This window comes from Cellulosilyticum sp. ST5, assembly GCF_046529625.1.
Classification (GTDB): domain Bacteria; phylum Bacillota; class Clostridia; order Lachnospirales; family Cellulosilyticaceae; genus Cellulosilyticum; species Cellulosilyticum lentocellum.
Window position 1 is genome coordinate 3,343,250 of the sequence record NZ_CP132338.1, and the last position, 57,671, is coordinate 3,400,920.

45 protein-coding genes (1 of these 45 cut by a window edge) are annotated in these 57,671 nt (G+C 35.1%); 2 read left to right on the plus strand and 43 right to left on the minus strand.

What is annotated here, in order from left to right:
* Window positions 1–8 precede the first annotated feature (8 nt).
* From QTL86_RS16265 to QTL86_RS16290, 6 genes are all read right to left on the minus strand, one after another.
* Window positions 9–1,370: an MATE family efflux transporter gene (locus QTL86_RS16265; RefSeq protein ID WP_410495444.1), complete on the minus strand. Its 1,362-nt coding sequence runs from the start codon at window positions 1,368–1,370 to the stop codon at window positions 9–11.
* A gap of 328 nt (window positions 1,371–1,698) precedes the next feature.
* Window positions 1,699–2,367, minus strand: coding sequence for a potassium channel family protein (locus QTL86_RS16270; protein WP_013655334.1), 669 nt, complete (start codon window positions 2,365–2,367; stop codon window positions 1,699–1,701).
* A gap of 11 nt (window positions 2,368–2,378) precedes the next feature.
* Complete coding sequence (locus QTL86_RS16275; RefSeq protein ID WP_410495445.1) at window positions 2,379–3,677, minus strand: TrkH family potassium uptake protein; 1,299 nt, start codon at window positions 3,675–3,677, stop codon at window positions 2,379–2,381.
* A 781-nt stretch (window positions 3,678–4,458) separates the two neighbouring features.
* On the minus strand, window positions 4,459–5,727 hold the full coding sequence (locus QTL86_RS16280) for an MFS transporter (RefSeq protein ID WP_410495446.1): 1,269 nt from the start codon (window positions 5,725–5,727) through the stop codon (window positions 4,459–4,461).
* The gene (locus QTL86_RS16285) at window positions 5,717–6,541 is read right to left on the minus strand and encodes a zinc dependent phospholipase C family protein (RefSeq protein WP_410495447.1); all 825 of its coding nucleotides are present in this window, start codon (window positions 6,539–6,541) and stop codon (window positions 5,717–5,719) included. The genes QTL86_RS16280 and QTL86_RS16285 overlap by 11 nt, the downstream gene beginning before the upstream one ends.
* Before the next feature lie 145 nt (window positions 6,542–6,686).
* Window positions 6,687–6,827, minus strand: a complete 141-nt coding sequence (locus tag QTL86_RS16290) for a YvrJ family protein (RefSeq protein ID WP_013655330.1) — start codon at window positions 6,825–6,827, stop codon at window positions 6,687–6,689.
* A gap of 249 nt (window positions 6,828–7,076) precedes the next feature.
* Here QTL86_RS16290 and QTL86_RS16295 point away from each other — a divergent pair, with 249 nt between their 5' ends.
* Window positions 7,077–9,281: an Ig-like domain-containing protein gene (locus tag QTL86_RS16295; protein ID WP_410495448.1), complete on the plus strand. Its 2,205-nt coding sequence runs from the start codon at window positions 7,077–7,079 to the stop codon at window positions 9,279–9,281.
* A 1,245-nt stretch (window positions 9,282–10,526) separates the two neighbouring features.
* Here QTL86_RS16295 and QTL86_RS16300 read toward each other — a convergent pair.
* The 4 genes from QTL86_RS16300 to QTL86_RS16315 all read right to left on the minus strand — a co-directional run bounded on the left by QTL86_RS16300 (window position 10,527) and on the right by QTL86_RS16315 (window position 14,842).
* A complete protein-coding gene (locus QTL86_RS16300; RefSeq protein WP_410495449.1) occupies window positions 10,527–12,539 on the minus strand; it encodes a CotH kinase family protein in 2,013 nt (670 codons plus the stop codon).
* Window positions 12,540–12,627: 88 nt separating this feature from the next.
* Complete coding sequence (locus tag QTL86_RS16305) at window positions 12,628–13,806, minus strand: HNH endonuclease (RefSeq protein ID WP_410495450.1); 1,179 nt, start codon at window positions 13,804–13,806, stop codon at window positions 12,628–12,630.
* 182 nt (window positions 13,807–13,988) lie between these two features.
* On the minus strand, window positions 13,989–14,402 hold the full coding sequence (locus QTL86_RS16310) for a Fur family transcriptional regulator (protein WP_127065375.1): 414 nt from the start codon (window positions 14,400–14,402) through the stop codon (window positions 13,989–13,991).
* Entirely contained in the window at window positions 14,402–14,842 is a 441-nt protein-coding gene (locus QTL86_RS16315) for a Dps family protein (RefSeq protein WP_127065374.1), read from the minus strand. Before QTL86_RS16315 ends, QTL86_RS16310 begins: the two co-directional genes overlap by 1 nt.
* A 307-nt stretch (window positions 14,843–15,149) precedes the next feature.
* On the opposite strand from QTL86_RS16315, the gene QTL86_RS16320 reads away from it, so the two are divergent.
* Complete coding sequence (locus tag QTL86_RS16320; protein WP_410495451.1) at window positions 15,150–15,878, plus strand: hypothetical protein; 729 nt, start codon at window positions 15,150–15,152, stop codon at window positions 15,876–15,878.
* 58 nt (window positions 15,879–15,936) lie between these two features.
* Here QTL86_RS16320 and QTL86_RS16325 read toward each other — a convergent pair whose 3' ends face one another.
* The 33 genes from QTL86_RS16325 to QTL86_RS16485 form a co-directional block, all read right to left on the minus strand.
* Window positions 15,937–17,274, minus strand: a complete 1,338-nt coding sequence (locus QTL86_RS16325; RefSeq protein ID WP_410495452.1) for an alpha/beta hydrolase family protein — start codon at window positions 17,272–17,274, stop codon at window positions 15,937–15,939.
* Between the two features lie 107 nt (window positions 17,275–17,381).
* The gene (locus QTL86_RS16330; protein WP_127065371.1) at window positions 17,382–17,801 is read right to left on the minus strand and encodes a hypothetical protein; all 420 of its coding nucleotides are present in this window, start codon (window positions 17,799–17,801) and stop codon (window positions 17,382–17,384) included.
* A gap of 2 nt (window positions 17,802–17,803) precedes the next feature.
* The gene (locus tag QTL86_RS16335; RefSeq protein WP_013655321.1) at window positions 17,804–18,250 is read right to left on the minus strand and encodes a LytTR family DNA-binding domain-containing protein; all 447 of its coding nucleotides are present in this window, start codon (window positions 18,248–18,250) and stop codon (window positions 17,804–17,806) included.
* Window positions 18,251–18,279: 29 nt separating this feature from the next.
* Window positions 18,280–19,752 (minus strand): type II CAAX prenyl endopeptidase Rce1 family protein, encoded by a 1,473-nt coding sequence (locus tag QTL86_RS16340; protein ID WP_410495453.1) that lies wholly within the window; start codon window positions 19,750–19,752, stop codon window positions 18,280–18,282.
* Window positions 19,753–19,956: 204 nt separating this feature from the next.
* Window positions 19,957–21,348 (minus strand): amidohydrolase, encoded by a 1,392-nt coding sequence (locus QTL86_RS16345; RefSeq protein WP_410495454.1) that lies wholly within the window; start codon window positions 21,346–21,348, stop codon window positions 19,957–19,959.
* A 142-nt stretch (window positions 21,349–21,490) separates the two neighbouring features.
* Window positions 21,491–22,066, minus strand: a complete 576-nt coding sequence (locus QTL86_RS16350) for a cysteine hydrolase family protein (protein ID WP_410495455.1) — start codon at window positions 22,064–22,066, stop codon at window positions 21,491–21,493.
* 28 nt (window positions 22,067–22,094) lie between these two features.
* Window positions 22,095–22,667, minus strand: coding sequence for a cysteine hydrolase family protein (locus QTL86_RS16355; protein WP_410495456.1), 573 nt, complete (start codon window positions 22,665–22,667; stop codon window positions 22,095–22,097).
* 3 nt (window positions 22,668–22,670) lie between these two features.
* A complete protein-coding gene (locus QTL86_RS16360) occupies window positions 22,671–23,240 on the minus strand; it encodes a cysteine hydrolase family protein (protein WP_410495457.1) in 570 nt (189 codons plus the stop codon).
* A gap of 31 nt (window positions 23,241–23,271) precedes the next feature.
* Window positions 23,272–24,627, minus strand: a complete 1,356-nt coding sequence (locus tag QTL86_RS16365) for a hypothetical protein (RefSeq protein ID WP_410495458.1) — start codon at window positions 24,625–24,627, stop codon at window positions 23,272–23,274.
* A gap of 2 nt (window positions 24,628–24,629) precedes the next feature.
* Window positions 24,630–25,670 carry an ABC transporter substrate-binding protein gene (locus QTL86_RS16370; protein ID WP_410495459.1) on the minus strand — a complete coding sequence of 347 codons (1,041 nt, stop codon included), beginning with the start codon at window positions 25,668–25,670 and terminating at the stop codon, window positions 24,630–24,632.
* Between the two features lie 49 nt (window positions 25,671–25,719).
* A complete protein-coding gene (locus QTL86_RS16375) occupies window positions 25,720–27,066 on the minus strand; it encodes an MATE family efflux transporter (RefSeq protein ID WP_410495460.1) in 1,347 nt (448 codons plus the stop codon).
* A gap of 1 nt (window position 27,067) precedes the next feature.
* Window positions 27,068–27,898, minus strand: coding sequence for an ABC transporter ATP-binding protein (locus QTL86_RS16380; protein ID WP_410495461.1), 831 nt, complete (start codon window positions 27,896–27,898; stop codon window positions 27,068–27,070).
* Between the two features lie 15 nt (window positions 27,899–27,913).
* Window positions 27,914–28,702, minus strand: a complete 789-nt coding sequence (locus tag QTL86_RS16385) for an ABC transporter permease (protein ID WP_410495462.1) — start codon at window positions 28,700–28,702, stop codon at window positions 27,914–27,916.
* Between the two features lie 19 nt (window positions 28,703–28,721).
* Entirely contained in the window at window positions 28,722–29,048 is a 327-nt protein-coding gene (locus tag QTL86_RS16390) for a P-II family nitrogen regulator (protein ID WP_410495463.1), read from the minus strand.
* Between the two features lie 19 nt (window positions 29,049–29,067).
* Window positions 29,068–30,654, minus strand: coding sequence for a PucR family transcriptional regulator (locus tag QTL86_RS16395; RefSeq protein ID WP_410495464.1), 1,587 nt, complete (start codon window positions 30,652–30,654; stop codon window positions 29,068–29,070).
* Window positions 30,655–30,711: 57 nt separating this feature from the next.
* Window positions 30,712–32,040: an allophanate hydrolase gene (locus QTL86_RS16400; RefSeq protein WP_410495465.1), complete on the minus strand. Its 1,329-nt coding sequence runs from the start codon at window positions 32,038–32,040 to the stop codon at window positions 30,712–30,714.
* Window positions 32,041–32,107: 67 nt separating this feature from the next.
* Complete coding sequence (locus QTL86_RS16405; protein WP_410495466.1) at window positions 32,108–32,461, minus strand: P-II family nitrogen regulator; 354 nt, start codon at window positions 32,459–32,461, stop codon at window positions 32,108–32,110.
* Window positions 32,462–32,475: 14 nt separating this feature from the next.
* Window positions 32,476–32,799 (minus strand): P-II family nitrogen regulator, encoded by a 324-nt coding sequence (locus QTL86_RS16410; protein ID WP_410495467.1) that lies wholly within the window; start codon window positions 32,797–32,799, stop codon window positions 32,476–32,478.
* Between the two features lie 264 nt (window positions 32,800–33,063).
* On the minus strand, window positions 33,064–33,546 hold the full coding sequence (locus QTL86_RS16415; protein WP_410495468.1) for a low molecular weight protein-tyrosine-phosphatase: 483 nt from the start codon (window positions 33,544–33,546) through the stop codon (window positions 33,064–33,066).
* Window positions 33,547–33,622: 76 nt separating this feature from the next.
* On the minus strand, window positions 33,623–34,534 hold the full coding sequence (gene trxB / locus QTL86_RS16420; protein WP_127065366.1) for a thioredoxin-disulfide reductase: 912 nt from the start codon (window positions 34,532–34,534) through the stop codon (window positions 33,623–33,625).
* Between the two features lie 190 nt (window positions 34,535–34,724).
* Complete coding sequence (gene carB / locus QTL86_RS16425; protein WP_410495469.1) at window positions 34,725–37,931, minus strand: carbamoyl-phosphate synthase large subunit; 3,207 nt, start codon at window positions 37,929–37,931, stop codon at window positions 34,725–34,727.
* 474 nt (window positions 37,932–38,405) lie between these two features.
* Window positions 38,406–38,810, minus strand: coding sequence for a hypothetical protein (locus tag QTL86_RS16430; RefSeq protein WP_410495470.1), 405 nt, complete (start codon window positions 38,808–38,810; stop codon window positions 38,406–38,408).
* A 218-nt stretch (window positions 38,811–39,028) separates the two neighbouring features.
* Complete coding sequence (locus QTL86_RS16435; protein WP_410495471.1) at window positions 39,029–39,775, minus strand: hypothetical protein; 747 nt, start codon at window positions 39,773–39,775, stop codon at window positions 39,029–39,031.
* Window positions 39,776–40,012: 237 nt separating this feature from the next.
* Window positions 40,013–40,135, minus strand: coding sequence for a hypothetical protein (locus QTL86_RS16440; RefSeq protein WP_410495472.1), 123 nt, complete (start codon window positions 40,133–40,135; stop codon window positions 40,013–40,015).
* A gap of 109 nt (window positions 40,136–40,244) precedes the next feature.
* On the minus strand, window positions 40,245–40,757 hold the full coding sequence (locus QTL86_RS16445) for a hypothetical protein (RefSeq protein WP_410495473.1): 513 nt from the start codon (window positions 40,755–40,757) through the stop codon (window positions 40,245–40,247).
* 186 nt (window positions 40,758–40,943) lie between these two features.
* Entirely contained in the window at window positions 40,944–42,314 is a 1,371-nt protein-coding gene (locus QTL86_RS16450; protein WP_410495474.1) for a hypothetical protein, read from the minus strand.
* 11 nt (window positions 42,315–42,325) lie between these two features.
* On the minus strand, window positions 42,326–51,781 hold the full coding sequence (locus QTL86_RS16455) for an RHS repeat-associated core domain-containing protein (RefSeq protein ID WP_410495475.1): 9,456 nt from the start codon (window positions 51,779–51,781) through the stop codon (window positions 42,326–42,328).
* Window positions 51,782–52,020: 239 nt separating this feature from the next.
* Complete coding sequence (locus QTL86_RS16460) at window positions 52,021–53,937, minus strand: glycoside hydrolase family 127 protein (RefSeq protein ID WP_410495476.1); 1,917 nt, start codon at window positions 53,935–53,937, stop codon at window positions 52,021–52,023.
* Window positions 53,938–54,104: 167 nt separating this feature from the next.
* Window positions 54,105–54,986, minus strand: a complete 882-nt coding sequence (locus QTL86_RS16465; protein ID WP_410495477.1) for a helix-turn-helix domain-containing protein — start codon at window positions 54,984–54,986, stop codon at window positions 54,105–54,107.
* Window positions 54,987–55,423: 437 nt separating this feature from the next.
* Complete coding sequence (locus tag QTL86_RS16470; protein ID WP_410495478.1) at window positions 55,424–55,906, minus strand: hypothetical protein; 483 nt, start codon at window positions 55,904–55,906, stop codon at window positions 55,424–55,426.
* A gap of 339 nt (window positions 55,907–56,245) precedes the next feature.
* The gene (locus QTL86_RS16475; RefSeq protein ID WP_410495479.1) at window positions 56,246–56,470 is read right to left on the minus strand and encodes a hypothetical protein; all 225 of its coding nucleotides are present in this window, start codon (window positions 56,468–56,470) and stop codon (window positions 56,246–56,248) included.
* 300 nt (window positions 56,471–56,770) lie between these two features.
* Entirely contained in the window at window positions 56,771–57,502 is a 732-nt protein-coding gene (locus tag QTL86_RS16480) for a hypothetical protein (protein WP_410495480.1), read from the minus strand.
* 4 nt (window positions 57,503–57,506) lie between these two features.
* On the minus strand, window positions 57,507–57,671 hold the 3' end of the coding sequence (locus QTL86_RS16485) for a hypothetical protein (protein WP_410495481.1). The gene runs 1,032 nt beyond the window's last position; 165 of the gene's 1,197 nt are visible here — the last part of the coding sequence; the start codon falls outside the window, past its right edge; its stop codon occupies window positions 57,507–57,509.

Genomic DNA, 57,671 nt, shown 5'->3' on the forward strand with positions numbered 1-57,671 from the left:
TTTTGATTTTATGCCGCATGCAAAGCACGAGGTTCCTTTAAAATATTGAGCTGACCATCCACTTGTTTTTTTCTAATGATAAAGAAAATTACAAAGGTAATCATTTCTGCAACAGGCAGCACTAGCCATACCCCTAATTCTCCCCATAGTTTTGGAAGTATTAAAAGCAATATAAAGATTAGCCCTATGCCCCTTGTAAAAGACATAATTCCTGAATAAATAGGTCTTTCCAAGGACTGAAAATAATACATAAGAATTGTATTTAATCCCATAAAAGAAAAAGACATTAAATAAGTGCAAATAGCAACCTGTCCTTGCTTAATAATATGTATATCAGAATCCACTAACCAGGCTGTTATTTGTCCTGAAAACAGCCCTATAACAATCCAAGTTATAAGACCCGCCACTCCAGCTACCCACATGGCATAACGATGAGCTACTTTAACCGTATCATATTCTTTAAGCCCATAATGCATGCTGACAATAGGCTGACTAGCTTGTGCCATTCCTCCAAACATGCCTTTTGCAATAAAGGCTATATTAGAAACAACACTATAAATAGCTACCGCAGTAGCTCCGCTAATCTTCATAAGCGCTATATTAATCATAAAAATAGTCATGCCTGTAGAAATCTCTAATATACAAGCGCCACCACCATTATTAAACATTCTCTTAAAGAGCTCTTTATCCCAAAAATCTTTAATGAAACTTACGGAATTCTTTTTTAATATGAAATGGAACCATAAAATCACCATACTAATAGAAAATCCAATAGCTGTAGCAAGACCAGCTCCAAAAGTACCCATCTTCATTGGTATAATAAATATATAATCTAAGGCAATATTAATCAAATTCCCAATAATACCAGCTATCATTACCAATTTAGGGTTACCATCGCTTCTTACTAATACTGTCAAAACACCACTAAACATATAAAATAAAACACCCCAAGCAACTGGTTTTAAATACCCTACGGCGGGTTCTAAAATCTCTTTATCAGCCCCTAAGATAGTAGCTACGGGTTTAACAAAAATAATGCTTAGTACCATTAAAATGCTCCCAATAATGCCTATACTTACAACAGCCATGGTTAAAACCTTACTAGCTGTTTTACTATCTCCCTCTCCCTTGCAAATAGTCATTGTAACCGAAGCACCTACTCCGATTAAAATGGCAATACACGAATAAATCGTGAAAATAGGTAGCGAAATATTAAGAGCTGCTAACCCATCACTCCCTACACCTAAAGATACAAATAAGACATCCGCCAAACAATATAAGCTATAAGTTACCATTCCCACGACAGTAGGTAATAAGTAGCTTAAATAGCTTCTCCAAACTTCTTTATTAGTCTTACATACTGCTCCCATATTACATACTCCTACTCTACAAAATACTCCAAAATTTTACTCACCAGACTATTGTAGAACTTCGTTTCATCAAATTCAAGCTTATCTTTTTATAAATTCAACCCCACTACTTTTATGCAAGTAATGAAAATGCATTCTTTTTCAAAATAAAACGGTCGATTTAAGAAGTGGCTTATTGCTTCTTAAGTCGACCGTTTCTTTATTATTTTATAGAGGAGTGTATGAAAAAGTAATATTTCTTACTTGTTATTAGTCTACAGTCCTAAAGTGATGGTTTTATGATAAGTTAGTGTTTATTATTAGATTTTTTATAAAACCCTAGAAATTTTTAGTGATTCTCAAATTCTTCTATGCTTTCTTTCTTACCAATCACAATAATAATATCATCCTTTGAAAACTTATACTGAGGGCTAATTTCTGTAACAATATTATTCCCTTGTTCAATAGCAATAATATTAAGATTATACTGTTTACGAATATCTAATTGTCCAATAGACTTATTAACCCATTTATCTAATATTTTTATTTCGGAAATTTCTATACCACCATTTAAGGAAAGGTAGTCAAGTACATTAGCAGCTACTATTCTCTTAGCTACTCTTAAGGCCATATCTCTTTCCGGATAAACAACTTCCGCTCCAAGCTTCTCTAGTACACAGCCTTGTTCATAGCTAACAGACTTTGCAATAACTTTAGGTACTCCTAAACTCACTACATTTAAGGTGGTTAAGATACTGACATCTATTTTCTCACTAATACACACAACAACTACTTCACAATTCTGAATACCTGCCTCTTGTAAGGTTTCTTTTGTGAAATTATCTACTACAAAAGCATATTCTGTGTAATTTCTAATTTCTTTAATCTTAGCTTCGCTCTCATCAACAGCTAATACTTCCTTACCTAGTTCACAAAGTCTCTGTGCTAGTGCCATTCCAAATCTACCTAAACCAATAATACCTATTGCTCCATTTTTCTTATTTAAATTATTAAACATCGCCTATTCTCCTATCCAATTGTAATAAGTCCTTCTGAATACTTCACACTTGCTTTTTCTTTAGTAAACCATAAAGAAGCAACTGTCAGTGGACCTATTCTTCCTATGTACATAATGATAATTAAAACAATTTTACTTGGCCCAGTTAAACCTGGCGTAATTCCTGTAGATAACCCCACAGTACCAAAGGCCGAAGTCACCTCAAATATATTTTGTACAAACGTGTTTTCTGGTTCAAAAACGCAAAGCGCAAAAGTTCCAGCTACGACTATTCCTAATGAAAGTAGTGTGATCATAAAGGCTTTCATAATCGCCTCACAAGGAATACTTCTTTTAAAAGCCTGACAGTGTTGGTTGGTTGCTGTACTTTTTAAAGATTGAATTAAAACAAACAAAGTAGTCGTTTTAATACCACCTCCTGTAGAGCCTGGTGAAGCTCCTATAAACATGAGTACAATGAGCACTAATAAACCAGCATTAGTAAAGTCTCCAAGAGGGTATGTACTAAACCCTGCTGTTCTAGCAGAAGTACTGTTAAAGAAAGCTGCCAGCCAAGGAATATCTTCTGTCCATTTCAAAAGGAGTGTACCTATTAAAAGTAAACTGCCTGTCATTGTTAAAACCACCTTAGAGTGAAAGGTTAGCTTTTTAAAAGAACGATTCTTAGCCACATCAATAATAACAAGGAACCCAAGTCCTCCAAAAATAATAAGACCACAAGTCGTTAAGTTTAAAAGAACATTGTCCTTATAAGCAGATAAGTTCTGCAAATTGCCAAGAATATCAAAACCTGAATTGTTAAAAGCAGCAATTGAATGAAATACACTAATTCCAATAGCATCCCATGTGTTATAATCTGCTCTAAAAACGATAAAGCTTAGCACGGCACCTGCTAATTCAAATCCAAGTGTCATTAAAAGTACCGCTTTTACTAACCTTACAATCCCCTGAAAAGAATTTAAATTCAAAGCTTCTCTTACCAAAGTTCTCTGTTTAAGCCCTACCCTTTTACCCGCAATTAAAATAATACCTACACCAATAGAAGTGACTCCCAAGCCTCCTATTTGTATAAGTAAAGCTACTATTGTTCGTCCAAAAACATTGAAGGTGTCTGCCGTATCAATAGCAATAAGTCCCGTCACACACACAGCACTAGTTGAAGTAAACAACGCATCTAAAAAAGAAACCTCCACTCCTTCATTTGCAAAAATCGGTAGACTTAATAAAATTGCTCCTATTAAAATCACCATGATAAAACCCAATGCAATTATTTTTGCTGGAGCAATCTTTTTAAGATCATTCCTATTCATAGCCATTCTCCTTTTCATATAAAACGTTTCAATAATATTTACGTAAAAAGACATACCTTACCCCCTACTCAGCGCAAGTTATGCCTTGAATTTTTAAGTGTATTAAGTCCAATAATCTTTTTCTTCATTTAAAACAATATCACTATCCCACCTTTTATTAATACCTGATAAGTTAATCGTTATTTATAATTATAGAGAACATTATATACGCATTATTATATAAAGCAATAATTATTTTTAGAAATTAACAATATCTTTATATTACATTTTATAGTCTATAAAAATAAATTTTTATTTTTAATTTAACACAAATTTTACACGACATTGATAGATACCTTCTCTTAATCTTTGATAAATTAAGGATGAGATTCATGACTTAAATGGCGATTATGTAATTATTCTAGCGAGAAAAGCTGCCGAAATATAATACTAGTTATCACTTAAAGTAAAAGAACAAATTTATTTATATTTAACATTCTTGCCCTTAATTTTTCATCTTGTAGCAAAAATTTACCCATTTTGAGCAAATTTATTTATTCCTTTTGTTTTTTTATATATACTTCTATTTGTAATACCCTTTCGCTAACTTATCTGGTACAAGATAAGTAGCATGTATAATGCAAATAAAGACACTAGTAGTTACCCCTAAACCTCTTCTGCTGGTGTTTTTATTTGTAGCCTCTGCTCTATTCAACTATTTTTTTTATTATTTTACAACAAAAAGAGACAAGTATGTCTTGTTCATACTTGTCTTTTTTCATTCAACTTTACTTTTAAATCTTTAAATATCTCCAGCTACCCCTAGCTCTATTCTTTCTTCTCCCAATCTTGCTGAAAAATTAAAAAGTATTAAGCCTAGTATAAAAATAATAGCAATCACGCTAACTCCTACATTGACACTCCCTGAAAGCTGACTAGCCACACCCACTACAGTCGTTCCTAAAAAAGAAGCACCTTTTCCGCAAATATCAAGGATGCCAAAATACTCTCCTGACTTTTCTGCTGGAATAATCTTAGCGAAGTAAGATCTAGATAAAGCTTGAATACCGCCCTGAAACATTCCTACACAGATAGCCAATATCCAAAAATGTAGCTGCGTCGTCATAAATAATGCAAAAATAGCAATTCCCGTATAAGCTAAAATACATATAGTAATCAATTTGCGAGCAGCATATTTCTTTGCTAATCGCCCAAAGATAAGGGAACATGGAAAAGCTACTAATTGAGTTGTAAGTAGAGCCAGTAAAAGTCCTGTACTATCGAGGCCCAAAGCCTGCCCGTAGGCTGTTGCCATATCAATAATAGTATATACCCCATCAATATAAAAGAAGAAAGCTAAAAGGAAAAATAATAACCTTTTATCTTGCTTGATTGTTTTTAACGTTTTTCCTAGTCTTATAAAACTTTGCTTGATAGCAGCTTTCTCACGTTCTACATAATATTTTTGCTTGTAATTTTTGAGAAGTGGCAAAGTTACACCTACCCACCAAAGAGCTACCATAATCAAACTAATGGTCATAGCAAGCTGCATCGTAATCCCTATTTTTTCTGCCCCCAATACTAAGCCTAAGCTTATAACAAAAGGTATACAGCTTCCAATATAGCCCCAAGCAAACCCCTGAGCTGATACTTGATCCATTCTATCTTCTGTCGTGACATCCGTTAACATAGCATCATAGAAAACAAGGCTAGATGAAAATCCTGTCTTGGCAATGATAAAAACAATTAAAAAAGCTAACCAGGAACTCATTACCCCCAACATACTACAAGCTATAACGCTTACTAAAAGCGCTACTATAAAAATAGGCTTTTTAAAATTTTTGGTATCTGCCAGTGTCCCACAGATAGGCCCTATAAAAGCAACTAATAAAGTGGCAATTGAAGCTGCATAACCCCAATACGCTAAATAATCTACTGCAGATAATCCCTCTAAACCAGCTAAATAGTTAAAGTAAATGGGAATAATCGTAGAAACCATTAAAATAAATGCTGAATTTCCTACATCATACAAAATCCATGCCTTTTCAAGCTTAGTTAATTTAAACGGCATAGTTTGCCTCCTTCTCTCTTTGGCCCCCAAAGGTTATTTGATATTTTTCACTAAGCAATGACTCCCTATCTATACTTTCATAATATTCTATAATTAATTCCACAGCAATAGCTATTGCTTCATCGTATAAACTTTTTAACTTTTGGTTACTATCCATACACTTTGGATTAGGTATCTCACTAACAAGTAACTCTTTCATTTTTTCAAAATGCCCAGATAATTTAAGTATGCTATAAACAAAAAAGCGTTTAAATTTATTAGGCATCATCAAGAAACTACTATATCTCTTCATAGAGGAAAGTGCCCTTTTAATTTCCTTAGGCGTCACACCTATGAAATACGGAGCTATAACCTTGGCATAGTCTTCATTCACACAAATATGCTTAGTTAAATCTTGCTTGAGAGGATCTTTTCCATCCTCTTCTAATAAAAAGCGATCAAACTCTATTTCTATCTCCATATGTCCTATGCCACTCTCAGCTATTTTTTCATCTACATAGCCATGGCACATACTATCTAGGACAAAGTGGCAGATAAAACCATATAAATAAGCTAATCTCACTTGCTTTTGCCCACTTTTTTTGATAATAGCCCTAGCCTTTTCAAAAAATACCGAGCCTGTACGGTCATGAATCCATGCTCCTTCTTGATTAATAACATTTGTTTCTAAAGGCTTATAATAAAATAACAAATCTGGCCCATGAAGCCCTATCTTATAAAGCGGCATATAAGGGTTAATTTCCTTAACTAGCTCCTTAGGAAGTTCTTTAAATACATCTTTTCCAAATTTGTAGTGTGCATAGGTTGATGGCATGATATACTCCTCCTATTTCCCTGTTATTAATTGCATCTTATCTCTCCTCCTTACTTTTTACTAGCACGTCCCTGTAAAAGTTGAGTTAAACTTACATTAAAAAAGTGCTATCGCTAGATTGCAATAACACTAAGTATTTTCCTTTTCACTTTTTCTCTAACACATCAGTAAGCTTTGTAATACTTTTTGTAAGCTCCTCCATCTTGCCTTCTAACCTTACTAATAAGTACATTGAAACGACAATAGGAAATCCTACATTACCGATTTGAACTAATAATTCTTCCATCAAGAATCACCTCCTTTACTTATATATATGTAGCCCAAAAGGTGACTCCCCTAACTTCATTTGTTAATCTTTTATTTTTATGCAAAATATTTTGAATCAATATTTTTTTAATATAAATTCGCCCTTACTCCAGCTTAATTTAGCATTTTACTACGTTTTTTTATGCATATACCACACTTTTATTTATTATCAAATAACTATTTTTTATAATTACAAATATAAAATATATTATTTTAAGGAGTTGTTTATATGAAAAACAAAAGATTTTTAGCTCAACTATTAGGTATTAGCATTATGGCATCCACAATTTTTTCATCTATTAATGTACCTGTTCTACTCGCTTCTACTTCTTTAAGTAATGTTACAGTAGAAAATAATAACCAAGTAGATAATGAGAGTTCTACATTAAGTGAATCTAAACTTGTTATTTCAGCTACCGGTGGAAAGATGGAGACCTCTGGAGATAGTTTTCAATACTCTTACTTACCTGTAACAGGTGATTTCACTGCAACCTTTAAAGTGGCAGAGCTAAAAAACACTTCTTCTAATTCTCGTGTTTATCTCATGGTTAGAAATGGCCTAGATGCCACCTCACCTCACCTTTCTGCAGGTATCAAAGGCAGTAGTTCAGGCAACTATGAACTCAGATTACCAGATCGTAATAGCGGCTCTTTAAGTGGTGCTGGTCTTAATCAATACATACGCATTGAAAAAATAGGGACAACTTATAAACTCTACACTTCAAGTAGTACTGATTTCTCAAGTGCAAAAGCTATAAAGACATATGATACAACAACTAAAAATAATACAAGTGAATTAGGTAACGCTTCAGTTAATGTAGGTATTGCTGTATGTGATGCTACTGCTACCATTGATTATTTTAATGTCGTTGATCAAAGTGGCAATACCATTTACAACTTAAATAACGACCAAGGTGGCGGAGAAATAGAAGCTACTATTACTTCAGTAGCAGCTCCTAATGCTGTAACTGTTTATCAAGGCGATACTGTTTCTCTACCTGCTACTGTAGAAGCTACTTATTCAGATGGATCAAAAGCACAAGTAAATGTTACCTGGGATAGTGTCAATACTTCTACTGTGGGTACCAAAACGGTAAAAGGTACTATCGCTAATTTTGCTACTGGTACTAGTATAAATGTAACTGTTTTGGAAAAAGCACCAGTAGTTACCGGTTCAACTATCTATGTATCTCCAACTGGCAGTGATAATGGTCTAGGTACTACATCAAGTCCTATGTCTATTACCAAAGCAATCTCTTCTATCCAACAAGGTGGCACCATTTATTTAACAGGTGGTACTTATAAGTTAAATAAGCAATTAACTATAGCTGAAACCAATATTGGTACAGCCTCTAAGATGAATAATTTAGTTGCTTTAAATGGTGCTGAAGTTATCTTAGACTTCTCAGCTCAGACTTATGGTGAACCTTCTACTAATGAGCGTGGTATTCAATTAGATGGTAGCTACTGGTATATCAAAGGCATTACTGTACAAGGTGCTGCAGATAATGGTTTCTTTGTTTCAGGTAAAAATAATAAACTCGAGCTCTGCGTTGCTAGAGCAAACCGAGATACAGGCATACAAATCAGCAGACGTAACTCCAGCTTATCTTCTATGAAAGATTGGCCTGCTAATAACTTAATCTTAAATTGTACTTCTTATAATAATAGTGATCCTGCAACTGGTGAAAATGCAGATGGTTTTGCTGCAAAATTAACTTGTGGTGAAGGTAATGTTTTCGATGGTTGTATTGCCTACAATAACGTAGATGATGGTTGGGACTTATATGCTAAAACAGAAACAGGTCCTATCGGCAGTGTAACCATTAAAAACTGTATTGCATTTAGAAATGGTGCCACAACAGATGGACACTTTACTGCTAATAGTGATGGCAACGGCTTTAAATTAGGCGGCTCTGGTATCGCTGTTCCTCATCGTATTGAAAACAGTATTGCTTTTGAAAATAAAAATCACGGTTTCACCGATAACAGTAATCCTGGTACAATTACGCTCAAGAACTGTACCAGTATTAATAATTCCTTAGATAATGGTGGTAAGAGTAATTTCGACTTTGCTCGTGATAAATCTAAGTCTAACAATGTACTCATTAACTGTATTTCCTTTAGTGAGGGTAAGGTAGCCTCTGATAAATATATTGGCAAAGCTGAGAACTGTGTATTTTATGGTGGTGGTAAGTGGTATGAATTCACCACTCTAGCATCAGCTAATAGTACTCTTTCTGACCTTCGCGGTACACAGATTATTGGTCCTACGGCTAGTGACTTTGCTACTTTAACTGCTCCAGCTATTGGAACAGACTTCCACACATTGTGGAGAAATTCAGATGGTTCTATTAACATGGGCAATGTCTTTAAAATTGCTTCAAACAGTACCTTTGCAAATCGTAATTTAGGTGCTAATCTTTCTAAATAAAAATTTGTCTGAACGTTTATAAGGAATGCTGCTGGGCGGAAATGAGAGGATAAGGGCTACCTTCTGGAATTCCGCTCCGTATTTTTTGAAGCACTAAAGCTCACTTTTTTGATGAACGTGCGAAAACTCCCGTTGGTCAAACACTCGCACTAAAACCCATCAAAAAAGTTCACCAAGTGCTTCTTAAAAATACTACGAAGTCATTCCTCCAGGCAGCCCTTATTCTCTCATTTCTTATAAGCAGTATTGACCTTATAAACGTTCAAGACGCTAAATAAGAAGTGCGAAAAGAGGTAATAACAATAAGAGCCTACTGAAAATACTGTGAAGTCACCCCGCTAGGACAGCCACCCTCTCTCAGTTCTACTAACAATAACGTGTAAAACCACCTTTATGAAGTGTTTTAAAAAAAAAGAAAAGCTGCCCAATTTTATTTATAATGGTTAAAGATAACAAAAATAGCTCCCCAAGTATTATTACTTGAAGAGCTATTTTTTGTTCCAGACTCTTGAAATCAACTCTCACAACTAGCTAAATAGACCTTAATCAAGGCGCAAAATGGCTCCTCAGCACGTATGCGTTATAGCTTAGTACCTACGAAGACTAGTTATGAAAGTTAAACCAATGAGTGAGGAGCTCCTAAAAGTCTTGGCCGGTGCACCCTATGCTAGGAAGCTAAGACCTTAAGACTCTGGTTTAAAACTTTATTTGGTAATACTAAGTATAAAAACATTTAAAACAACTTATAAGTGGCGCCTTCCTTGCAGCGCACCAGTGAACATCTTCCTTAAGTCCAGAGGTACCTATAACAATAGATTGAGACTTGGCTGACCCGGTCAGTTCCTCAGGTTGAAGCTGTGGTAATTATGCCGTGGGAAGTTATTTATTTGTTTTTACACTTATGTATATGTAGCCAAGAAGCCGACTCCCTAATAAAAAATAACGCATTGCTATTATTTTTTTGCACGCCTCATTTAGGGTCTTGAACATTTATGAGGTCAATAACGCTTGTAAGAAATGAGATGAGAGGGCTACCCAAGAAGGGTGACTTGGGAAAGTTTTTTAGAGGCACTTGGCGAGTGTTTTGGATGGTTTTTAGTGCGAGTGTTTGACCAACGGGAGTTTTCGCACGTTCATCCAAATAAGCAAGCCTAGTGCCTCTAAAAACTTGAACCGGAACACTGGAAGATAGCCCTCTCATCTCATTTCCACCCAGTAGCATTCCTCATAAACGTTCAGCCAAATTTATGACACCGGCTGAACAGTTTCACTTTCTTTATCGTTACGTTTCATATCCCCTTGATGATTGCTTCCCATATCACTTAGATTAATACTACTTGCATCTACTAACTTATCTGAAGCAGTTTTTTGTCCTTCTGTAGTAGAAGGAATCTCACCATTTAATTGTTTTCTAATACTTTCTGTTCTAAGGTTGATAAAGCTTTTCAAAGTGGTTACACCCTTTTGGAACTCATCATAAGTATAAAAACCAGTAGGATCCTTTTGGATATAAGGACTAATCATTTCTGCTACTCGGTCAATTTCCTTTTCTACTACGCCATTTTCTAAGTGATTCTTTAAGAACTCATCGAAAAGCTGGTGATATTGTTCTTTATAAGTAGCATTACTTATGAGTTGACCCCATAAAGGTCTCTCTTCCTCTGTGGTACCAGATAACGGTGTATCAATAGCCATATTCACCATTTGTGTGGCTGAGTTTTGTGTATTTTCGTTAAGTACCTCTTGCTTATCTGTAGGTGCTTGATTTTCTACTGTATTTTTAGCTTCTGATGTTTCTTTATTTGCTGCAGTACTTTGGCTGGCTGTAGCTGCTTGGTCTGCCAAATTACCTTGTGGTTTTGTGATATCTTGATTGGGTGAAGCTCCTTTAGTATTGGTTCCTTCTGATACATCAGCATTACTAGCACCCTCTTGTCCTGGCATACCATTAGGTCTTTCCATATTTCTGCCTCCGCCCATGCCACCACCAGCACCTCCAAAAGCACCAAAGGCTAAGTTGTAATCCCAAGGTAACATAGAAAGCTTGCCATCTTCTTCATAAAGATAATAATTATGCAGCATAGTACCTGTATAGCTATCATAATTATCAACGAAGTTATGCACAACAAAGTAACGTAAGGTAGCATCAATATCCACAACTTCCTCTAGATTCTCCCCAGTTGATAATTGTTTAAGAGAAGCAATTAAGCGTTCTTTATCTGTATCATCTATCTTCGTTTCAGCGTTATCAAAGATATTAGCATAGCTACTTGCTTCATCATCTACATATTTAAGATCTGCGCCTTTAGCTTCCATTCCACCCCCCATGCCTTTTCCTCCATCTGGTCTCATTTGCCCTGGATCAAAACCTTCTGGCATGTTTTCTGGGTTAAAGTTTTCTGGCATGTTTGGCATATTCTCTGGGCTAAAGTTCTCCGGTATGTTTGGCATATCAGTAGGTAATTCACCTGACTGATTATTAACCGCATTAGTAGCTTCTGCGTTAGTCGTAGCCTGGTTCTCACCAGCTACTGGAGCTGCCCCTTCTGGCATATTAGGTGCCACGCCATTATTACCAATCTTATCCTTACCGCCTTGCACCATGTTATCAATATCTGTAGCTGGTTTATAAAGTTCACCATGGTCTTCACCATAGTTTCTATCTAGGAAAGAACTATCAATATCTTCTACATTCAAGTAAAGCCCCCATTCTTCATCATTAATGGTGATGTAGCTATAACTTACATAAGGGGAAGCCACACCAAAATCACCCATGAGTTTATAGGATAGATAATCCTTCATAAAGGTAGCATCTTGAATAATATTATTAAGCGAAAGCTTTTCTAAACCATAATAATCTTGCTCTTTATCAAACTTATCGAACTTAATTTTAAAGCTATAACGATCCGAATCTGAATGAGCTACTTGTGTTAAAGAGGAATTTCCCTTAGTTCGTAAACCAATGTTCTTATAAGTTTCTCCATCAATAGTAATATTACAAGAATAGTACGTTTCATCCAGCGGATTTGTCACTAAGTCTTGCCAATCTTCATCTGCTATTTCAATATTAATAGTATGCACATAAGAAGCATCAAATAATTTATCTGTGTATTCACAGTCGGTAGAAGTTTCTTTGCTGTTTACTTCCCTGGCAATAGTTGTATCTTTATTGACACCATTAGCCTCAGCACTATTACAACCTGTTAGCGTAATGGCAAGTGCTACTAGGCCTATACCAAACTTTCTTAATGCCTTCATCTCTATTCTCCTTTATACTCATTTATTCATGAAAAATAACAATTTGCCTATTATCACTTGAGTATACTGAAGCTTCCTTAAATTAATCTTAAATTTTCCTTCCGAAATGAATCTCTTTATGACAGTTTGGACATAAAGCTATAGTATTATCTACTGTATCTTCTCCACCTTCTGCTATAGACTTTATATGATGAACCTCTAAATAAGGCATACCATCTAAAGCACTTATAAAAGGGGCATCTTGCCCACATTTCTCACACTTACCTTCGGCTAGCGCTAGTCTTGTGGCTATGACAACAGGATTATATTCTAGGCAGGTGGTAGTTGTAATAATTCTTTTAGGCTTCTTAGGTACTCCCTGCAAAAGCTTAGCTCTTTCCTCTTCACTCAACTTTTTAGCCGCCGCTAAGTCTTCTTGCCACTTAGCTTTTAAGGTTTCATCTGAATGATTAATCTCTACTTGGTAAGTAAAAATTTTCTCTAGGTAAGTAGCCACTTCTTCTTCACTTTTCTCAGGATAAGCTTCTTTAATGCCTGCCTTCACTACCCCTTGATATTTTGAAGAAGCAACGCTTACTACTTTCCTCTCTTTACTGGTTATAGTTTTAATTGGAACGCCTAAGTACTCTCCTAATTCTACTTCCTTATCATACCAAGCACTGCTTCTTCCTTTTTGATCTCGTATCTCTTCATACTGCTCTGCTGTTACAAGATACATTCTACCTATTGTCTCACCATACTTATGGGTATCTAGAAACATAACCCCCTTATAGTTCCAACTTGGACTACTGTTTCCTATATATACCTCATAAGGAATAAGGATATTTCGACTTGCCAAAGGTTCCTTTTGATTCACGCAACCATAATACTCTTTATGATTAAATTGACAAATTCCCCCTTTAATATAGTGTAAGAATTTTTCATAAAGCAGATCGGCACCATAGGTCACATACCAGATGTAATTCCCTTTGATGATAACACTATTCTTTTTTATCTGATATCCTAAAAACTCATCTATCTCTGCCCTTTTTATTTCATTTGTTTCATATCGAGCCTCATCACTATTCCAAAAAATATTTTCTTCAATGTCTATATCAGCTTGCTTAATATAATTATTAATTTTTAAATTGAGGATTGCATTAATAACTGCTTCTTTATCCCTATCCATATCTTCTGCAAGCCTTTTAATGGTAATAGGATAAAGCTGTATTCTTAAATACGCGATTATTAAAAGCTCTAGTTCATTTAATGTCAATAATAAGTTCATTTTCATTCCCCCTAAATATGGCTATTTCTATCCCTTTATTAATATACTATCTAAACCTTATGGGAGATTCAATAAATTTTCTAGTTATGCATAATTTTTTGTATTAACCAAGACGCATAAAAGTGCCTCAAATAGATAGTTAATGGTTCCTATCTTTTGAAGCACTTAATATAATATGTATTTTATTCTTTCGTTATTTCTTTTATGGTGCATTTAGAGCACAGACCGGTAAGTGTAAGGTCAAGCTTGAACAACTGGTAACTACTGCCTAAGGGTACTGCAGCACGTATCTTCTCAATATCTGCCTTAGGGACATTCTCAATGTAGCCACAACTCTGACAGAAGAAGTGGACATGATCGCTGCAGCAAGAATCATAGTGATCGATACCTTGGTGCGATGCCACACGTCTTATTTTACCCAAATCTTCCAGTAGCCTTAGATTCCTATACACTGTTCCAAGACTCAGCCCTTGAATTTCACTCCGCAAGGCATCATACACCATTTCCGCTGATGGATGATGTTCCTTAGAAGATAGAAGGTATTCATAAATCCTTTCCCTCTGCTGAGAGTAGCGGAGCTTTTTTCCATCAGCCATTATTTTGACATGGCATTGAGGAACCAAATCGTCTTGCTATATTCCATTAGGTCACCCTCCATTGCACTGACGATAGGATACTCATCATCTAATGCAGCAGCTTTACGGATGTTTTCGGCCTGTGATTTAAGAATCTCCATATCAGAAAGAACAATTGCTAGAGCTTCTGTAGTTTTGATTTTCTTAGAAGCTAGCTCCTGAATGGAAGCTAATTCCAGATATTCTTTCATAGAAGCTGCAGGAGTGCAGTCACTCATCTTTAATAACTCTGCCACGCTGTCCAGTACACCTGCAAAGCCATCATATAAAGTCTCCAGATATTCGTGAACTGCCTTAAAATCCTTTCCTACTACATTCCAGTGCAGATTGTGCAGTTTTACATAAGATACGCCAATGTTGGCCAGATAACGGTTAAGTTCTAAAGCTAATTCTTTTTTCATATTTATATCCCCTTTTCTATGTGTTTTTAAAATTTTATGTTATTTAATATTATTTATTTTTTTCTTAATATTATGTTACCACATCACCTCTTCATTGTCAATAATGATTCTCATTATTATTTTTTTATTTTTTTATACACTTTATTAATTTTTCTTTTGGTTATCTATAGCAAATTTCTATGTACTCTAACATCTAAACAGTTATAATTAATTTATTAATTATTCAATCAACTATCTCTTTATTGCTATAATAGTTTAAAGCCTTTACTGCTTTTTATATTTTCTAGTACCGAAAGGAGTATTCGTAATGGACTCACAAGCCTATGCTATATCAGATGCATTTATTAAGAAAACCAAGCGCACTTATTTATGTATGTATATCTTTATCCCTATTGGTATCTTCCTTATGGCAGCTCTATTATTATTTGCTGATGGTGATACTGATAACCTCTCCTTATTTATCGGGGTTTTCATAGGCATTACTGCCTTTGTTGAAATTGAACTTCTCATTGTTAGCAAAATCATGCTTAAGAAAGTTAAAGAAAATACCCTTACCATAGGACCTGATTTTCTTCAACGATCCGGGAAAAAAGCTGAAGATCCTATAGCGTTTCAGCACATCCAAAAACTCTACATAAAAAAAGAAGCGATAGGTACTATCGCTTACATTAATATTCAAACAAGTACTAAGACCATTCGCTTATGTGGCTTTGAAAACTTAGAGGAGATTGCAGATCTACTAAAAGCTACTGCTGTGCATGCTTCCATCAAAGAAAGCCAGTACAAATTAGACTACAATCATCCTGTTATGTTCGCCCTTATTTTCTTCTTTTCACTTGCAGTATTTTATCTCTTTAATGCCAACTTATCTCTTCCACTCAGTGATCTTGTTTGCTTAGGCATGGGCATATGGTTTCTACTCTTTAAACCTGTGTCTAAAGCACAAGGTAAGCGCTTCAGATTATTTGAAATCATTGTTGGTGCCTTAATCGTATTAGGTATTGGCATACAATATTTATCTATGCTACTAGGATAACCTAGTAGCATTTTCTTGTTTTAGTATCCGTATCTCAATTTAAACTTCCTATAACCTTCTATTTAATAGTAATCACTTCTTCTTTAGGTAAATGAATAGGCTCTCCTTTTAAATAACCATCGAAAAATTCAAGGATAGTTTGATTTACATATTTCATACATGCTTTAGGATTAACGCTACTTGTTCCTAAAGCTTTTGCAAGTATAGGTGCCACCATTGGTAAATCTGTAAAGTTCATATGTCCTGCATTCATGATAGCTATTTGATAAGAATCCTTTTGACTAGCTGACGCAATGGTATTCGGATAGATGTCTTCAATGTTTTTTATTTCTATATAAGACTCACCATTGTAGAAATTCAGGATTGGTACCGGATAAGGCTCAGTAGTGACTTGCTCCTGACCATTCTCAAATCCCGTTTCCTCTCCTAGCATAGTCCCATCTATAACAGCTACTGCTTTAATCTCCAAATCACGACGTCCTAAATCTGCTGCTGTTGCACCACCTAAGGAGTGTCCCATAAGGCCTATTTTCTCTAAGTCAATCATACTAAAGACTTCATCTTTATCACTAGGTAACTCTACTAAACTTTTAATTTGATTTAAACAAAAAGTCATATCTTCTGTGCGAAGCTTAAGCCAACCTTGGGTCATTTCATATTTTTCCTCTCCCATCTGCCCTGCTTCTTCTTTTAGAAGTTGATTTACTTCATTCATAAAGCCTTGATCAAATAAAAGCATTTTACCATCTGTTTGCTTCGTAAAAGCTGCATGATAAGTGTGGTCAATGCTACACACCACATAGCCATGGCTTGCTAACTCTGTATAAGTAGAAGTATTACTAGCCCTTATGCCAAAGGCTCCATGAGAGAAAATAACTAGAGGAAATTTATCTTCTGCTTTTTCTTCACTTTCCTTTTCCTTGGTAGGATACCAAAACTGAACCGTAATACTTCTATGGTCTGCCTCTTTAGTAAAGGTCTCATCTCTGCTCTCATCTGTCCAAGTATAAGTTACTGTTTTTACACCGTAATCCCCGGTAGGAGCTATCTCATTATCTTGCGGAAATACTAGAGCTGGCACTAACATAAAAAGTAATAAAGTACTCTTTAATGCCACCTTTGCTATTGTTTTGCCTTTCGTAATCATAGTTAACTTCTTACTTTTTAATGCTTTAAACACAGCAATTATTGCTTGGATTAAGAGAATAAGACCTAAGCCATACCATCTAAAACTCCACTTAATGATTGGACTAATAACTAAGAGAATAAATATCAAAAGCTCTGCTAGCCTTACATTTGCCTTATTGGTATAAAGCGGCGACTTCTTCTTAACACTTAAGATCCCTAAGGCGATTTCTACACCTATTACTCCCAACAAAATAATCATTGCTATCATCATAATCTCCCCTTACTTTTTGATTTGTTAATAGTATAGGAAATTTTTTTTATCTTGTGTGGGTTTTGTGAGTCAAGTGCATAAAGTGCCTAGTCAAATGCATACAATTAACTTTTTTGCTTTTTGGCTCTCATTTTTTGAATACTTTCATTAAGCTTTGCATCCTTTTCTCTATAGCTTAAATACATCATTAAATAGACAATACCATAAATAACAAGGCTAAATCCTATAACAATAAGTGTTTCTATAAGCTTTAACTGAAACCCACTTTGTAACATATTAGAAAGGAAAACTGGGACTAACACATCTAAAATCTGAACAATCCCTTTTACTATTCCATTACTTACTATAAATTGGTCTGTCAAAAACATTAGAAAAGCTATGACGCTACTTACCAAAAAGATATAAAGAGAATACTTCATAGGAACCTCACTAGCTATGTTTAAGGCTTGAAATATAGCATTGGCTAGCACAACAGCTGTGAATGCATAACAATCTATCATTAGATACTTCTTAAATTGATTCATTTCTACACCCCCTGCTCCTCTATCTTCTGCCTTAAACTCTCTGCATAATGCCTATTCACTATCAGCTTTTCTCCATTTTCTAGCTTTGCTTCCACACGACCATTAAGTAAGGTTCTAATGCTTAAAAGCTTATAAATATTAAGGATGCAGGAGCGGCTAATGCGCTGAAAATTCATTGTCCCTAGCCTCTCCTCTAGCTCATAAAGCTTTTGCTTACACTCATAAACACTATCTTCACAATAGGCATAGGTTCTATTATCTACAGTCTCAAAATAAAAAATCTGTTCAAGATTAATAGTAAAAGTCTCTCCATCTTTCTCTCCGGTGATGGAAAATCCATACAACCGAATTTGCTCAATGAGCTTTTCTAGAGATTTATCAATTTGGCCACACCTTACCCTGATTTCCACATCAGACCACTCATCTGACTGTTCTAAAATGAATTTCAAATTTCAATCCCCCTTGCGTACATCACTTGTCATACAGGTACAATCGTAGTAGCTATGGTATAAAGATACAATAATACTACTAGCCATAAACAAATAGACTTGCAAATAGCTTTTAGTCTTAATCCTTTATACTTCTCATCGTTAGTTATGGTGCGATATACTGTTCTGTTCTTAATTAAGATTATAATACCAACGACGCATAAAACAATCCATGATATACCATTAATAATGCCTCCTACTTCACCTGTATTAGTAATAAGTATACTTATTACCACAGAAAACAAGTTATTAGCCATATGCAGACCTATGGCTGGTAAAATAGATTCTTTTTTGATGGTTATATAAGCTAATAACATAGCAAATAAAGTGACACTTATTCCTTGATATAAATTGCCATGAATCAAACCAAATAGTACACTTGTTGAGATAATGGCAAAACGCTCCCCATAACGCTTTAATCCATTCAGTAATACACCACGAAACATATATTCTTCTGTAATCGGTGCAACAATAATCACACAAATCCCCCAGATAATAGTTTCTATTCCTAGTCTATCAAAAATAAATATCTCATCTATTTTAAGACTTCTATTAAAATAACCCAGGCCCCAATCTAAAACTAAATAAATCGTGGTTCCAATAGCATTTAAACCTAATACCGCAAGGAAACTTGTCAGCATCTCTTGTTTAGTCATGGTTACTTTTTTAAATAGCGCCTTTGAATTTACCTGAATTTGCTTTGCACATCTCATAAAAGGTAGTGTATTGGCAACAAGCATTGTTAAGAGTGTATTAAATGCCATAATGATACCACCATTACCATAGCCTTGTTCACTAAGTAGCTTATCAGTTCCAAAAACTATGCCTATTATAAACATTGATATCCACACAAATACAACACTGATTGCAAGATTACTAAGCATGGCCCTACCTATTTTTTTTATATCCCACTCAATATTGTTCTTTCTAATCTTTCTTAATGCATGATGATCTTCCAGTGTTATTTCTTGAGTACTTGCTACTTCTTCACTGAGTGGTTCGTCTTCTTTTAGTGATTCATCTTCTCTTAATGTCTTTTCTTCACTTAGCAGTGCCTCTTCCCTTAGTGCAGCTCTTAGAGATTCTTCATCTTTTAGTGGCTCTTCTTGCTTTAGTGCTTCTTCTTTTAGTGCTTCTTCTTCCCCTAACAACTTTTCTTTTAGTGTTGCCTCTTCTCTTAGAGATTGATCTACTCTTAATGTCTCTTCTCCTCTTAGTAGTACCTCTTCCCGTGGTGGCTCCTCTTCTTTTAGTTCCCCTTCTTCCCCTAACAATTTTTCCCTCAGCATCACCTCATCTTTTAGAGATTCATCAGCTCTTAATGTCTTTTCCCCTCTTAGCTGTGCCTCTTCCCGTGGTGGCTCTTCTACTTTTGATGGCTCCTCTTCTCTTAGCAGTTCTTCTTCTAGTGTCTCAGCTATGCTAACTACCTGATCTTCCCCATATAAAAAGTTTTCTTTCATCTACATCCCCTTTTCTGTTTATATACTCCTTCTTTATATTAGCATATTATTTTCTGAATTTACATTAAATTATACACAAAACAATCCCTCGCCCAAGTCTATTACCAAATCCCCTATTATAAATTTTAGTTTATGCTTTCATTTCACATAAAAAAGGTGATTCTAGAATTTTATCAATCCCAAAATCACCTTGTATTTATAGCTTCATGCTTCATTTATAAATAAATACTTCCGTCTTTCCCATTCATCTAGAGTCTCTTGGCGGATTCTAGGGTTAGTAATGACTTCTAAGGCTGCTATCGCAAGGACCTTTCCAGCATATATAAGGCCCTTATGAGCTATAGTAGACTGACCTTGTGCCACTGCTTGCCATGAATGAAGAGGTGTATTAGCCACCCAAGTTACTGCACCTATCTGGCCAACAGGACATATGCGGCTTACATCTCCTACATCTGTTGAAGCTAGACTTGGCTCATTGTCTTCTCTATAGGGCAAAATAAGCGTCTTCAATTGCTCTTCTCGATGATGCAATATGTCTTTCTTTTCATCTCCTGAGTATTTATTGGCAATAGTATCTAGATAGTCATCCTCCTCTTCAAAGGTAGCTTGCCATTTAGTAGCTTGCTGAAGTTCTTCCTTTGTATACTTAGGAGACTCTACTTCCTTCATCTTTTGATATAGAAGCTGCTGTAAGGTTGCATTAGGAATAAGATTAGCACAAGACTTGATATATTTTTTCTCCATTTTAGTTTCTGTCATGAGAGCTGCCCCTTGAGCTATTTTATCAATACGTTTTGTAAGTTCTTTTACAGTCTTCTCTGTATTGGCCCTTATGAGATACACTACCTGTGCATAAGCTTGTACTACATTAGGTTCTAATCCTCCTGTATTGGTAACGGCATAGTGCACTCTAGCATCTGATGACATATGCTCTCTTAGATAATTTGCCCCTATGTTCATGAGCTCAACTGCATCTAAAGCACTTCTTCCTTTATCCGGATTTAAAGCAGCATGTGCACTCCTTCCAAAAAACTCAAAGGAATACTTAGCATTAGCTAGACTGGTATGGGTTACGGATAGATTGAGGTCGTCTGGATGCCAAGTGAAAGTAATATCCACACCATCAAAAGCACCATTTCTCACCATCACACTCTTTCCAGAACCATTTTCTTCTGCTGGGCATCCATAAAAACGAATTGTACATCTTAGATGATGATGTTTGACATACTCTTTAAGTCCTATAGTCGCTGCTACTGCTCCTCCAGCTAGGCAATTATGTCCGCACCCATGTCCTGTTGTCTTACCTTCTACAGGGACTTTTTCATATTCTTCTGCTTTTTGTGATAGCCCCTCTAATGCATCGTATTCTCCTAAAAATGCAATAACCGGCTTTCCCTCTCCATACTCTGCCATAAATGCTGTTTCTAGGTTGCCACAGTTGTCTATAATCCGAAACTCTTCAGATGCCAAATATTCTTTAAGCAGTTTTGAAGAATGGTATTCGTTAAAGCCAATTTCAGCATACTCCCAGATTGTATCGCTTATCCTTTCAAACTCACTTCTTTTGTCCTCTATTATCTTTTCAATCTCATGCATCTATTGACCACTCCCTCTAAGTAAAAATTCTGCTGAAAATATAAAAAGACTATCATCAAACCATATACTACCTCAAGATATATCATTTATTTTCCTTCTATATCTTGTATTTAATATGTGTTTTGCGATAGTCCTTTTCTTCTCATTCTTCTAAATCCTTAACTGAAATAATTGCCCCTGTTTGAAAATATTCAATATTATCAAGTGCTGCTTGTGCCACATCCTCAGGACTATGGGTACCGCATGCTTCTTTAAACACATGAACATGATAGCCATATTGATGTGCATCTACTGTGGTGTAATGAACGCAAATATCTGTTAATGCTCCCCCAATGAAAAGGTGCTCTATTTTAAGTCCTCTGAGTAATATTTCTAAATCTGTTCCAAAGAAAGCACTATACCTTCTTTTAGAAATGACATATTCACCTTCAATAGGGGCTGTTGGTTCCCAAAAAGATGTATTTTTTTCTAAACAATGAATACCTTCAGCACCTTCAAGTTCTCTACCAAAGTCAACCATTTCATTCCTATGTAATTCAATAACATGAATAATAGGCACATTCCCTAGCTTTCTAAAGTACTTAGTGACCTTCAATATATGATCATGATAATACTTTTCTCTCTTCTCTTGCTTTTCACCTATATATTCTGAAAAGGATTCTTGTGATTCTTCTACATCAATTAATAGTAATGCACTATGCTCTGGTATTGTTATCATATCTACCTCCTACAGTAGCTATTTTTATCTAATCTAGATCGTTGACTGAGATAATTGACCCTGTTTGAAAATATTCGATATTATCGAGCGCTGCTTGTGCCACTTCTTCTGGGCTGTGAGTACCACAGGCTTCCTTAAACACATGAACATGATAGCCATATTGATGTGCATCTACTGTGGTGTAATGAACACAAATATCTGTCATACCTCCACAAATAAATAAATGTTCAACTTTAAGTCCTCTTAGTAAGATCTCAAGGTCTGTTCCAAAAAAAGCACTGTATCTTCTCTTTGGAATCGTATACTCTCCTTTAATTGGTGCTGTTGGCTCCCAGAAAATAGAATCCTTCTCTAAACAATGTACGCCTTCTGAACCATCTAATTCACGACCAAAATCCACTAGGTCATCTCTATGAAGTTCTATGATATGAATAATAGGCACATTACCTAATTTCCTAAAATACTCTGTTACCTTTAAAACATTATCATGATAAAATTTTCTTCTTTTTTGTTGGTACTCTCCATCATATAAGGGTACATGCACCTTTGAATCTTGTACATCTACCAGTACTAAAGCACTATGTTCAGGTATTGTTATCATAGTCTACACCTCCGCTTCTAAAATATCTTGTGTGGTGATATTAGATTCTCTCTGTAAATACTTCATATTTAAAAGTGCATAGTCATGAGCTTTCCTTGAAGAACCTGTCACACAGTCAGTCACAACATAAAACTTATAGTCATGTTGATGTGCATCAACAGCAGTGAATCTTACACAAACATCTGTTAATCCACCAATTAAAAACAAGGTGGTAATTTTTTTGCAACGAAGAAGAAGATCTAAATCTGTTCCTAAAAAAGCACTGTATCTCCTTTTACCTATTGTATAGTCATTTCCTTCTGGTTTAGTGAGTGGATTATATTCAGCAAATGGCGTACCTTCTAAGCAATGTACACCTTCTACCCCATCTAGCTCTCTACCAAAATCACTATGGTCTGGTCTATGAATTTCTCTAATCTGAACTACTGGTAAATCATGCTCTCTAAAAAATTTAATAATCTTAGGTGCATTTTGATAAGTAGTACTCCCTTCCATAATAGGAATACCGCAGGCATCATTATCTCCATCTTGCAAATCTATCACTATTAATGCGCTATTCTCTGGTATTTTCATAATATCCTCTCCTTTATTTAGTCTTTAAAGTTTAAAGCCATTCACCTTTCCAAAAGGCTTCTGGATTTTTCCTTAAAAGCTCTCCATCATTAAATGTTGCTGGCATAATGGGATTGTTTTTCACTCTACTTTCTAATTCTTCTCTTGCTAGCTTCACAAGGTCCGAATTTTTAAACATCTCTATTGCTGAACTAATAAGCACTTCGCCCACCATAAAAGCGCCCTTATAAGACATCTCCATTCCTGCAAATGCCGTTGTTGCCCAATTATGTAGCGGTAGCTCCTGTGGCATGGTCCAGTTCATACGTCCAAGAGGTATATGAAAGCTTACCTCCCCATCATCTTGACTATAGGCTTCTATTCCTTCCTTTAGATACTTTATGTTTTCATCAAGGGTAAAGGTTTCTAAGTTTGTAGCATTCTTAATTAATTCTTTAAGTACACTACATTCTGATTCAGTATAACGAGGAATTTCCACCTGCTTCATGTGACTATACAATATATCTCCCACAGTATCATTAGGCAGATAGCCATGTGTTGAAGCTATAAAACCCTCTTTGTTGTCAACCTGACATATAAAGGCACATTGCTGAGCCATAGCTTTAATCTCTTCATAAGCACTTATCATATCATTGTACTGATTTGACCTCATACTTATCCATACACTTGCAAAATCTGTAGCAATATTCGGAGCTACACCCCCATGTCTTATCACGTGCTCAATAGAAACATTAGGAAATCTATGATACCTTACTTTCTCTATGGTTTGAATAAAGAGTTCAGCACTATCTAAAGCATTTTGTTTTCTTGATATACCTGTATGATTTGCTACGCCACTAAAAGCAAATTCACTTTGCAGTGCTGCTAGGCTGGGTCTACTTAAAACTGCATTTTGATAATCCACATGACTCGTTAGCAATAGGTCGATCCCTTTAAATCCACCTTTATGCAGCAATGCTACCTTGCCCATTACTATTTCTTCTGCTGGGCAGCCTATAACCGTTATGGTTCCTTTTAACCTGTGTTTCTCAAGTTCTTGCTTGATAGCAATAGCCACACCTGTATTGAGTGCACCTATATGATTATGCAAACATCCATGACCGGCTTCTTGCTTTAAGCTTTTTCTAGTCACCCCATTGTGATTAGATAGTCCTGGCAAGGCATCATATTCAGCAATCATTCCTATATTAGGGTAGCCGCTTCCCCATTCTGCTTTAAAAGCAGTAGGGTAACCACCTAAATTTCTTGTTATTTTAAAACCTTTTGTCTGTAACCATTTTATAAGTGTATCGCTTGCATAATATTCCATAAGGGGAAGCTCTGGATTACGCCAGAGCATCTCACCTATGTCACTTATCTCCTTTTTTAATTCATCCCATGTACTCATAACTATTTACTAAGGAAACTTGAGTCAACTAATTGTGAAAAGTCAATATCCTCACTCATCTCACCGATAGATACATAGAAGTCTTGGATATCTTTTAAAGAATCGTATAACCAGCCTCCTTCTGCCATCCCTTCTATATTATCTTGCATGGTATAAAGATATACTGTAGAACACATTTCTTCGACTTCTTGTGGTGTAGATTCAAAGGTTGCAGCTGTTTTTTCTGCTGCCTCTTTTAAACTATTGTTAACGTATTGTGTTGATTCTTCTACTGCAAGAAGTGTCTTAGTTAACCATTCAGGTTTCTCCTCTGCAGTTTTAGCTGATACAACGCACACATCATAAATACATCTTTCTAGATCTTTAGTAGTAATGAGTAAGTTTGCTCCTGTTTCTGTCACAGCTTGTGTAAGATAAGGGTCAAATGTTGTGGCTGCATCCAGTTGTCCTGCAATAAATGCTGACCCTCCTTTACCAGGTCCCATATCTGTCATTTTTACATCGTCCATTGTAAGGCCAGCTGTTGCTAAAGCTTTAGCAAGCATGTAATGGGTAACATTTCCGTACTGAGCTGATACTTCTTTTCCTTTTAGATCTGCCACAGTCTTAATTTCTGGTTTACATACAATACCGTCTGCTCCTGTTGATTCATTATGAAGATAAACAATCTTTGGAAGTGCTTCAACACTTGTTCCTTCTTCTATCAATGCATTAATAGAAGTCATATAGCCTTGAATAGTTGTAAAAGCAATATCTACATCCCCTGTCATTAAACTCATAAGCGTTGATGTGTTACCATAAGCGCCAATTTCAAGGTTAATACCATTTTCTTTATCAAAGCCTAACTCGTTCATTACATAAATACCGATACCACCAATAAAAGGTGAATAAGCCGTTTTAACTGTCGTTAGCTCTTGAGTCGTATCACTTGAAGTAGGTGTTGTTGTTTTAGCTCCCTCATTCGAACTACTACATGCTACCATTGATAGTGTAAATATCCCTGTTACTAAAATACTCATTAATTTTCTTGTTAAACTTTTCATCCTGTTTCCCTCCTAAAACTATAATTTTATATTCATACTGTTGTAGTATTTATATACTCGTCACATCTTTAATCCACTTCTTGCTCCTTACCCTTAAGAAAACAAGTATACACTTAGCTATTGTATCTAGTACCAAGCATAGGTAAACCACCTGTATAGGCAAGTTAAGGAAATAGCCTGTAACAAAAGCATAAGGAAGTGCTATTAACCATACTGTTACGTTATCTATCAGCATACAAGCTTTAGTATCTCCTCCTGCACGTAATGTGCTAGATATATGTAACCACTGATACCCTATAAATGGCATCATCAGTGCAATATAAGTAATCATCATGCCAGCTACTGATTTTACAAGAGGAGATACTTGATAGAAGCTTAAGAAAGTGTTTTTAAAGCTCAACATAATCACGCCTGATAAAATTCCTAAACCAATGCTATAATGTCCCATTCTTCTAGAATCAACTATAGCTCTCTGTTGATCGTTCTCTCCTAATTCTCTTCCTATTATGATGGCGGCAGCTTGTCCTGAACCTTTGAAAAAGGAAGTTAATAGATTTTCAAGTACCTTAGCAATATTAATAGCTGCACCATATTCATAGCCCATATGATAATAAACAACACTATACAGCGATGTACCAAAGCTCCAAATGGTTTCACTTATAGTTACAGGTAATGCCACCTTAGCAAACTGGGCTACAAATACTTTATTGATAGATTTGATATTTTTAATGCTAGGTGCATACTCTCTGTTATAGCCATACAGCATGATGAGTAATATGAGCACTTCCACATACCTTGCTATATTAGTAGCCCATGCTGCACCTTCAACACCCATGGCTGGTGCTCCAAAATATCCAAAAATGAATATAAAGTTGAAGCAAATATTAATGATAATAGCTGCTGTAGTCACTACCAACGGCAGCATTGCTTTACCTAAATTTTTAAGAATCATCCCTATCACCTGTGATATACCTGTTACTAGGTAACTCCATGCAACCACTCTAAAGTACTTCTCTCCTATATCAATTAGTTCCTGTTCATTCGAAAAGATACCCAGGATATATCGCGGGAAAACTATTCCACCTATCATAAATGCAAGACTGGCTATTGATATCACTATTGCAGCTAACATAGCGGCCTTTTTCATTCCCAGCACATCTTTTTTACCAAAGAACTGTGCCATGAATATGGTTGCTCCACTGATGGTTCCCACTGTCATTAATAGGAGAATAAAATAGATTTGATTCACTAAACCCACTGCTGATAGTTCAATATCCCCTAGCTGTCCAATCATAAGTGTATCTACAGTATTAATTAAACTTGTAATAAGACTTTGAACACCTATAGGAATGGATAAAGTAAGGAAATTCTTAAATAAATCATCCTGTTTTTTCATATCACACTTCCTTAAAGTCGTTAGAATGAAGCATGCCATGTATTTTCTTTCTTAGGGTAATAAATTCTGGTGTATCCTTTAACTCAAGTGTTCTATTATAAGGAAGATAAATAGGTTCCTCTGAAATAATCTTTCCTGGCCTTGCACTCATTACAAATATTTTAGTTGCAAGAAATACAGCTTCCTCAATATCATGTGTAATAAAAATAACCGTATGCTTTTCCTTTTCCCATAACTCACGTAATTGTAGCTGCATATTGGCTTTCGTATCTGGGTCAAGGGCACCAAATGGTTCATCCATCAGTAAAACCTTCGGGTTATTAGCAAGGGCTCTAGCAATTGCAACCCTTTGCTTCATACCACCAGATAATTGATTAGGCAAGCTTTTGGCAAATTCACCTAAGCCAACTAGCTCAATATATTTCCTTACAATCTTATCAGCCTCTTCTCTTGGCATCTTTTTAAGATCTAGTCCGAACCTGATATTTTCTTCAACTGTTTTCCAAGGAAACAAGGTATAGGATTGAAATACCATTCCTCTATCAGCTCCTGGGCCATCTAGCATCTTATCATCTAAAACTATACTGCCACTGGTTGCATCATCTAAGCCTGCAAGTATACGAAGTAGCGTAGATTTACCACAGCCTGAAGGACCAACAATACAAATGAATTCATTATCGAGTATTTCTATATTTATATCTTGAAGTGCATAAATTTCGTTCTTTCTATTTTTATAAACCTTATTGATATGTTTGCAGTATATTTTACTGTTTGCGACTGATGCCTCAACACCTAACCCATCGAAGTTTGGTTCCTCAATTTTTTGCCTCATATAGCCACCTCATTTCTATTGTTCGATTGCCCATTGGAATAATAGGCGATTAATTAAAGCAAAAAGCTTATCAATAATAAGTCCTAAAAGTCCAATTGTGAATACACCCATAAAGATGATATAGGTCTTCATGAACCTTTCTGCAATCATAATGCTATAGCCAAGTCCAGAACTTGATGCAAGCATCTCTGCCATTACTAAATAAGTCCATGCCCACCCCATAACAGTCCTTAAACTATCTACAATCTGTGGCATCATAGCAGGTATTATCACTTTAGCAATAACTTGTCTTTGAGTTGCCCCTAGCGTATAAGCAGAATGGATAAGATCTGTTGGAACGCTTCTAACAATATCACTAATCATGGTAATCAATGAAAATATGGCACCAACAACAATAATAGTCACTTTTGCTTTCTCTCCAACGCCTGACCATACCATAATGAGTGGAATCAAAGCTGATATAGGCAGATATCTCATAAATCCAATAATAGGTTTAACCACTGCTGCTACAATCTTAAAGGTTCCAGCCAAGATACCTATCGGAATACCTATAAGAACTGATATTAAAAATCCCATGAATACACGGTAGCAACTAATTCCTATATCTGTCCAAAGGGAACCATCCTTCATGCCATCCAACATGGCTCCAAAGGTTGCTTGTGGTGTAGGAAGAAAGACATTGCTGATGTCAGTAAAATTACTTCCCCAAAACCAAAGGATAATCAGTAATGAAAATGTAACTATGCTCACTGTATTACTTAGTGATTTGGGTATATCTTTTCTAATCTGAAAAAGTTTCTTCATAAGCCCTCACCTTCTATCCTCATTCTTTTATCTCACCTGAACTAATAGTTATTTCCTTTTCTATAGGAATTGTGAAAATCTTACCATCCCCATATGCTCCCTTTTTCCCAGTCTTACATACACTTGCAATGACTCCCTTAGTTTCCTCTACCCTCTCGTCATCTACAACAATCATTAATAAAGTCTTAGGAATTTCATCATAATAGACATCGCTTACCTTTAAGCCTCTTTGTTTTCCACGTCCTAATGTGTTCTTAAAGGTTGCACCATAAATGTGTTTCTCCACTAATGCATTTAAAACTTCTCTTTCCTTTTGTGGCCTAATATAGGCTTTTATCATTTTCATAGCGTTCTCTCCTTTGCAATTAATCTGAATAAATTCTATAAAGCTTGAGTGCTATCTCAACATTCAGTTTAGAATCATAATCATCAAAATCTATGCCTAGTAACCCTTTAACCTTATCTAATCGATAAACTATGGTGTTATAGTGTGTATACAATAACTCTGCTGTCATTTTTACATTGCAGTGAGCCTTAAAGTAAGTTTCTACGGTCTCATATAAATTAAGGTTTTTTTTAGAATCATACTCTAATATAGGCTGTACATACTTTTCTAGAAAGTCTTCCACATTTTTATGTTTAGGAATTAGTGTTAAAATTGAGTAAATACCTATTTTATCCCATGTAACGACATTTTCTTTATCCCTATAGGTGCTTCCAGCCTTCATGAGATTAACAGTGTCTAGATACTGCTCTCTAATCTTTATGGTGTTCCTACATAATCGGCCTATGTATATCGTATAGTTTTGGGTATTACATCCTTTTTCTACGATGGCTTTGAGTTCAGCAACTGAAGCCTCATATGCTTCCTGACTTTCTTCTTTATATAGAAGTATTGCTGTTATATTTCTAGTAACCTCAGTAAACATCATCATTCTATTACGCCCTGCTTTTTCATTAAGCTGATATATGAGTTCTCTGTCTAGTAGACCGCTCTTTCTTAAATTCATATGTATAATTGCAACTCTAGCCTTCATTGTAGAAATGCCTTGATAACCATAAGATAAACCCTGCATATCAAGCTCCTCAACATCATGTATGTAACCACCAAGCCAATCCTGTATAAAATTATCTATATACCTAGCGCGAACTTCATTGTACATGGTGTCACTATGAAGCTTAATGGCTATAAGGGACTGGATTGTTGTTATCGTCAACCTATCCACTGTAGAAACTACTTGATTCTGTTCCAAAAGTACAATCACTGCATTTTCGATAGGAAAAGTATAAATAACTCTAGTATTTCCATCAGACATTTTGCAGGTCATCTTGGTTTGGTCAGCGTCTCTTTCCTGTAAAAGTGCTATAATCCCTTCAAATCTCTTTTCATCTTCACTACTACAAAATAAGTCATTATCATTAACTACCACAGCTATAGGGTTATTTATAAGTCCTGATATGTTTTCTAGAATATCTGCTAATGAATCATTCTTAAGTAATTGCTTTGAGATAACTTCTAATCTTCCTTGAATAATAGAGTAGCTTGACATTTCCTTGGCACATATCTTTTCCATTACTTCACGGACTACATTAGAAAATACGGTATTAGGTGGGAGAATAAATAATGGCATTTCACAGGTTTCAGCTACTTCTATGATGTCTTGTGATATATCTTTTATAAACCTCTTAGGTTTTATTCCAAATGCAGCTATACCTTTTCGCTTGAGCTTTGGTATCAATTCAATAAAAGCCTCTTCATGATCTTGAAAAGCATATCCTGTAGTTATTAAAAATTCATTTGGTTGAGCCCAGTTAGCGATATCTGGTACCTCCATAATATTGACCCTTGTGACAATATGATCTAGATGCTTTTCTCCTGCTACAAGCTTTATACCTTTCAGACATTTCAGGTTCATTAAATCCCTGCACAGAAAACTCTTTTCATCCTCCATCTTTTTCACCTCTTTACCTTGCCACCCTTATGTTAGCTTCTTCACTAGAAATGCCTCTTAGCTCATCAACTGTTGGGCAAGTCCTTTAATAAGTCCTTCATTTGGCGCTGTAGCAAATAAAGTGATTCCAAAAGGAATATCCTCTGCTGCTCTCTCTCCTGGTATAGCAATAGCACACATATCAAGGAGATTACAGTGATTGGTATAACGTCCCATATCACTATTAGTCGCTATGGGATTGTTTCTTACTTGCTCCCTTGTCCAGGTTCCACCACAGGTAGGCATTACCAAAACTGCATCTTTCATGAGTTCATAGGCTTTATGCTTATATTCCTTTAGTTGGTGCTGAGTCTTATATACAGAGGTTGCATCATAGTTTTTCTTACAAGGAGAGGTAAGAATCTCTTTCGTTACAGGAAATACCTGGTCTGGATGTGACGCCACATACTCTCCTAAGTCTGCCCATCTCTCTGCTACACATGGACCTTCGTATAACAATTTAGCCGCTTTTGAAAGGAAATTATAATCAATGGTTGCAATAGGTATGCCGCATTGCTTTATATGAACTACAGCTGTATGCCAAGCAGCTCTGTATTCCTTGGCATAGTCACCATAAAATACAGGTTCTTCTTCTGGTAAAAGAATTTTTATAGGTAAACTCGCTTCTGGAATCTCTGACTTCTTACTCCAACAGTCTGTTTCTTCATATCCTCTTGCAATCGAATCTACCATATAAACATCTTCTAATGCATTAGCCATTACTGTGATGCAATCTAAAGATGCACATGCCGGAACAGCTCCTTTAGTAGGCCAAGCACCAACTGTAGGTTTAAGTCCTACTAGTTCATTTAATGCAGCTGGAACTCTTCCTGAACCTGCTGTGTCTGTTCCAAGAGAAAATGCTGCTAATCCTCTAGCTACTGCAACTGCTGAGCCTGCACTACTACCACCACTTATGAGCTCTGGCTTTATTGCATTATGTACTTCACCATAGGGAGATCTGGTACCAACTAAGCCGGTTGCAAATTGATCTAAGTTTGTTTTACCCACAGGTATAGCTCCTGCTTCAAGTAGCCTTTTTACTACAATTGCATCTTCTTTTGCTTCATAAGCATATCCTGGACAAGCTGCTGTAGTTGGAAGACCTTTTATGTCAATATTATCTTTAATAGCAAATGGAACTCCCCATAATGGGCACTGTTCTGGACTCTTATTAATCAGTTCATCCAGATAAGGTTGTATAAAAGATAAATCTGGTTTTATAATCCAAATATTATATTCTTCATCTACGTTACTTGCTTCTATAATCTGCTCTATTAACTTCTGAGGTGTAATAGCGCCACTTTTATATAACGCTTTGACTTTAGCTATACTTATTCTATTCATATCGCCTTCTCCTATCCTTTTACTTCCAGATTACTATCGATGAGTGTAGGAGCCATGCATCTTAGAACTACATTATTGCTTCATTTCCCTTTTCCCCTGTTCTAATCCTATAACCATCTTCAACTGGAATAATAAATATCTTTCCATCACCTGAATTATTTTGACTATTAATCTCTGTAATAATTTCAGTGAGCTTTTCTACTTGTTCATCTCGAACATATACTTCAATAAGCCTTTTAGAAACCATTTGATTCATGTCCTGTGATACTGCTGCATCATCTTCAGCTGTTACGTAATCTACTCTCTGCTTACCACGCCCCGTTGCCTCCATGCTTGTCATAGAAAAAAATCCATTGTCTGCCAATGCCTCATTTGTTGCATAATACATATTAGGTCTGACTACAATCATTGCTAATTTCATCTTCACTCCTCCTATCACACTTCTTCAGATTTATTAGAAACTGTTATTGTTCGTTCAATAGGATAAATAAAAATCTTGCCATCACCCTTAGTTCCGCCACCAACCTTTGCAGATTGCATAATAATTTCTATAATTTTATCTACCTGTTCATCATGACAAGCAATATAAATATTGTCTTTAGGCAAACTATCATAATATACATTGCCAGATTTGAGTCCTCTCTGTTTGCCTCTTCCAAGTACACTCATCTTAGTCATTGGTAAGTACCCTGCACTACTTAATGCATTTTGTACATCTGGAGATTTCTCAGTCCTTACAATTGCTTGGATCATTTTCATACCTATTCCCCTCCTATAGACTTTTAACAAAAAAAGTAATCAAAATAAAAAAAAAGCAAAGGAACTTGTATAAGCTCCTTTGCTTGAATCTGTTATAACACAACGTATTTTAAAGTGTCAATGAAATTGACTCATAAAAATTATCTTCGTTATCCATTGCTAATTAACGCTAAATTTTTTGTCGAATTTTCGTGAAGTATTCACAATATAATTTATTCTTTTCACAATTCTTATTATAAACTTATCTCTTATTTTATTAATGAATTATTTTTTTATTTCCATCCCTATCAGTTTTTCTTCTAGAATCATTTTTAAAAACTCACTGCACCCTTCATAAACATCTTCATACGTCCTATCAAAATCCCCTGTATACCATGGGTCCGCAATATCTCTGGGACAGGAGGAAAAGTCTAGCAGTCTATAGATTTTTTTCTTAGGATCATCACCCAATATTCTACGCATATTGGTGATATTTCTACTATCCATCCCTAAGAAATAATCATACGCATTGTAATCCTTTTTCGTTAACTGCACTGCACACTTGCCATCAGTTAAAATGTTATATTCCTTTAACTTACGCTTCGTTCCATAGTGAACACCATTACCTATTTCTTCTGTGCTTGTTGCTGAAGATGCTATGTAGAATTCTTGGCTAAGTCCACGTTTATTCACCATATCTCTCATTACAAACTCAGCCATAGGTGAACGACAAATATTGCCGTGACAGACAAACATTACCCTGATCATCTTCTTCCTCCTTTAATCACTCAAAAGGCTACTTCCAAAACTAGTTGAACTAGCTTTAGTAGTAGCCTTCTTCTCTTTAGTGAGCTAAGCCATCAATATATTCACATGCAGCAAGGCCTGCAATAGTACCATCACTTGAAGCTGTTGTTAACTGACGTATGGTTTTGGTACGACAATCTCCAGCAACAAAGATTCCCTCTGCATTTGTTTTACAGTTTTCACCAGCAATAATATAACCTTCAGGGTCTAAGGCTACCATATTGGCACAAAAGTCGTTGGCAGGTATTTGCCCAATTGCAACAAAAAGGCCATCTAGCGGTAAAAATGTTTCTTCACCTGATTTACTTTTTATGTCTATTCCTTCTAAACGCCCTTCGCCATGTAGCTTTGTAGCAACACTTTCTAAGATAAAGGACACATTTTCCCTAGCCTCCAGTGTTTCTACTAAACGTGATTCTGCTCTAAAGCTATCCTTTCGATGAATAAGATAGACCTTTTTACAATAAGCAGAGAGAAAGATGGCATCTTCAACAGCAGTATTACCACCACCTACAACTGCCACTTCTTTGCCCTTGAAGAATGCACCATCGCATACAGCGCAATAGGATACACCTAAGCCTGTTAATTCTTGTTCTCGTTCTAAGCCTAATGCTCTTTTGGTGGCTCCTGTTGCAATGATAATACTTTTACATTCATAAGTAGCTTGATCTGTTCTCACAACCTTTTTATCAGGAAAGCCTTCTATTGAGGTGGCATTCTCATATTTAATGGTTGCTCCTAATGAAAGTGCTTGCTCATAGAGAGCAGATGCAAAGTCAGCACCCGATATATGTTTAATCCCTGGGTAATTTTCTATTTCTTTAGAACTAACAATTTGTCCGCCAGGCAAATATCCTTCAAGAAGTAAGGTACTCTTACCTGCTCGTGACGTATAGATTGATGCAGACAAACCAGCCGTACCTGCACCAATGATAATGACATCGTACATAATTTTCTCCTTTCCTACATATCTCGTAGATATGAGTCTTCTTTCTTATTCTATGCCTTTATCATACTCCCTATTAGAAATCTTTTCTATAGTACAAACTTTATTCTTTATACTTTTTTATTATTAAAAAAATATAAAAGCACGCAAAAGCCTCACTATCATGATGCTTTTGCATGCTTTATTCCTAATCTTACTGAATTTCATTATGGAATTCTTGCAAAGATTTAATCGTACGCCCCTTGCCAGCTTTAACCGCTTTGATTCCTTCTACAGTAGCGCTGGCACCTGCCATAGTCGTTACGTAGAATACACGTTTTCTAATAGCTGCTTTTCTAATGTAGCTATCATCATCTGCTCCTACTTTATCATTCGGTGTATTAATGACGATTTGAACTTCATTATTAGTAATAGCATCTAAAATATTAGGACGACCTTGATTTAATTTAAAAATCTTTTCTGCCGGAATACCATTGGCCTTTAAAAGGTCTGCTGTTCCTCTTGTAGCAACAATCTTAAAACCACATTCAGCAAAGCCTCTAGCTATTTCTACTACTTCAGCTTTATCCCTATCATTGACACTAATAAGCACTGTTCCCTCTAAGGCAATCTTGGTTTGCGTAGCTTCTTGAGCTTTATAAAAAGCTTCTCCAAAGTTATCTGACATACCAAGCACTTCACCTGTAGAGCGCATTTCAGGCCCTAGAAGTGGATCGACTTCATGGAACATATTAAATGGGAAAACAGCTTCTTTTACGCCATGGTGATTAAATACCCTGTCCTTTAGTGCTGGTACAGGTGATGGTTTATGAGTAATCTCACTGGTGATAATCTCTGTTGCCAGCCTCACCATCTGAACATTACATACCTTTGAAACTAATGGTACTGTACGGGAAGCACGTGGGTTGGCTTCTAAGACATATACCTTGTTATCTTCAATAGCATACTGCATATTCATTAAGCCGCGAACACCCATTTCTTTAGCAATACGTTTAGTATAGTCTTTGATAATCGCCACATTTTCTTCTGAAATATTGAGAGATGGCAGAATACAAGCAGAGTCACCTGAGTGAATACCCGCAAGCTCAATATGCTCCATAACCGCTGGTACAAAAACATTTTCTCCATCACTTATGGCATCAGCCTCACACTCCATAGCATTATGTAAAAATCGATCAATTAAGATTGGACGATCTGGTGTCACGCCTACTGCAGCTTTCATGTAGACTTCAAGACTTTCAGCATCATGTACCACTTCCATGCCACGACCACCTAATACATAAGAAGGTCTCACCATTACCGGATAACCAATACGCTTAGCAATAGCTAAGGCTTCCTCTACATTCACAGCCATTCCAGACTCTGGCATAGGGATTTCTAGTTTCTCCATCATGGCTCTAAATAAATCTCTATCTTCTGCAAAATCAATAGTTTCTGGACTCGTACCTAGAATATTAACCCCTGCTTTTTTAAGATCAGCTGCTAAATTAAGAGGTGTTTGACCGCCAAACTGTGCAATAACGCCAAGAGGTTTTTCTTTTTCATGGATGCTTAAAACATCTTCTAAAGTAAGAGGCTCAAAGTAAAGCTTGTCAGAAGTATCATAATCTGTTGAAACAGTCTCCGGATTACAATTGATCATAATGGTTTCAAAGCCCAGCTCTTTAAGTGCAGTAGCTGCATGCACACAGCAATAGTCAAATTCAATCCCTTGACCAATACGATTAGGACCGCTTCCCAAAATCATAATTTTAGGTTTATCTGTGCTTACCTTTGTTTCATCTTTAATATGATAGCTAGAATAGTAATAAGCCGAGTCTGGTGTTCCACTTACATGAACCCCTTCCCAAGCTTCTGTAATGCCATATTCAAGGCGTTTAGCTCTTACTTCTTCTTCAGGTACTTCTAGCAGCTTCGCTAAATACTTATCTGAGAAACCATCTTGTTTAGCTTGAAGGAGTACTTCTTTTTCTAGAACAGTTCCTTTCCTAGCAATAAGAGTATTTTCTTCTTCTACTAATTCTTTCATTTGCTCAATGAAATAAGGTTTAATCTTGGTAAGGTTAAAGAGTTCCTCTACAGTAGCACCTTTTCTAAGGGCTTCATACATGATGAATTGTCTTTCACTAGTTGGGATATGAAGCTGGTCTAAAAGCTCTTTTTTAGACTGCTTATTAAAATCTTTGGCAAAGCCCAGTCCATAGCGGCCTGTTTCAAGACTTCGGATGGCTTTTTGGAAAGCTTCTTTATAGGTTTTACCAATACTCATAACTTCCCCTACGGCGCGCATTTGTGTGCCTAATTTATCCTCCGCCTTTTTAAACTTCTCAAAAGCCCAACGTGCAAATTTAATAACCACGTAATCTCCATCTGGTTTGTACTTATCTAAAGTCCCGTATTTACCACAAGGAATATCTGCTAAAGTAAGTCCTGCCCCTAACATGGCTGATACAAGGGCAATAGGAAAACCTGTTGCTTTAGAAGCTAAGGCTGAAGAACGAGAGGTTCTTGGGTTAATCTCAATTACAATAATACGGCCTGTTTCTGTATGACGAGCAAACTGTACATTAGTACCACCTATGACCTCTATCGCTTCTACAATTTTATAAGCTTGACGCTGCAATTCCTTTTGAACATCCTCTGAAATAGTTAACATGGGTGCTGAGCAAAAGGAGTCACCTGTATGTACGCCTAATGGATCAATGTTTTCAATAAAACATACTGTAATCATATTCCCTTTAGCATCACGTACAACTTCTAATTCTAATTCTTCCCAACCTAAAATAGATTCTTCTACTAAGACCTGTCCCACTAAACTAGCCTGAAGTCCTCTAGCACAAACGGTTTTAAGTTCATCTGTGTTATAAACTAAACCACCACCTGCACCTCCCATGGTATAAGCTGGTCTAAGTACAACGGGATAACCTAACTGCTCAGCAATGGCTAAAGCTTCTTCTACGGTATAAGCCACTTCACTTTTAGCCATTTCAATGCCTAAGCTGTTCATGGTCTTTTTAAATTCAATACGGTCTTCTCCTCTTTCAATGGCATCTACTTGAACACCTATAACCTCTACATTATATTTTTTTAAAATGCCTAATTGATTAAGCTCTGAACATAAGTTAAGACCTGATTGTCCGCCTAAATTAGGTAATAACCAATCTGGTCGTTCTTTGGCTATAATCTCTTCAAGGCGCTCTGCATTAAGAGGCTCAATGTAAGTAATGTCTGCAATACCTGGGTCAGTCATAATCGTTGCTGGGTTAGAATTAACTAGGATAATTTGATGCCCTAATTTTCTGAGCGCTTTACATGCCTGCGTTCCTGAATAATCAAACTCACAGGCTTGGCCTATAATAATAGGACCTGAACCAATAATTAAAACCTTTTTACTCTCCATTAATCACAATCCTCCAAAGTTAAGATTCATGATAGCCCAATAACGCTCTAACCGCTTATATTATTTAGACTTTTCATTATTTATAATTATAGCATAATTATTCACTTAAAATAAAGCATTTATATTATATTTTGCATATTATTATGTTAAAATGCATTTTTAAACATTTTATTGTTTGCTTTGTCAAATTATTATAGTGATTATGTAGAATTTATTTGGATTGTTATTTTATAATTTATAAGCCATTGATTAAGTTGATAATGATGATTTTCATATTTAATTCCATAAAAATCATCAAAATAGGCTATAGCACAACTCTTTATCGTAAGATGTTTGTGTTATAGCCCTTTGCATTTTTGTTTACCTTGATACAAATAATAGTATTATCTCTTTTATCTGTTTCTTACCATTAACCTCATTTAAAAATTCAGCCAACTAAGTTCCAGCACACCTGATTTCTCTATGTTTTCAGTACTATTTGTATTTTACTAAACCATAAATATTTTCATGATGAAGTACCCAGCATTGCTTTAATTCAAAGCTAATAATAAATGCCTCTTGATTAAACATAGGCTCATTATATTTTATAGCATATGCTTGACAAAAATCATCAAGTTGTTGACTATTGACTTTAAATACTCCACCCCTATCATTACCATTGCTTTGCATATAGGATACTTCGGTTACAATATATAATGTTCCTTTAAAACTTGCCAGTTGCTCTAGCTTTGTTAGCATTTCTTGATCAGATGTATTATGGATATCTATTGAAGACCATTTTGTGTCTAACAACATTAAATCATCTATGCTGTGAAACTTAATATTAAACTCTTGATTTATTCTATTTTTCAGCTCTTCCCTTGTTACTATGGTATACATATCATATCTCCCCTCTGTATATATTCTTTAGACAACTATCTACTATAATACTAGATAAATATCCTCAGCTATTACCGCTAGCACTCTATTTCAATAATGTTACTATTGCCATCATATTCTCAGTAACAAATGTGATGTTCTTTATTCTCTTTTAATTCACATATATAGTCTCCCCAAATTGTAAATAACCCTTATCACTAGATTAAATACACCTATAATTAACATTCACAATATACTAATAGTTCAACTCTGCATTCTTCAGCATCCATTGCATCACCGTATCCCATTATACTTTGCTCAGCTCCTATATCAAATAACTTAGCCAGTTCCTCTAACCTATATTCAGCGAAAATATATTTCTCTCTATTTAATATATTTTCCATCTTAGGTAATTCCGCCATTTTATCCTCATGATCAGCCCCATGTATTTCATCCAACATTGAAGCTAGTAATAAATATGTCTCTTCACTTTTTACTTTACCTTCATTAAATGCCTTATATATATCTTCTTCTCCATACTCTTCTTTTAAAAGTCTTACCCATTTATCTGGGCTTCCTTTTAATGCTTCCTCCATTTCTGGCGTCACAGGCTCCCCCCAATAGTTAGGGCAATTATTATATTGATCAATACATTCTCCATTTTCAAAGAGTTGGAGTATTAAAATATCACTATCATAAACCATTGCCGTATATGCTAGTGTTTGGAACTTCTTCGTTAATAGTCTACCTAACTCCTCTAATCTTTCTAATTGACCAAAGTCTGCTTCCTGCATATAAACGCCTACCCATGGCTTCCCTTCTGTCGTAGCTAGCACGATGTCCTCACCCTCAGCACCTTCTTCTGTGCATAACACTAAGCCTTGCTTGTCCATTATTTCTGAAATACTTTCAATAACCTGCTTCTTTGTTTCCTCAATATCTTTTCCCTTACCCCAAACCTGTAAATTTCCTATGTTTGCCCCCATTTATTTTTCTCCATTCTATTTAAATTAGTTTATTGCTTTTATTATGCTATATATTCTAAATATTTTTAATATTAATTTTCGTAAAACATAAAATCTATCATAGGAAAGGGCTACGACACAATTCTTCACCTAAACTGAGCTTCAAAAATACTTTTCATGTTTTATTCATTTGAATAGGCACTACTGTATATTAATCAAATAGTACACGCCTCCCTCTAATATATGTATGTCATTTATCTAAAGTCTCCCTATCCTCATTATAATTTCCATTAGATATTCTACTTCTACTTTTTCTACTCTATCTATTTGCCCATTCAGGAGACAGAGTCCATCACCTAGGTTTAATTGTGCTGCTTCCATCCAGCCTTTGTCTTCTACATAGAAAAGATGAGTTTCTGTAGTGTGAATAGTGGGGTAAATACATGGTTATATACCTTAAATAATTTGTCAAAATTAAGCCTGAGTGTGCCTATTCCCTCTTTTGATACATGACTAGTGTGAGTCCTAATTCTCCCATTATCTCATCTCCCCACTCCACTACAATTTTTTCATCTGGAAATAATTCTTTGGCTCTTTTTTCCCAGAAATACTTAATAACCTTACAAAAATTATTAATCATATGCTCATCATCATAAAGTACAGAATCTCTATTAATATACTCTCCATCGTTCACATCCCAAAAATAGTCGTATACACTCCAACTATTTACCCACTGCACTACTTCTATTTTATTTCCTTGAAATTGTTCTTCAAGCTTACGCACTGCTTTAATAGCTTCCTCTCCTCTTTCTTCAAACAAATCAGCCAAGAAAACATACTCTCCAACTTGTATCATATCCGGCCATAAAATATTAACTGTTGCTAAAAAATCTTCTATATTTACGCCCAGACAAAAGTGATTAAATAAATCACACCCTTTGTAAAGATTAAACTGATTATAAACCGAATGATCTACTGCTCCTTTTATTAACTTAACTTCCATCGCTTATCACCACCTAAATAAACTTTCAACACATTTTCTATTATTAAAGTAAAATCTAAATAATAAAAGAGATAATACCTGCCAATTTGTAGTATTATCTCTTTTGCTTATCTCTTAAATATTAATTCTAGGTCACCTATCTTAATCTTCTAATAGCAATTCTAAAAATCCCAATATTCCTTTGGATTAATACGTAATAAAGTCTACATCTTTCCATTCTAGATACCTATCTACTATAACATTTTCAATAGATTTCCATTCATATAGATGATCCTCTATTGTTTTATGTATCTGTTTAGAACAATTAATAATCACCTCTTCTCTTCCTAAGTAAATAAGGTTGTATTTTTTTATATCTTCCTCATCCATGGTGTCTAATATCATATTATAATTTAAACGTTGGTTTTCCACGTATTTGCTAGGGTCTTCTAAAGGCATCATAGGTAATAATGGTGTTTGTCTAATCATTTCTGAGCTAGGTAATTCATCCCCTAACCACTGATATACTTCTATAACAGGATTAATACAGGCTTTTTCTTTATCCCATAGTAATTCTATTACTCTAAATAGTATATATTTATTTAGTAAGCCTTTTTCTTTGCTATACTCAGTATTAAACTTATACGCAAATACATCTCCTAACTTCCACTGGTAAGTGTTAAGTTTCATATGTTCTTGCCCATCGACATGACTTGGAATATTTTCTACCTCCTTCCATACTAAGTATCTATCAATAAAATATTCCTCTATCCATTTATATAAAAACATTCCCCCTTCATTTGTATATCTTTTTTGTTGCGGTATAACGCTTATGGCAGGAGAATTACCCAAATAAAATAAACTTCCTTTTTTTATTTGCCTTTTACTCGATATATCGATATTCCATTCATAAGCTATTGATTTTAACTTTAAATAACCTTCTGGATGTTTTATACCCGTTGAAGGTAATAAACATTCCTTATAAATAACATCTAAACCTGGTAATTCTTTTCCCATCCATTTATACACCTGTACAACAGGTTGTATACTATTATCACTTTTACTCCTTACTAATTGAATAACTCTAAAAACCATATAGTGATTTTCTACCCCCTTTTTCTTGCTATAATCAGAGGTGAATTGATAGGCAAATACATCCCCTAGTTTCCACTCACACTCATATGGTTTTGGAACACGAATTTTCTTTTCTGCTGGCATAGGTGAAAGTAACTTTTCTCTTAATTGTTCTAACACTTGCTCACGTTTTTTATAATCCGTGTTACTACACTCTTCCCATGCTTCTAACCCTTTTCCTGTTTCAAGATAACCTAAAGCTCTAGCCTTAACTCTTTCAGAAAGCCTTCCATATTTCCACTCTAAATCTGCCAGAACTAACCATGCATCTATTGTTTCATCGTCTTCGTCTTCATCCTCACATTCCATTGTATCCTCATATTGTTCTATTGTCAGACGTTCAACTTCTTCTTTTGTCTTTCCTTCTTTTAGCAGTCTCATATAAGTTCCTTTTAAATCTAATGCAAGATCATTCGAATAAAGTCCTGTACCCCATGTTCCCATATTTCTCCTCCTTATTTAATAAATCCTAGCAATGCAGCTTCATCCTCAAAGTAACCTGCATATATAACTAGTAACTCCTTCCATTCTTCAGCATTTATATAATCTCCCATCCCACCATATTTATCTACTTTACCAGATGCAATCTCCCGTCGCATATTTGCCAACTTATCTAGTGTGTATGCTGATATATATGATTGCTCAACTAATCTAGACATCCTTTCAGATAGATTATCCTGAAGAACTATCATTTCCCAATCTTTTCTTTCTAGTTTTCTTTTATGCTCATTGAGTCTTCTTGCAACATCATCTGTTCTTCCAATATATTTTACTTCTCTTGTCTCAGCAATTTCGTCAAATAAGGCATATACCGCAAACCTCTTTGTTTCATTGCCTGGCTTAACCTTTTCACCATTTGCAACTATTTTATTAGCTTTATCTACTAAACTAGCTAACAGTATATTTATATCTGCAGCATATTCTTCTAAACTAGGAATATCTAATGCTCCAGGAACTAAAACATCCGCTAGTCCATTAAATGAGATGTTTCCCACCTCTGAATATGCAATTTTCATTAACTGCATTCCTGCACGTAATGCAACTGAACTAGCAAACCTATAGGCAGCATCTGCCATGCTCATCGTTTCCATTGTTGCAGTTGATTCAGCTATGCTATTCATACCTGTCGGATCTGAATAAGTAATCGGATTCGCATTAGCATACATATATTTATGCAAACTAGCTGGCTCAAATAGACTACCTTCGTAAACATCTCTTGAGGCAAATACACCATTTCTTGGATTCATATACCTTGCTCTTAAGTAATAGAATCCACTATTAGCATCATACTGTTCCCCTCTATATAGATAACTATTTTCTGTATCACCTGTTTGACTAAGTAAATTACCAAAGCCATCAAATAAATAGGTATCTGTAATAATCCCTTTTGAGTCACTTAACATTCTTACATTTAGAAGTCCATCAAAAAGATAGTATTGCTTACCTGAAGAACGTTCTAAACTTATTAATTCGCTTCCATAGCAATAGTAGGTCACAACTCCTGTCTTATGGTTGGTTTCTGCAATCACTCTAGCTAATCCAGAGGTTTCAACAAGATACTGTATCTTCTCTGTACCATTGATATTCTTTTGAATGCGATTACCTTCCCAATCATACTCATATGTTTCTACTACTTTAACATTTTCTTCTTGCTTAATAAATTTAATTAACTTATTTTCAAGATTATATTGATACTCTGCTATTTTTTGCTGATTTTGATTCTTGCTTATTAAATTTCCATTTGAATCATATTGATAGGTTAGGTTTCCTTCACTAATTAATTGATCATTCTCATTATATGTATACTTTATTACTATACCATCTTGCATCTTACTCAGTCTATTACCTACTTTATCATACGTATAGGATATTTCACTGATAGTACCATTACTTTGAATTGTTTTTTCATAAATTAATCTATAAACTTCATCATACTTGTATTGTGTATGCGTTCCATTTAATTCTGTTATTTCTAATCTCTGACCAGCCTTACCAAGCTTCATTGTATAGCCTTCAATGCACTGTCCTTGATTATTGAAAACTTTCTCTTCTGTAAGCCTATTTAAATTATCGTAGATATATTGAACTACAATGCCATTTGGATATACAATACTCTCTCTGTTCCCATTTTGATCATAAGTATATTTTGTTATTTGTCCATTGTCCTCAACACTTGATAAACGTTCTAAATCATCATAAGTATAATTAATCGTTTGATTATCTACTTTAATCTGAGCTAAATTCCCTGAAATGTCATATGAATAAATAAACTTAACACCATCTGGATTGGTTTTTGTATATAGCTGTCCTTCTGAAGTATATTCGTAACTTGTTGTACCTTTTTCACTAATTACTTGTTTTATACTTCCATCATTTGTATAACTAAATAACGTAGCATCACCATTAGCTAAAGTCTTTTTAATTATTCTGCCATTATGATCATATTCATAACTTGTTTTACTGCCATTATAATCTACACTTTCTACCCTATTTCCAACTTCATCATATTTGTTTACAGAAGTCATTCCTAATGGCAGTATAGTTTTAGTCCTTCTTCCTAACTTATCATATTCATATTGAGTACTATGTCCATTTGCATCAATAACCTTAACTAAGTTATTAAAATCATCGTACTCATATTTCCACTTAGAACCATTTGCATTAGTAACAGATGTAAGTAAATTTCTATTATCATAAGTGTATAATGTTTTGTGACCTTCTGCATCGGTTTCTTCTAAAAGTCTTCCCATTTCATCATAATTAGCTTTGGTACTGGTTCCATCTGGATAAACTGTCTCTATCTTATTTCCATAGGCATCATATGAAAAACTATACTTATTCCCCTTAGCATTTATCATTGTAGTAATTCTAGATAACTCGTCATATTCATAATTAGTTTGATTACTGTAACAATCGATAATACTTGTATTTCTACCCAACTTATCATACTTATAAGTTGTAGTACTACCATTAGCATTTATTAATTCTGTAATATTACCTATGGCATCATACTTATATTGATTAATAGTTCCCTGATTGTTGTAGGTCCTACTTATTCTTCCTAACTTATCATATTCGTAATAAGTTACTTTTCCTCCTCGAGATATTGTTTTAGTATTTCTACCCTCTGCATCATATTCAAATTTTTCTATAGTATTATCAGGATAATAAACTTCTATTAAGTTACCTAAATCATCATATCGATATTCAGTCCTATTTCCTTTTGCATTGATAAATGCTGAAATTTTCCCTGTGCTATAATATTCTGCTCTTGAAACATTTCCCTCTGCATCAGTAACCTCTACTTGATTTCCAAGTGCATCATACTTTATAAACTTTGTAATAGTCTGCATTTCACCTTGGGAAGCTCCTGTTATACTTGAGCTTAATATATTTCCATTATCATCATAGGTATAACTTAATATTCTGTCTGTATCATCAACTTGTGAAATTATTTTACCATCTTCGTTATAAGTATATTGCACCTTTCTTCCAATAAGATCTGTAAATCCTACTAAATACCCATTTGCATCATATTCAGATTTTATTCCTCTTCCGTCATCATTGATAATAGCAGTTACTTGTCCTTTGGAATTGTAGTCATAATTCAAGATATTACCTTGCAAATCTTGTATTGTAGCAATCTTACCATTGGTATCATAAGTAGTTAAAATCTGTTCACCCAATGGATTCGTCATACTTATTAGCTTATTATCATCTGTATATTTATAGCTCCATACATCTCCCAGTGCATTTTGTCGTAATGTCTGATTACCTTTTGAATCATATTCAAATTTAGATACGTTCCCTAATGCATCAGTTATAGATAATATATGTCCTTCATCATCATAAGTCATCAGTGTGGTATTACCTAATCGATCTTTAACTACTTCCTGCCTACCTTCAACATCATGACTGTACTCCATTCTATTTCCTTTTGCATCAATGGAAGCTACCAAACGTCCATTTTCATCATACTCATTTCTAGCAATAGCAATTCCTCTTGGGTCTATAATTTGTGCTAGATTATGCTTATTGTCATAAATGAATTGCACTGATTGATCAAGTGAATTAATAACCTCTACTAAATCCCCGTTGTTATCATAAACATATCTTGTAGCATTACCTGCTAAATCAGTAGCTGATATAATACGTTCTTCGCTATCTCTTGTGAAAGTAATGCTTTTGCCTGTTGAGTTTGTGATACCGTTTTTGTCTACAGTAATTTGATTGCCATTTTTATCTGTGATGCTTTGAATGCCATTTTGTTTATGGAATATGATTTCAGTACCATCTTCTCTGGTGAGTTTAAATACCTGTGGATCCATAGGTTGGTCAAGATTAGAATATTCACCTTCTGGGAAGAACGTAGTAGTACCTAATCCCCCTGTGCATTCCATCGTCTTGTTACCCACTATTTCTAGCTTGACTTTACTATTGGTCTTACATCTATACGTGGCATCTACTATACGTATGGGTACAATAGGGGTTTGACCTTTATAGTCTATACCCACTTCGAAGGTATCACTTTTGCCATCTCCATAGGTGATGACTACATCATGGCTTTGTGTAGGTTGAAAACTATATTGAGTAAACATCCCTACTTTTTTACTGATTTGTTCCCAATTAGCGCCTAGTTCAGAGCCCTCGTACATTTGAATGCTATTAAGCCCCAATGTCCAACCAACGCCAAAATCCCCTTTCTGCTTATTAAAACTATTATAGTTTCTCGTCACAGACATATTCACGCCTGCCACATTAGCTGAAATATCAGTAAATCCAATAGACATTTGACCTATTTTCATATCACCAGCTACATGATAGGTAGTAGTTAATTTATTGATGGTTCCTCCCTTGTCTTCTGCAACAAGTTGTATTTCATACATACCATTTTCTAATGCTGTTGGATCAAATCTACCTAACACTTCATCTTCTTTTGACACTGATTCTTCTGAAAAAACAATATAATCTTCTGTTCCTTTTAAGCGATATTGTAAATAATATCTTTCTAGGGCTTTATTATCCTTGGCTGTCCCTATTATATCTATAGGCGACGTAATAGTAGCGCCTGGTTCTGGTGAATTAATCATCACCTCTGGTGGTACTTTATCTTCTGGATCAATAATGCGGCAAGTTATTGTTTCTCTTATTTCCTTGCCTTCTAATGTAATTGCTACAGCTTCAACCTGTACAATTTTTGCCTCTGTACAAGTAAATGTACCTACTCCATTTATTAGCTCAATTGGACTTCCATCTACATAAACAGTTATCGCTTGAACAGGTACACCATTAGTAATACCTGCTTGTACTGTAACAGGTGTTCCTACATTGGCTACTGTGGTTGATGTCATAACAGCTAATATAGGTTCTTTATTAATAATGTCACCTACAATGTATTTCACTATTATTCCTGCAGTATTACCTCCCATATCTTCTGCTATTAGCTTGATTTGATAAATGCCTTTTGGTAAATCTGCTGGATTAAATTGTCCTAATACTTGATTTGCCTTAGCTGATGTACCTTCTGCAAAAGTAATAAAATCTTCTGTTCCATCTGGTGCATATTGTAACGTATATTTTTTTAACTGCGTTTCATCTGTCACAGTTCCTATAATATCTATAGGTTTTGAAATAGTACTTCCCACCGTTGGAGATGAAATGTTAGCTATGGGATTTACTTTGTCTCTAGAGTCAACGACTTTACATATAGTAGTCTTACTACTCTCATTGCCACTGGTATCTATAGCAATAACCTTTATTTCTATATTACCAGCCTCATTATTGGAGAAATTAATCGTTCCTGGTGCTTCCATCTCCAATTTATCATTTACATAAACTTTAACAGATTGCACTCCTACATTATCTGTAACCTGAATCTTAGCTGTTACCTCTTCTCCAACTTCCACTTGCTCTTTAGTTAAGCTAATGGAAATCTTGGGTGCTTCTTCATCCACTCGTTCTATACATGATATGGTGTAATTCTTAGTTGCTATGTTGCCCGCTTTATCACTGGCATTAACCGTTATAGTGTTTTCTCCTATAACTAAATTTTCTATTGGAATAATTGCTTGAATAGGTAGTGATTCACCGTTACATACGAATTCAATCTTCTCCACTCCAATGTTATCCGTTATCTGGAGAGTCGCATATGCTGTTTCTCCTTGATAATAAACTTCTTTATCAAATGTTACATTAACTACAGGTTCTTCTTTATCATTACTTACCACAACTATTTTTCCTGATGAAGTGTAAGTTCTTCCTAAATCTGAGACAATAGTTGCTGTAAATAAATAAGTCCCTGTTACAGAGGTATCTATCACGTATTTTCCAGCGTCATCGATAGATACTGCCTTATTGTTTAATGTATAAGTTGCACTACGAATGTTTTGTATGCCTGTTGTTTTGACTTCAAAATACGCTGATTCATTTTGAAGCGTACTGTCTGATGAAACAGTAACTGACACACTTGGTTCAGCGCTGTAAACTAAGATAGTATACTGCTCACTTTTCTTATTTCCTGCTGCATCCCATGCATTAACTTCTATGCTATTTTTACCAAGTACTAGATTATCAATTACTATACTTGGTTCTATAGCAAACTCTTTTCCATTACAACTAAATTGTACTTTCTCTACACCTACATTGTCTGTGACTACTAATTGAGCAGTTGCCTGATCTCCTTCGTAATAGGTTGACTTATCAAAAGCTACTTTGACAACAGGTGGTTCTTTATCCTTAGACACTACGGAGATTGTCTCCGTGGCACTATAAGCTTCCCCTGATAAAGTAGAAATAGTTGCTGCAAACCTATATTCTCCTAGTTCTGAGGTATCTAAGTGATATGTACCATTAATAAGTTGAACTTCTTCTCCATTTAATGTACAGGTTATAGATTTAATTTTGTCTTCGTCTGTTGTTTTAACTAAGAATGAAGCTTCTTCATTTTGTTCTACGATATTACTTGAAGCTTTTACACTAATCGTTGGAATAATGGTATAGACTTCAATCTCATATTCTTTCTTATCAAAATTACCTTTTGCGTCATAAGCATAAGCAGTAATATGATACCTCTGGTCTTTCCCTGGCATCGCTAAAGTGAAGCTTCCATTCGCTGAAACTTCTATATCTTGACCATCTGCTTGCACTTTATAGCTTACTATTTCAGCTTCATTAAGCGACTTAATTTGAGCATTTATGATTTGCCCTTGTTCAGCTCTTTTAGGTAAACTTACAAAAATGCATGGTTTATTACTTTTATCACTGCCTAAATGAATATTTTCATCACTCTTAGTTACATTAAGCACACTACCATTGAGTAAAATATCATCGGCATAGATGGCTCCCCTTAATGTTGTATCATATGTATTAATGGTCACCTTTCCATTAGGTGCATATAATAATCCATTAACTTGAATCTGAGAACCATTTATTGTAATATTACCTTCCTCAGAATATAAACAAACACTTCCTTCTCCAGAGAAACTCATTACATTATAATTAATGTTTCCTTTTGCAATAATGGTGCAATTTCCTTTAAAAGTGGTTCCACTAATGTCTACATCCCCATTAACTTTAATGGCTTGTTCAATGATATTTTGATCCTTAATATACGATATACCTTCATCATAAACCCTACATTCTCCTGCTGCTTCTAGAATGGCATCTTCTAAATCCGGCATTTCTAAGGATTCAACTTTTTCATTAACTGCATCTACTTCTTTCTTCCAGCCTGCTATTATTGCACTTCCTGTTGTATCAATACTACCTGTTACATATAATTCTGAAACTTGACTTTTAAAATCATTCCCTGTATAAATATCACCGATAACATTGCACTTCCAACCACTTAATGTCAAACCATTAGATGGATGTGCTGCAAAAAGGGCATACTTTAATTCAATCTCTTCTGGCAAGCTTGCTGGTACTGTAAGTGTCCCCTCTGTAATTTCTGTCAATACTTCAGATAAGTTTTCACTTTGATAGCTTACTTCTATTTGATAATTATAATTTTTTTCTACTGAAAGCTCTTGTAAAACAAAATTATATCCAATGCTATCACTCTCTCCTACATTTAAGCCTTCCTTAGAGATACTTGCTTGTGAAGCGTCTAATAAATAAATACCTTCTTCAGTAGCTATTTTAATCTTTACATTCTTAGCATTACCATTTCCAATATTAGTATAATCTAATTGAATATGTCCTTCCCCATTTTGAACATCACTGTTTCTTAAAGCTAGTTCTATTTTAGGTAAGTTAGCTTCCTTATAGTTGTACTCATAATGAAGAACACTAGAAGTATTATTAGCTTTGTCTAACGCTTTAACATGGATATAGAGTGTATCCTTCATCTCATATTCATCAGGTACTACTACTTTAAAATGACCATCTTCTGTTTCTATTTCATTGTCAGGTATGGTGTCCGGCTTTTGGTCAATTACTATAGAATATCCTTTTATTCCCGACTCTAAATATACAGCCTCCACATTAGATTTCATTTTTTCGCCTGTATCTGGGTGAGTTGCTTCAACATAATATTCATAATCATCACCTAAGTCTTCAGCTTGCAAATCAAACTCCAGTGATTTAGTAACATAAGATGCCTTTAGATTAGATAGCTTAGGTTCAGTAGGTGCACTTAAATCCTGCCCCATGTGATCTACCCAACTAGTTTGAGTTGTTTTTTGGGCTAAGTAGTAGAGTGTGTTCATTAAAAGTTTTTGTTCATCCTCAGTAGCTCTTCCATTAGAATGGCCCGTTTGAATCATGGCGCAGTTATTCCACGTAGTAAGATAGAATTTGTCATCTGATGTAAACTTCATCCATATATCACCATATGGTGTCTGATATGAAATATGTGATGATGGTATGCTTAATATATCCCCAACTTCTCCTATCTTGTATGGATAATTAGTTAATAAGCCTTTTTTTGAAATTTTTATTTTATTACCGCCTTGATTTGCTACAGGCCCCAACGTTAAATTAACATAATGTGCTAGTGCATTAAAATAGGTATGACCTATATAACTATTAATGGTATCATGCCCGAATAATACACCTTTACCTGATTCAATATATTCCTTCATTACATCTCGACTATTTTCATTTAAATCCCAACCATTATTACAGTCCCAGAATCCAAAAACAATAACATCATATTCCCATACACTATTAGGATCTTTATTAAAGTTAGACATACTTATTGCATCACAAGTTATCTTTCTTTCTCCATATTGCTTTACCCATCCTACTAATTGTGGTGTATTAGGATATACTTGCAATACTTTTACTGTATCATTTGCAGGAATACTCTGATACTCAGAGTCTTCCACTAAATCATTCTTATGTTTTTGATAAATCATATAAGAATAATTAATACCCTCTTCTGGTGAATTCCAATCTAGATTAATGCAGTTATTTTCCATGTCAGGCTCTGCACTTAGTGTTACGCCTTTCTTAACTAAGTAACCTGGTACTACTACATCAAAAGTTCCTTGTTTTGTGTATACTTCTGTAAGTTCACTATTATAATAGGTGAGTGTAATCTCACAGGCATAGGTCTGCTCTACTTCAGATATAGGTACTGTTAATATCCATGGCTTAGTAACTGATTGTCCACCCTCTACATCCCCCATTTCAATCTGTAGCTGTGAACCAGTTGTGGAGCATAGACTATCTGTACTCTCGATAAAAGCCACTACATTTTTTGCTTCAATATTAGTGACATTATTACATTTAAGATTAAGATTTACTTGATTATCTACTAGATTTTCTTGACTAATCTCTAGCTCTAGATTTGGTCCAATCTCTTGTACCACTTGCGATGTTGCCATTATTGGTACTGTGTTAATATTCATTGATGTAATGATTAGTATGACCGATAAAATCTTTGACAATTTTCTTTTTAACTCCATAATAGCCTCCCTTATATATTTTTCAACACTAATATTATACTAAATATTTTTAATTTATCAAATATTTAGTATAATATTCAAAATAAAAATAGGCTATTTCTAACACTAGCTTTTACTAGTACTAAAAATAGCCTTTCTTCTACTTCCTAAATAACACAATTAACTTCTATTTTTGATAACCACCAAATGTAAATCATCCATCCAAACTAATAACTTGATCTATACAAAATACTCTTACATCATTCTTCCGGAAACCATACTCTCATCTGATTAAGCCCTCGATTACCCCATGCATAATAGGGAATAAGGGTAATCTTACAAGGCTCTACTTCCGGACGCACAGTGGAATAAAGTAGCTTGCTATCACTCACCTTATACCCATCTACTTTAATCTCAACAATACCATTTAGTTTTTCAGAGCTATAAGCTTTAATCTCTCCCTCTTTCTTTGCTCTCAAACTAAAGACATCTCCAGCATTATCAACCCCCTCAGCGCAGTAGACCAATGGTCCTCTTGAAAATGCCACCTTGCCACTATCAGCTGTAATCTTGCTAGAAGCAAAAATACGTTTAATGCTCATATCAAAGGTTACAGTTATGATATCCTCTGCTGTGAACGCCTTAGTAAGATAAGCATATCCGTTTCTGATCTCATAATCAGCTTTCTTTTCACCTAGCATGATGCTTGTATTTTCACTCCAAAGCGGAAGTCTGATTGCAAGGGTCAAATCCATAGATTCATTAGCTGGCTCAAATCTATAGAGAACCTTATTCTCATAAGGGTAGCTGGTTTCAACTTTAATTTTGCCGTGTGAAGTATCTGTCAGGTCAAGAGTTCCCCCGATGAACAAATGAGAATAAACCGTGTTTCCTCCTTCACTCCATGCATATCTTCCGATAGAGGATAAAAGTCTCGCTACATTGGGAGGGCAGCATGCACAAGTAAACCACTTTGGACGCTGTGGCAGTGCATGGCGGTGAGTAACGGCTTCCCCAGATATGCCAGGTATGCTCTCTAGAGGATTGACATAAAAGAATTTTGTCCCATCTAGCTGCATGCCTGCAAGGACACAGTTATAAAGTGCGCGTTCCATAATATCAGCATATTCATTGTTTTTTTCAAGGTCAATCATCTTCCTTGAGAAGAAAATCAAACCGATTGCCGCGCAAGTCTCTGCATAAGCTGTATCATTGGGAAGGTGATAGTCCTTGGTAAAAGCTTCTCCCTCATAAGCTGAACCAATAGCACCTGTGACATACATTCTGCACTTAGTAATATTCTCCCAAAGTGTCTCACACGCTTTTTTTAGACTTTCATCACCAGTCTCTGCTGCCACATCAGCCATACCTGTGTAAAGGTAAACTGCTCGAACGGCATGCCCTACAGCTTTTGTCTGTTCCCTCACAGGAAGATGATTTTGGGTATATTCCTTATTGTTGCAGTCATTACCCCAAACAGTCCAGTTGTAACGCTCACTTTCCTTTATAAAATAATCACTATCTACACCTCTAACGTCAATAAAGTGCTGAGCAAGACGCTTATACTTCTCATTTTTCGTAAATCTGTACAACCTCATCAGAGCAAGTTCAACTTCAGGGTGTCCTGGATATCCTGGCACTTCATTCTCAATAAAGCGTTCATAAATATGGTCTGCCATACGACACATTATATCAAGTAACTTTGTTTTCCCTGTACATTCAGCATAAGCAACGGCAGCTTCCATCATATGCCCAGCACAGTAAAGCTCATGTGCTTCCTCAAGATTAGTCCAGCGCTTGTCCGGTTCTTTCACGGTAAAGTAGGTGTTAAGATACCCATCCTGATGTTGCGCACGGCCAATTAAGTCAATCACCTCATCACAGCGTTTTTCAAGCTCTTCATCTGAATGCATTAATAGTGTATAAGCAGCGGCTTCAAGCCACTTTGCAACATCACTATCTTGAAAAATCATTCCATAAAAGGCTTCATCACATTTTCCCTTTTCAATCACCTTTGCTGCTAATCTAAAGTTTTCTATGGCATGACTCTTTTCAGCATCTTCAATTTGATCGTTTAATACCTTTTCCTGATAGGGTATTACCGTATCCTTAATAAGTGCTTCGTAATATCCAAAAAATTTATCTGTAACTGTAAACTTCTTTAACATATCATTCATGTCTTACCCTCCCTCGTTAATCTTATATATGTATAATATTCCTTAATGAAGGTAGATAAAATGGATTATATTCCACAATTTATGTATTTTTTTCTGATTTATATTAAATCTGATTTATATTAAATCTGATTTATATTAAATCTGATTTATATTAAGTCTGATTGCTATTAAATTCTTGGGAGATAGACATTTCTAAATTTCTGAGGAGATATTTCATTTTTACGTTTAAATACTTTGCTGAAATAAAATGTATCATAAAATCCTGTCTCACTTGCAATTTCTGCTACTGACATCTCTGTTTCACATAGCAGCCTCTCTGCTTTTCTTATTCTCAGCATCGATTGATATTCCTTAATTGTCATGCCCGTTTTCAGTTTAAATAAGGTACCAATGTATTTGTAAGTCAGCCCAACAGCTTTTTCAAGTTCCTCCGCGGTAAAATTCCGGCAGTAATGCTGCTCAAGGAAATCAATGACTCTTTGTGTTCGCCTATCCTCTTTTGAGCTTTCAACTTTGCCTTGTGCAATATCAAAGCTATGCAGGAGAATTTCCCACAACATGACATTTGCTCTAATCATATCCGTTGCAACTGCTGACTTAAATAGATCGATTAGTTTTTCAATTTCCTTTTCAAATTCGTTGCCAATTGGTAAATTTAAAAGCTTAGGAACGGTTATATAGCAGTTGAAATCCGATGGTGATAAATATTTAGGACCACCATAAATCCTATTATTTTTCAGCTGTGGCATATTTAAAGGGGGTTCATTATTATAAAAATGTATATAATACCATGCTGTCCCACTTTCAAAAGGCTTTTCTCCCCAATGATGCACGCCACTTTTTAAGAAAAATAAAGTATGAGGCGATAATTCATATATAGTGCCATCTTCCACTATTTGCATCCCGCCTTTTAGTACATAAATAAGAACATTAAATTCTGCAATTCTATCGCAATGCACCATTGGTTTGAGAGAAAGCCCAAAATCTGCTTCACCCACTAGTGGCAACGAATTACACGGAATACGACAAAGGTGAGTCGCTCTATTCATGTCTTTTCTTCCTCCTTTACGATGTGCTTTATACCGATTATTCGATATGTCTATTATAATCATTTTCTAAATAAAAGACTATTTCTAACACTATTAAAGCTAATATTCAACATTATCTTATTTTAGATATTGGTATGAGCGAGGTTTTATTACTGCTTAACCTATTTATTGTTAGATAGAAAAATGCTTACACTAAAAGAGGCGCTCTCAAAGGTTGCTTTACCTTTTAAGAACGCCTCTTTTAGCCATTCATTTTTTTAAAGAATGAATGATAAAGTGTATATTTTAGATATTCTTATTTTATAACTGAAAAGTGATGACTTTTTGATTATCATGTGTTGTTTATCGGAACTCCAATATTTTTTATTCTTATAGGATATCTTACTAATACCTTATTTCCAGTAATCCTGTAATTAAACCTCCATTTTGTATATATTTTAATCCTCTATGCTTTGATGGCTTCCATACCATATACTTAAGCCAATTATATAACTTGTAAAACTAATCAAGCTAAATATTTGAAGCCTATCTGCTAGTTGATTTAACTTAAAAAGGTCTAACCATGCCTCCCCATAGGCTAATAAATTGTTTGACCTATCCATTACACTAAGAGGGTGGGCTATTGACTGATTAAATATAAAAATAACCCCTATAACTATAATCATTATGCCCATAGAAGTTGTTCTGGTTACTTTCTTCTTAGAAACCTCCTTAAAATTCAAAGAATAAAAAAGTATACTTGCTAATAAGAATATATTGACCTTAATATTCGTTGGTAATGGTACATCTACTGGTATAATTAAGCCCTCAAATTGAGCAAGCCAAATTCCCGTTTTATACATCAGTATACTTGCTATAATATATATAACACCTGTAATTTGAGCTATTAAAATACATCTTCTAGATACTTGGTTATCCATGATTTCCCCCTGTATGATTACATATCTCTTTTATATGCCGTAATGCATATAGCCTTGGCGCAAATGGTAATATGATCGGTAAAAGTATCATACTCCATACACCTAATATTGCTAATATTCTTATATGAGGTAAACGTGATAATATCATCATAAATGTAAAGCCTGCTGGGAAAATACTGATCACAATATAAATAATACTTCCTACCGACTCCTTCAGCCACTTCTTAAAACCTTTTATCTCTTCCTGCTCATTGTCAGCATCAGTTCTTTCTTGATTTGTACTATAATAAATTAACTTTAAAACGAAACCTATACAAAGCAGTGGAAAACCACTAAGTACTAAAATTCTCCTGGCATATAGCCCGCATGTGGATTCTGTGTACTTGGATCATATCCAGGGCTGGGCATAGAAATACTAAGGAAACACAGAAAGGCCATTAAATCATTGTAAATAACCAACCATAAAAATCCCCAAGATACAGACTTAGGACGCCTTACTTTCTTAATGATACACCCTAGCGTAAGAATAATTAAAAATGCTATAAAGCCTATATCTAAATTCATAGTACTATCCCCTCCCATTTTCTCTTAACCTACTGCTATGTCACACACTTAAACCGACTACGAAATCTATAAAACTGCTCAGACTAAATACATTCAAATGCAATTGCGCTTTAAATATTATTATATTTCTGAATTTATTTTACTATATTTAGCATTAAAAAGCACTCCTAAATATGGTTAATAATTTAATTTTTGAAACAAAAAACCACCTATCAGGAAACTAGACTTGCTAGTTCTAATAAGTGATTTTCGTCATACGCTTTTATCTTACACTATTTATGCCGTTTCATATAATAATCTTTATTTGTATGAATCATCCTTTAAGATTGAAATAATGTCATCACAAAACTCCTTATAGTTTGGTGGAAGATGCGTACCATCTTGAGTATACCCTGTATAAGCACATAATGAGCCATCTTGCTTTTCAAAAATAAGCTTCCAATACAATGAACCTGTACTTTCTTCTTCCTCTCCGCTATAATTATTTTCCCAATTATAAATCTCATACTTTTCAGGTAGTTTTTCCACTATTTCTTTCTGCTTAGCTGATAGTTCATGTGGGGTAGCATCATCTAAATACCACTTACTCTCTACTAAATCAAATATAATGTTTTGCTGAAAAGTACCCTCATTATATACCATAGCTATCTTATTAAAATGATCGCCTGTTTTAATACTACCTTCTGCTGGGGTATCAAATATTTGAAACAATTTTGTTTTACCATCATCTATATAGTATTTAGCCTGTGATTCTATGATTTCTCTTACTTCTTCACTTGTAAATGATCTCACCTTTAACTCATAGTCTTGTATAAGCTTAGTCACGTCAATTCCTTCAAGTTCTTCCTTTGTAAAGCCATAGCTATCTATCATGAACTGTATATCCTCTACACTTTGGTCACTCTTTTGGGTTACTACTTCATTTTTATTTTTCACTTCTTCACCTTCATTTTTTATTGATATTGCCTTGCATCCATTTAATGACATACATAAAACTAAGCTTAGTAAAATATAAATTTTATTTTTTTTCATCTTCTTACGCTCCTAATGCTTTGGTATACTCATTCATAATCTTGGTTGCCTCAGGAAAATATTCATAAACTAGATTAAGGCTTGTATCATCTCCTGCCATATTATAAGAAAAATACTCTGCCCAAAGCTCCTTTGCCGCCTTTTTATCATCTTCCCAGTAACTTGTATC

What these genes read in the sequence shown, in the direction of transcription:
- QTL86_RS16440 (WP_410495472.1), bottom strand. Translation starts at nt 40,135, where the DNA reads ATGGAAGCAGCACAATTAAACCTAGGTGATGGACTCTGTCTCCTGAAT.
- QTL86_RS16360 (WP_410495457.1), bottom strand. Translation starts at nt 23,240, where the DNA reads ATGAAAATACCAGAGAATAGCGCATTAATAGTGATAGATTTGCAAGAT.
- QTL86_RS16460 (WP_410495476.1), bottom strand. Translation starts at nt 53,937, where the DNA reads ATGAATGATATGTTAAAGAAGTTTACAGTTACAGATAAATTTTTTGGA.
- QTL86_RS16400 (WP_410495465.1), bottom strand. Translation starts at nt 32,040, where the DNA reads ATGAATAGAATAAGTATAGCTAAAGTCAAAGCGTTATATAAAAGTGGC.
- QTL86_RS16450 (WP_410495474.1), bottom strand. Translation starts at nt 42,314, where the DNA reads ATGGGAACATGGGGTACAGGACTTTATTCGAATGATCTTGCATTAGAT.
- QTL86_RS16375 (WP_410495460.1), bottom strand. Translation starts at nt 27,066, where the DNA reads ATGAAAAAACAGGATGATTTATTTAAGAATTTCCTTACTTTATCCATT.
- QTL86_RS16325 (WP_410495452.1), bottom strand. Translation starts at nt 17,274, where the DNA reads ATGATAGCAATGATTATTTTGTTGGGAGTAATAGGTGTAGAAATCGCC.
- QTL86_RS16435 (WP_410495471.1), bottom strand. Translation starts at nt 39,775, where the DNA reads ATGGGGGCAAACATAGGAAATTTACAGGTTTGGGGTAAGGGAAAAGAT.
- QTL86_RS16410 (WP_410495467.1), bottom strand. Translation starts at nt 32,799, where the DNA reads ATGAAAATGATCCAAGCAATTGTAAGGACTGAGAAATCTCCAGATGTA.
- QTL86_RS16340 (WP_410495453.1), bottom strand. Translation starts at nt 19,752, where the DNA reads ATGAAAGAAAACTTTTTATATGGGGAAGATCAGGTAGTTAGCATAGCT.
- QTL86_RS16455 (WP_410495475.1), bottom strand. Translation starts at nt 51,781, where the DNA reads ATGGAGTTAAAAAGAAAATTGTCAAAGATTTTATCGGTCATACTAATC.
- QTL86_RS16390 (WP_410495463.1), bottom strand. Translation starts at nt 29,048, where the DNA reads ATGAAAATGATAAAAGCCTATATTAGGCCACAAAAGGAAAGAGAAGTT.
- QTL86_RS16295 (WP_410495448.1), top strand. Translation starts at nt 7,077, where the DNA reads ATGAAAAACAAAAGATTTTTAGCTCAACTATTAGGTATTAGCATTATG.
- QTL86_RS16275 (WP_410495445.1), bottom strand. Translation starts at nt 3,677, where the DNA reads ATGAATAGGAATGATCTTAAAAAGATTGCTCCAGCAAAAATAATTGCA.
- QTL86_RS16385 (WP_410495462.1), bottom strand. Translation starts at nt 28,702, where the DNA reads ATGAAGAAACTTTTTCAGATTAGAAAAGATATACCCAAATCACTAAGT.
- QTL86_RS16480 (WP_410495480.1), bottom strand. Translation starts at nt 57,502, where the DNA reads ATGAAAAAAAATAAAATTTATATTTTACTAAGCTTAGTTTTATGTATG.
- QTL86_RS16430 (WP_410495470.1), bottom strand. Translation starts at nt 38,810, where the DNA reads ATGTATACCATAGTAACAAGGGAAGAGCTGAAAAATAGAATAAATCAA.
- QTL86_RS16290 (WP_013655330.1), bottom strand. Translation starts at nt 6,827, where the DNA reads ATGGAAGAATTATTAGTTCAAATCGGTAATGTAGGATTTCCTATTGTC.
- QTL86_RS16405 (WP_410495466.1), bottom strand. Translation starts at nt 32,461, where the DNA reads ATGAAATTAGCAATGATTGTAGTCAGACCTAATATGTATTATGCAACA.
- QTL86_RS16285 (WP_410495447.1), bottom strand. Translation starts at nt 6,541, where the DNA reads ATGCCATCAACCTATGCACACTACAAATTTGGAAAAGATGTATTTAAA.
- QTL86_RS16370 (WP_410495459.1), bottom strand. Translation starts at nt 25,670, where the DNA reads ATGAAAAGTTTAACAAGAAAATTAATGAGTATTTTAGTAACAGGGATA.
- QTL86_RS16350 (WP_410495455.1), bottom strand. Translation starts at nt 22,066, where the DNA reads ATGATAACAATACCAGAGCATAGTGCATTACTATTAATTGATGTAGAA.
- QTL86_RS16365 (WP_410495458.1), bottom strand. Translation starts at nt 24,627, where the DNA reads ATGAGTACATGGGATGAATTAAAAAAGGAGATAAGTGACATAGGTGAG.
- QTL86_RS16475 (WP_410495479.1), bottom strand. Translation starts at nt 56,470, where the DNA reads ATGAATTTAGATATAGGCTTTATAGCATTTTTAATTATTCTTACGCTA.
- QTL86_RS16395 (WP_410495464.1), bottom strand. Translation starts at nt 30,654, where the DNA reads ATGGAGGATGAAAAGAGTTTTCTGTGCAGGGATTTAATGAACCTGAAA.
- QTL86_RS16300 (WP_410495449.1), bottom strand. Translation starts at nt 12,539, where the DNA reads ATGAAGGCATTAAGAAAGTTTGGTATAGGCCTAGTAGCACTTGCCATT.
- QTL86_RS16305 (WP_410495450.1), bottom strand. Translation starts at nt 13,806, where the DNA reads ATGAACTTATTATTGACATTAAATGAACTAGAGCTTTTAATAATCGCG.
- QTL86_RS16380 (WP_410495461.1), bottom strand. Translation starts at nt 27,898, where the DNA reads ATGAGGCAAAAAATTGAGGAACCAAACTTCGATGGGTTAGGTGTTGAG.
- QTL86_RS16445 (WP_410495473.1), bottom strand. Translation starts at nt 40,757, where the DNA reads ATGGAAGTTAAGTTAATAAAAGGAGCAGTAGATCATTCGGTTTATAAT.
- QTL86_RS16265 (WP_410495444.1), bottom strand. Translation starts at nt 1,370, where the DNA reads ATGGGAGCAGTATGTAAGACTAATAAAGAAGTTTGGAGAAGCTATTTA.
- QTL86_RS16270 (WP_013655334.1), bottom strand. Translation starts at nt 2,367, where the DNA reads ATGTTTAATAATTTAAATAAGAAAAATGGAGCAATAGGTATTATTGGT.
- QTL86_RS16465 (WP_410495477.1), bottom strand. Translation starts at nt 54,986, where the DNA reads ATGAATAGAGCGACTCACCTTTGTCGTATTCCGTGTAATTCGTTGCCA.
- QTL86_RS16355 (WP_410495456.1), bottom strand. Translation starts at nt 22,667, where the DNA reads ATGATAACAATACCTGAACATAGTGCTTTAGTACTGGTAGATGTACAA.
- QTL86_RS16415 (WP_410495468.1), bottom strand. Translation starts at nt 33,546, where the DNA reads ATGATCAGGGTAATGTTTGTCTGTCACGGCAATATTTGTCGTTCACCT.
- QTL86_RS16345 (WP_410495454.1), bottom strand. Translation starts at nt 21,348, where the DNA reads ATGCATGAGATTGAAAAGATAATAGAGGACAAAAGAAGTGAGTTTGAA.
- QTL86_RS16280 (WP_410495446.1), bottom strand. Translation starts at nt 5,727, where the DNA reads ATGCCGTTTAAATTAACTAAGCTTGAAAAGGCATGGATTTTGTATGAT.
- QTL86_RS16310 (WP_127065375.1), bottom strand. Translation starts at nt 14,402, where the DNA reads ATGGCTGATGGAAAAAAGCTCCGCTACTCTCAGCAGAGGGAAAGGATT.
- QTL86_RS16320 (WP_410495451.1), top strand. Translation starts at nt 15,150, where the DNA reads ATGGACTCACAAGCCTATGCTATATCAGATGCATTTATTAAGAAAACC.
- carB (WP_410495469.1), bottom strand. Translation starts at nt 37,931, where the DNA reads ATGGAGAGTAAAAAGGTTTTAATTATTGGTTCAGGTCCTATTATTATA.
- QTL86_RS16470 (WP_410495478.1), bottom strand. Translation starts at nt 55,906, where the DNA reads ATGGATAACCAAGTATCTAGAAGATGTATTTTAATAGCTCAAATTACA.
- QTL86_RS16330 (WP_127065371.1), bottom strand. Translation starts at nt 17,801, where the DNA reads ATGAATCAATTTAAGAAGTATCTAATGATAGATTGTTATGCATTCACA.
- QTL86_RS16315 (WP_127065374.1), bottom strand. Translation starts at nt 14,842, where the DNA reads ATGAAAAAAGAATTAGCTTTAGAACTTAACCGTTATCTGGCCAACATT.
- trxB (WP_127065366.1), bottom strand. Translation starts at nt 34,534, where the DNA reads ATGTACGATGTCATTATCATTGGTGCAGGTACGGCTGGTTTGTCTGCA.